Below are 57671 nucleotides of genomic sequence, written 5' to 3' on the forward strand. Positions count from 1 at the left end.
CGCGGCGCATGGGCAAGGACGGGCCGCACAAGCTGCTTGCCGAATTCGAGGGCATTCCGCTCGTCCGCCGCACCGCTGGCATGCTGCTGTCGTCGCAGGCCTCGCCCGTCGTCGCCGTAACCGGTCATCGGCGCGACGAGATCGAGACGGCGCTGGCCGGCCTCGACATCGGTTCCCACTTCAATCCGGACTATGCCTCCGGCATGGCAAGTTCATTGGTCGCCGGTTTCTCAAGTCCGGAACTGGCCCAGAAGGATGGCATCCTGGTCATGCTGGCCGACATGCCGGGCGTCACGACGGAGCATCTGAACATGCTGATCGCCGCCTTCCGGGAGGCCGGTGGCGGTGTTGTGGTCCGTTCGGTGTCGGACGGGAAACGGGGCAACCCGATCATTCTGCCGCGAATAGCCTATGATGCCATATTGCGGCTGGAAGGTGATGTCGGCGCCCGTGCGATCATCGAGAATTCAGGACTTTCGGTGGTCGATGTGGATATCGGCCCTGCCGCGCATCTGGACGTCGACACACCCGAAGCCGTGACAGCCGCCGGCGGGATTTTGAAAGGGTAGGCGAATGGACAATCCCGATATCGAGGAAATGTTCGAGGGGCTCGGCCCGGTTTCGATCCGCCGCATGTTCGGCGGCAAGGGCATCTATCACGATGGTTTGATCGTCGCGATCGACCTGCGCGGCGAGATCATGCTGAAGGCCGATGCGGTGAGCGCACCGGAATTCGAAGGCGCCGGTGCCAAGCAATGGTTTTATGAGGGAAAGAAGGGCAAAACCGTGCTGATGCCCTATTGGACGGTGCCGGAGGAAGCCTTCGACGATCCGGACGAGATGCGCAAATGGGTGCGGCTGGCCTTCGAGGCCGCGGTGCGCGCCAACTCCAAATCCTGAACTTCGATCCTGAGTGCTAGATTTCGCATCTTGCTCGACAGGGTCCGAAGCGCATACCGTCCACCTCATATTGAGGGACGTCGGCCGCCGATACTCTCGGTAAGCTTGCATCCGGAAATTCTGTCAAAATGATTTCATCAAGTCGACCGCTTCGGTTCTCCGGAGCGGTTTTCGTTTGCACTCATTTTGGGAGATATGAAAAGGCCCTGGCAGAAAAGGCCGAAAGCGGCTGAGGCGGGTTATGAGGATCGAACCAGCCGATGTCCGATAATTTATCTGGCTCCGTGAGCGAAGGCTCACCGGTAAAATCGCGGGTGATATAGATCAGCGAAACCCAGTGCTGCCGATCGGCTTCGATGATCTCTTCGGCCGTACAAAGAAGCTCGACCCTGCCGATTTTCAGACCGGTCTCTTCTTCCGCTTCGCGGCGGGCGGCTTGCGAGGAGGGCTCCATCGGATCGACCTTGCCGCCGACAATGTTCCAGAAGCCCGCTTCCGGCGCCTTCAGACGACGGCAAAGCAGAACCTTGCCGTCGTCGCGCAGGATCACAAGCCCGGCGCCGACGCCTGGGAAATCAATGCCCGGTCTCGGCACGGAGGTTTTAAGCCTTGCCGCCGTTTGCAACGATCAGCATGAAAGCCGGGATATCGTCGCCGAAGCCGACCGGGGTCGGGCCATCGTCGTGATCGCGGTGGTAACGCTGGCGACGCTCGCGATTGTCGTCGTTTGCGGGGGCCGGTGCAGGTGTCGGCCGCGAGTTGCGGTTGCCGCCATTGTTCTGCGGCTTCCTGTCTGCCTTGCGCTCCGGTTTCACGTTTTCCACCCTAGCTTCCACAAATGCCTCTTCGACTGCTTCTATCTGATTATCTTGAATCTTCGTGTCAGCCTTGTGACTCGAATCCCCGCGCCCAGAATCAGCACGTCCCGAATCGCTTCGTCTGCCGCGGCCGCGGTCCTTATCACGATCGCGGCTCTTGCGGCCACCGCGTTCGCTCTCATGGCTTTCCATCGGCGCCGGAAGGGCGGAAATGTCGCCGTTCAGCCATTCGATCTTCTCATTGATGAGATTCTCGATGGCAGCGAGATATTTGGTGTCGGAGCGGGTAACGAGGGTAAATGCGCGGCCCGAACGGCCGGCGCGTCCTGTCCGGCCGATGCGGTGGACATAGTCCTCCGCGTGGATCGGCACATCGAAGTTGAAGACATGGCCGACGTCGGGTAGGTCGAGGCCGCGTGCGGCAACGTCGGAGGCGACCAGCAGCTGGATATTGCCGTCGCGGAAATTCTGCAGCATCGTCGTGCGCGAACGCTGGTCCATGTCACCATGCAGCGCGCCGACCGAAAAACCGTGCCGCTCGAGCGAACGGAAAAGATCGGCGACATCGACCTTGCGATTGCAGAAGATGATTGCGTTCTTGAGATCGTCCTGCGCCTTGATGAGTTCGCGCAGCACTGCGCGCTTCTCGTAATCCTTGTTGTGCGAGGCAACGAGGCGCTGCGTCACGGTCTTGGCGGTGGTGGAAGGCTTGGCGACTTCGATCCGTTCCGGGTTCTGCAGGAAGCGGTCGGCGAGCTTCTGAATTTCCGGCGGCATGGTGGCCGAGAAGAACAGCGTCTGCCGGGTGAACGGGATCATCTTGGCGATCCGCTCGATATCCGGAATGAAGCCCATGTCGAGCATGCGGTCGGCCTCGTCGATGACGAGAATTTCGACGCCGGTCATCAAAAGCTTGCCGCGCTCGCAGTGATCGAGCAGGCGGCCGGGGGTGCAGATCAGCACGTCGGCGCCCCGTTCCAGCTTACGGTCCTGGTCGTCGAAGGACACGCCGCCGATCAGCAACGCGACGTTGAGCTTGTGGTTCTTGCCGTATTTCTCAAAATTTTCGGCGACCTGGGCGGCGAGTTCGCGGGTCGGCTCGAGGATCAGCGTCCGCGGCATGCGAGCGCGAGCTCGGCCCTTTTCCAGAAGCGTCAGCATCGGGAGAACGAAGGAGGCCGTCTTGCCCGTGCCGGTCTGTGCGATGCCGCAGATATCGCGGCGCTGCAGAGCATGCGGGATTGCCCCTGCCTGGATCGGCGTGGGGATCGTATAACCCGCGTCGGTGACAGCGGAGAGGACTTTCTGGCTCAGGCCAAGATCAGCAAATGTGGTCAAAGGGAATTCTGTTTCCGTTCCGGTTCTATGCGAACACTATGGGAGTCGACGCATGCTGGCCGACAACTGGCCGCGACATAGGACCAAAATGTCCAAAAGTCAAGGAAAGCAAGGCGATTGGCCGCCGGATTGGTGAATGAAGATCGCCGTTGACCAAGCCGGCTATCGTTCTGCGGGCGAAGAATTGCCTTTTGGCGGGCAGCTTACCTCAATTGAGGTAGGTGGTGAGCTTCATGCCGGCATTGAGGAAGTGCACCGGGTCGATCGGATTGCCGTCGCGGCGGACCTCGTAGTGGACGTGCGGGCCGGTGGAACGGCCGGTCGAGCCTGCCCTGCCGATCACCTCTCCGGCGGCAACCTCGTCGCCTTCCTTCACCAGGATTTTCGACATATGGCCGTAGCGGGTGGTGATGCCCTGGCCATGGTCGATCTCGACCATGTTGCCGTAACCGCTGGCAGCGCCCGCCGAGATTACCTTGCCGGAGCCGGTGCTTTTCACGTCGTCGCCGGTGGAGGCCTGGAAATCGATGCCCGCATGCAGGGCCATCCGGCCGAGGAAAGGATCTATGCGGTTGCCGTAGCGGCTGGTGACCGGCCGGCCGGGGGCGGGATTGCCGAAGGGCAGGTCGCGCGCCGTCTCGCGCACGCTTTCCAGCCGGCTGAGCGCCGCATCGAGCTCGTCGAGCGAGGCATCGAAGGCGCCGATATTGGTCTGCGGTGCGACATAGGGCCCCCCAACGCCGTCCGTGGCATCTTCAGTGCCACTGTCTGCGGATGCCACCTCGACGCCGGTCCGCTTCAGGATCGCGGCGATAGCGTCTGCGGTTTCCGAAGCGCCGGTGGTCAGATCAGCGATCTTGGCAAGCTGCTCCTTCTCGATGTTCTTCAGCGACAGCGTCACCTTGGAGAAAACCCGGTCGGCGCGGTCGGCGATGTTTTCGCGCAGAGGCGCATAACCGAGCGCGGTTGGCGCCTGGAGCGGGGTGGCGGAAGTCTTGCCGGAGAGCAGCTTCTCAATTGCCTGGACGCCGCCGCTGCCGCCGGAAAGCGAAGCCTGGCGTTCCTGGGCCGGTGGCTGGAGCATGGGCGGCGTCGGTGTTTCGGGTGTCGTGAGGCCGGATTCCTCGGCGCGGTTCAAAAGAGAACCCAGCTTGCCGTGGCGCGAAAACAGGGCGTTCTGCTGTTCCAGCAGCTTCTCGACCTTCTGCTCGACCACCTGCTGGTCGAGGAGCTGGCGCGAGGTGATCCGGTCGAGTTGGGCGCGCAGCGCCGCGATCCGGTCCTCGTAATCGTATTGCATGCGGGCCTGGCGCGCCATGGTCGCGCCGATCAGGTCGTCACGGATCACCAGATAGGAGGTGGCGCCAAGATAGCCGATTGCGAAAACGCCGAGAAAACAGAAGGTCAACGCGGCCATCCAGGGCCGGATGGTCATGTGGCGGATCTTCTCACCGCTGGCGAAAATGAGAACGTGCTGAGGCGCCCGTTTCCCAAACACCCGGCTTTCGGTTCCCTTCGCCACGCGGATCTCCCGGAGATGCGACTCGTTCGGCCGCTGTTCCCATTGTCGGGATTACACATGGATATGGTTAACGAACGCTTTAATCCAGGCGTTCAGGCGTAGCTGGTGGAGGTCAGCGACCTGTAGAATGACGGCGTCAGGCCCGCCTCGGCCCGGGCGATATCGTTGAACGGCGCTTTCAGCGATCCGCGGAAATTGGCGCGCACCAGCTGCTGGAACGTCGCTGCCGGATCCTTGCGCTCGCGGGCGCAGAGAAAGCGGAACCATTTTGCGCCGATCGCCACGTGGCCCTTTTCATCGTTGTAGATGACGTCGAGGATGGCCGCGCTTTCGAGATCGCCGGTCTCGCGCATCTTCGCCTGCAGGGATGGTGTCACGTCGAGACCGCGCGCCTCGAGAATGAGGGGTACGACGGCAAGACGGGCGGTGAGGTCGTTGCGCGTAGAATGGGCCGCCTGCCACAGCCCGTCATGGGCCGGCATGTCGCCATAGTCGGCACCCATCTGGTTCAGCCGGGCCCGCACCATGCGAAAGTGTTTCGCCTCTTCGAAAGCCACCTGCATCCAGCCGTCGAAGAAGGAATTCGGTACTGGCTCCGTCGCAAACCGGGCGACGATGTCGAGTGCCAGGTCAACGGCATTGAGCTCGATATGGGCGATCGCATGCAGCGTTGCGATCCGGCCGTTGACGGTATGCAATGAGCGTTTGCCGACCGCCTTCGGCGGCACCAGCTCCGGCTTTGCCGGCCGGCCGGGACGTTCGGGGAGGGGTGGGTCGAGTGGAGAGCGGAGCGACAGCCGCCGCTCGAACCACCGGCTGGCGGTCTCCTGCGCCAGCCGCGTCTTGATATCGAGGTCGCCCGACAGGATTGCCGCCGTTGCGCCGCCCCTCAGCGATGTGATCGAAAACTCGCCCGACATCGATCTGTCTCCTGCCTATAGCGCCTTGAGGCTTTCAAGCACCTCTTCGGCATGGCCTTTTACCTTCACCTTCGACCAGATCCGGGCGATGCGCCCGTCCGCGCCGATCAGGAAGGTCGTGCGTTCCACGCCCATATAGGTCCGGCCATACATGCTCTTCTCCTTCCAGACGCCGTAAAGATTGGCAAGGGCAGTGTCTTCGTCAGCCGCGAGGATAATCGAAAGGTCATGCTTCTTGGCGAACTTGTCATGCTTCTTGACGCTGTCGGGCGACACGCCGATGACTGGCGCGCCCGCCTTTTCGAATTCCGGCAAGAGGCCCGTGAACGAGATCGCCTCCTTGGTGCAAGCTTCGGTGTCGTCTTTGGGATAGAAATAGAGGACGACCGGTTTGCCCGCGAACGCCTTGAGGGAAACGGAGCCGCCGCCGTCGCACGGAAGGTCGAAGTCCGGTGCAATGTCGCCAATGGTCAAATCGGCCATAGATTTCCTTTCTTTCGCCGGTATCGTGGATGATATTCGCCACAATCGGTATATAGTCGCCCGAGCGACGTCCAGAGCGGTCGCGCCCGGCCCGAAGACGAATGCAGAAAGATGAGTCCTCAACTTGGTATCGGAAATTCGCGGAGAAAGGGTCAGTTTCAGCCGGAAAGAAATCATTCCGCTGCATGAATTACCCTCCGCACAGGTCGAGGATCCGATTATCGTGCACTGCCCGCCGCCGAGCCGGCGAGGCAAACGAGTCGGCAAGACGGTGCTGTTTTTCTTCCTGCTGGTGTTTATTGCGGTCGGCAGCGCCGTTTTCGCGATCGAGGGCGGCATGGTCGACAGCACGCTTTCGTCGCGTGCCCAGAGCGCCATCAACAATGCCATCGGTCCACGTTACGTCGCTTCCGTGGGCTCGACCGCCATCCGTTTCGATTCGAGGTTACGCCTTGCGCTGGAAGCGCGTGACGTCGATATCGTCGAACGGGCGACCGGCGAACATCTGAGCCGTGCCGGCGCCATGCGCATGGCCGTCGATCCGCTGGCGCTTCTCGGCGGCCGCGTGTCGATCAAGCATATGGAGGCGGAACATATCCGTCTCGACACGGCGCAATTGCCCTCCGGCGATCCGTTGCCAATCTCGGAAGTCCGCGTCGATGCCATGCCGGCTCTGCTGGAGGAGATTTTCCAGCGTCTCGACGAAGCCAAGGCACTCATCGAGCGAACCGGGACCGGCTCCGTCAGCATCGCCGGAATAGAGATCCTCTTGCCGGCAGCGCCCGGACGCAAGCCGATCACGCTGGTCGTCGACGATCTCGAACTGACACGCAGCGCCGAAGGCGAGGTGGTGATCAACGGCGCGATCAGCCTCAACGGCCGCAAAGCCGTCCTCATCGCAGCGTCGAAGACCATCGAAGGGGTTACGTCGTCGCTCTCGGCCAAGCTGACGGGCCTCGAGGTGACATCTTTCATGCTGCAGCGAACCGAGGATGGTCAGCCGCGCGAGGGGATCGAAGGCTCCCTCGATCTCGATCTTTCGGCGGTTCGCTCACGTGAGGCTGCAAAGCCGGCCATCACCGCGACGCTTCGCCAGTCTCCCGGCCATTTTTACTTCGATGGTATCCAGCAGATTTTGAGCGGCGCCAATATCAACGTGGCCTATGATTTCGCGAAGAACTCGATCGAGCTGCTGAAATCCGAGGTCCGTTTCGGGCCGACAATCCTGCCGTTCACTGGCGCGGTGATCGATCTCAGCCGGCTCAATCCGGACGACAAGCGTCCAGGGTTCGGCCTCGATGTTCTGATCAGCGGCGCAACAGCCGTCGGCGCCTCGGCAAGCGAGCAGCCCGCCCGCTTCGATCTCAAGGCGAATGGGCGATACCTGTCGGCAGATCGCGCGCTTCAGTTCGATGAGATGGCGGTTTCCAGCCCTCTCGGCCGCATGGCCGGATCCCTCAAAGTGCGGTTCGGCAACCAGTCTCCCGAGATCAGTTTCGGGGCGCAGCTGCCGCATATGGAAGTGACCGGCGTCAAGCAGCTCTGGCCGTTCTGGATGGCCCGCAAGCCGCGCGATTGGGTCATGGACAACATGTTCGGCGGCACCATCACCAATGGCTCGATCGCCGTCTTCATTCCGGCCGGCCGGATGAAGGGGCCGGGCATTCCGATGGAGCTCGACAAGAACGAACTGCAGATCGGTTTTGATCTCGCCAATACCCGGATCAACCTGCCGGGCGACGTGCCTCCGCTACGCGACATCGATGGCCGTTTCGACTTGAAGGGCGAGGTGATGCAGGTCGATATTGCACGCGCATCTTCCTTCTTTCCATCCGGTCGGTTCGTCGCCGTTGAAGGCGGCCGGTTCTCGATCCCCTCGACCTATGTAAAACCGCTGATGGCGGACCTTTCGCTTAAGATTGCGGGGCCGGCCGATGCGATGACGGAGCTTGCGAATTTCCGGCCGATCAATGCGCTGAAGGGGACCGAGTTCAAGCCGGAGGATTTTTCCGGTCACGCGCGCGTCGACCTCAAGGCCCATATGGGGCTGATCCTGGCGCACAATCCGCCGAAACCCACCTGGAGTGCCCATATCGATCTGGACGACATCGATCTCGGCCCGCAGTTTTCCGGCCGCAAGATCGGCGGTCTGGATGGCACGCTCGACATCGACAACCTGGCGGCGCGGCTTGTCGCCAAGGGGACGATCGATGATGTGCCGGCCGATATCACACTGGTCGAACCAGTCGGTCCGGCGTCGTCGGTCAAGCGCGAGCGGATCGTCAAGACCGTCCTCAACAACGATCAGCGGGAAAAACTCGCGCCGGGTCTCTCCGACGTGATCGACGGGCCGGTGACGGCTCAGTTGACGCGGATCGACGAAACTCGCCAATCCGTCTCGCTCGATCTCAGCCGAGCAACGCTTTCCATCCCGTGGCTCGGCTGGACCAAGGGCGGCGGCATTCCGGCCAAGGCGCAATTCGAGTTGTCTGACACCGGAGAACGTTCCGATATCCGCAATTTCGAACTCTCCGGCGACGGGTTTGGCGCGCGCGGGAGCTTCGCGCTCAATGGCGGCAGCCTGACGTCGGCGGACTTCTCGCATATGCAGCTCTCGCCGTCCGACAATTATGCGGTGAGCGTCAAACGCACCAAGGGCAATTTCGACGTCTCGATCAGCGGCTCCGTCGTCGATATGCGGCCCGTCGTCACCAAGATCCGGGCAGGAGGAAAGAGCGGCAGCGGCGCCAAACGCGCGGGCGACGATACGAGCAACGCCACCGTGCGGGGTAAGCTCGACCGCATGATCGGGTTCAATGACCAGACGCTCTCGAATGTGTCGTTCCTGTTTTCAAGCCGTAGCGGCAATATTTCGGCGGCGGATTTTTCCGGCTCGACGGAAAGCGGACAGGCGGTCGTCAGCGAGATGAATGCGGGCGACACGATTTCCATCACCAGCGGCGATGCCGGCGCGATCATCCGCTTCATGAACCTCTACGACAACATGCGCGGCGGCCTCCTGAACCTGCGCTTGAAGGCGCAAGGCGATGCGTGGACCGGTGCCATCGATCTGCGCAATTTCGCGCTGGTCAACGAGGCCAAACTCCAGTCTCTCGTTGCGACTCCGGACCAGGAGGGCCGCAGCCTGAACACGGCCACGAAAAAGAACATCGATGTCAATTCGGCCAAATTCCAGCGCGGCTTTGCAAGCCTGCTTTATCGGAACGGCTCGTTCGCCATAGAAAACGGCGTGGTGCGCGGCGAGCAGATCGGTGCGACCTTCCAGGGCCTGGTGCGCGATTCCAAGGGCAATATGGAGATGACCGGGACGTTCATGCCGGCTTACGGCCTGAACCGACTTTTCGGCGAGCTGCCGCTGATCGGCGCCATTCTCGGCAACGGCCGCGATCGCGGCCTGCTCGGCATCACCTTCAAGCTCGAAGGCCCGTTCGAGAAGCCGAGGCTGACCGTCAACCCGCTGTCGCTGATCGCCCCCGGCATTTTCCGCCAAATCTTTGAATTTCAATAAAAAGAGCCGCTCGTCGCGGCCCGTTTCAACTTGTTATCGAGACGCGCGGTTCAGGCTGGGCGCACCAGGATGTGCTTCTTCTTGCCGAGCGAGAGCTTGATGACGCCGTCGCCGGTGATTTCGCCGGTGCCGATGGTCATGCGTTCGTCGCTGACGGCCTGGTCGTTGATGCGCACCGCGCCGCCCTGGACGTGACGGCGTGCTTCACCATTCGAACCGGCAAGACCGGCGCGCACGATCAGCGACAGGAGGCCGATCCCGGCTTCGAGATCGGCAGTGGGAACCTCGACCGACGGCAGGTTTTCGGAAAGCCCGCCTTCCTCGAACGTCTTGCGGGCGGTCTCTGCGGCTTCCTCCGCCGCTGTGCGACCGTGCAGGATGGCCGTGATTTCGGTCGCCAGGATCTTCTTGACCTCGTTGATCTCCGAACCGCCGAGCGCTGAAAGCTTTGCAATCTCGTCCATCGGCAGCGTCGTGTAGAGCTTCAGGAAGCGCGGAACGTCCGCATCCTCGGTATTGCGCCAGTATTGCCAGAAATCATAGGCCGACAGCATGTCCGGGTTGAGCCAGATGGCGCCCGTCGCCGATTTGCCCATCTTGGCACCGGAGGACGTGGTCAGGAGTGGCGAAGTCAGCGCAAAAAGCTGCTGCGTCCCCATGCGGTGACCGAGGTCGATACCGTTGACGATATTCCCCCACTGGTCCGAGCCGCCCATCTGCAGCCGGCACCCCGTCCGCTTGGCGAGTTCCACGAAGTCATAGGCCTGGAGGATCATGTAGTTGAATTCCAGGAAGGACAGCGACTGCTCGCGATCGAGGCGCGTCTTGACGCTCTCGAACGACAGCATCCGGTTGACGGAGAAGTGCCGGCCGACGTCGCGCAGGAACTCGAGGTAGTTGAGGCTGCGCAGCCAGTCGGCATTGTTGATCATCAGTGCGTCCTTGGGACCTTCGCCATAGGCGAGGTAGTTCGCGAAGACGCGCTTTATCGAGGCGATGTTGCCTTCGATCGTGTCGACGGTCATCAGTTGGCGCGCTTCGTCCTTGAACGAAGGATCGCCGACCATGCCGGTGCCGCCGCCCATCAGCGAAATCGGCCGGTGGCCTGTCTGCTGCATCCAGTGCAGCATCATGATCTGGATCAGGCTGCCGGCGTGCAGGCTCGGCGCCGTCGGGTCGAAGCCGATATAGCCGGTGACGATTTCCTTCGAAAACAGTTCGTCGAGCCCGGTCTCGTCGGAAACCTGGTGGATGAAACCGCGCTCGTCGAGCGTGCGGAGGAAATCGGACTTGAACCTGGACATGATCTAACTCTGGGCAGGGTGGGTTCTGGGATATGTGGCCGCGCCTCTAGCACTGTTTTTGCCGGTAATCACTTCAAAAGTGATGTTGGGTGTGATCAGCGCGACGAATGGGCGGCGGCCAACAGGGAACCTTGCAATTTCCGCGGGACGCAATAGCAGGTGCAAGAAGGACAGGTTATGCATTAACGGTTTCTTGTTCCATGGGCTTTTAACATCCGGCCCGGGACGCGATAACCGGGTGGTGTGCAGGTCTCCTGCATTGATGGGCTGATGAACGGGGCTGCCTTTTTCCTCGCGGTGAATTTTATCATCGCCATGTGTTTCGGTGCGGTTTTTGTTGTGGTTTCCACGCGCAGCCGCTCGCGGACGGCTGCGCTCTGGTTTGCCGCCGCTTTTACCATCGCCTCGCTCTCGTCAGTCTGTGAGTTGCTGGTCGCCTATGCGTATCTCACGAAATTCTGGGCAATCTGCGCCTTCGCATCGGTGCTCTGCGGCATGACCTTGCTCAGGGTCGGTATCGGCACTCTCTACGGCCGGAAGGTCGCGCCTGTCTGGGCAGGCTGTTTCCTTGTGACGGGCATCTGCCTCGACCTGCTGATCTACGACCTGCCTCGGGGAACCGCCGCACATGCCTTTTCCTACCAGACACCGTTTGCCTTGGCGCTCCTTTCGAGTGCGGCGGCCATCTTTTCATCGACCCGCCGGCTGGCGATCGACCGGGCGCTTGGTTATCTGCTGCTGGCGACCGGCCTGCATTTTTTCGCAAAGGCGAGCCTTGCCGTGATCGCGGGGGCGGGCACGACCGCCAAGGATTATATCGGCACCAATTACGCGCTGATCTCACAAAGCTCGACTGCAGTGCTGATGGTCGCGGTCGGATTGACGCTGCTGTCGGTTCTGGTCCTGGAGATCATGGCGGACGAGCGCAGCAATTCGGAGAAGGACGCGCTTTCTGGTCTTGCCAATCGCCGCGGCTTCGAGAACGGCGTCAAGGCGGCGATGGCGCTGGCGCCGAAGGCCGGGCACGCGGTGATCATCTGCGATCTCGATCATTTCAAGCGCATCAACGACACCTACGGCCATCACGGTGGTGATCTGGTGATCCAGGCCTTCAGCGATCTGTTGCAGACGAGCGCCGCCAAGAATGCCGTGGTCGGCCGCATCGGCGGCGAGGAGTTCGCGATCTTCATCCCCAGTACGACGCTCGACATGGCGACGCTGTTTGCGCAGGCGCTCCGGGGCGGAACGATGGGAATAACGGTCAGCGCGCTCCCGTCCTCCTTTGCCGTGACTGCAAGTTTCGGCGTGGCGGAACTTGCGCCGGGAGGCGATCTTGCGGGAGCCATGCGAGACGCCGATGCTGCTCTCTACGAGGCCAAGCGCTCCGGCCGCAACCGCGTCAGGCAGGCGAGGCATATCGGCTCTCCGCAGCCGAAATCCATCAAAGCCGTCAAATGAAAACGGCCGCCGAAGCAGCCGTTTTCGCCAACAATTTTTGAAAGCGATCAGCGAATGCGCTTGGCTGCCGGTTCAGGCACCAATTCGCCGTTGAGGCGGCGGTCGAGATAATCCTCGCATTCGCCCATCAGCGTGTCCACCTGGCCGTTGAAGAAGTGATTGGCGCCCTCGACTATCCGATGGGTGATCAGAATGCCCTTCTGCGTCTTCAACTTTTCCACGAGCCCGTTGACGTCCTTTTCGGGGGCCACCTTGTCGCTGTCGCCGTTGATGATCAGGCCGGACGACGGGCAGGGCGCAAGGAACGAGAAGTCGTAGATGTTCGGCTGCGGCGCGATCGACATGAAACCCTCGATCTCAGGACGGCGCATCAGGAGCTGCATACCGATCCAGGCGCCGAAGGAATAACCCGCGACCCAACAGCTCTTCGAATCGGGATGCAGGCTCTGCACCCAGTCGAGCGCCGAGGCGGCATCCGAAAGCTCTCCGGCGCCGTGGTCGAATTCGCCCTGGCTGCGACCGATGCTGCGGAAATTGAACCGGAGTGTCGTAAAACCGCGCTTCTGGAACATGTAGAAGAGCTGGTAGACGATCTGGTTGTTCATCGTGCCGCCAAACTGCGGGTGCGGGTGCAGGACGATGGCGATCGGGGCGCTCTTTTCCTTGGATGGCTGGTAACGACCTTCAAGGCGGCCGGCTGGGCCGTTGAAAATGACTTCGGGCATCGGTACTCCGGTCAATATGTTCAGGTTCCAAACGAGTATCACGTCGAGTTTGACTTGACGAAGACGCTCAGCTTTTCTAAACTCAGCTTAGAACCATTCGAAACTTTGGGCTGCATGCTGGATGCGCGCCCGATGCGATGTCTCTTACGGCAAGGCCGACGGAAATTTCAAGGAAAATGCGGGTTCCCCGTCCGCCCCATCTGTAATTCAACATCTATCTAGAAACGGAAGCCGATCAGGCAATGGCGCTGAACCGCACATATCTGGACTGGAACGCGACCGCGCCCTTGAGCGCGCCGGCCCGCGCCGCCATGCTGGATGCGTTGCAATTGCCGGGAAACGCCTCGTCGGTTCACGGCGAGGGCAGGGCGGCACGCGCCGCAATCGACAAGGCGCGCCAGCAGGTGGCGGCGCTGGTCGGTGCAGAGCCGGCGCATGTGACCTTCGTCAGCGGCGCGACGGAAGCTGCCAATCACGTGCTGACCCCGGATTTCCGGATGGGCCGGGCGCCTTTGGCGATGAGCCGTGTCTATGTCTCTGCGATCGAGCATCCGGCGATCCGCGAAGGCGGTCGTTTCGATCCGGCCCAGGTGACCGAAGTGCCGGTGACGCCGGCGGGTATCGTCGATCTTTCCGCACTTGAGGCGCTGCTGGCCGAACACGACCGGAGCGTCGGCATGCCGATGGTCGCTGTCATGCTGGTCAATAACGAGACCGGCATTGTTCAGCCCGTGGCAGACGTTGCGGCGATCGCCCATGCCCATGGCGGCTTGATGGTGGTGGACGCCGTGCAGGCGGTCGGCCGTATCCCGGTGGACATCAATGCGCTGGATGCGGATTTCCTGATCCTGTCGTCGCACAAGATCGGCGGTCCGAAGGGCGTCGGCGCACTCGTTTCGCGCGGCGAAGTGCTGATGCCGAAACCGCTCATCCGCGGCGGCGGCCAGGAAAAGGGCCATCGGTCCGGCACGGAAAATTTCCATGCCGTCGTCGGGTTCGGTGCGGCGGCCCAGGCCGTGCGTGAAAACCTTCATGACCGCAATGCCGGGATCGAAGAGTTGCGCAACCGGCTGGAAGCGGGAATGCGCCAGGCTGCCCCGGATGCGATCATCCATGGCGAGGGAGTTCTGCGTGTGGCGAATACCTGCTTTTTCACTTTGCCGGGGCTGAAATCGGAAACCGGGCAGATCGCTTTCGATCTCGAAGGTATCGCGCTGTCCGCCGGCTCCGCCTGTTCGGCGGGAAAGGTCGGCGAAAGCCATGTTCTGACGGCGATGGGGCATGATCCGAAGCTCGGTGCTTTGCGGATTTCGCTCGGCCTCGACACGACGGAAGATGATATCGCGCGGGCGCTGGCCGCCTTCGCCAAGATTGCCGGCCGGCGAAAACCGGCGGGCGAGGCGGCGTGACCGCTTCCAAAATTGCGCATGCGCAAATTTCCGCTTGCCAAAAGGTGTGAAAACCGCCTTCTGGCGCCTACATAAGGGAGGCAACTGTCCCCCCGGATTGATGACAAGAATTGCCGGAATTTGAACCGGCAAGATTTGGAGTATGAACATGGCTGCCGTGCAGGAAACAATCGATCAGGTTCGCCTAATCGATGTGGACCAGTACAAATACGGTTTTGAAACCGTCATCGAAGTGGACAAGGCGCCAAAGGGTCTTTCGGAAGATATCATCCGTTTCATCTCGGCCAAGAAGCAGGAGCCGGAATGGATGCTGGAATGGCGTCTCGACGCCTATCGTCGCTGGCTGACCATGGAAGAGCCCACCTGGGCACGCGTCGAATATCCGAAGATCGACTTCAACGACCTCTACTATTATGCCGCGCCGAAAAGCAGCGCCGGCCCGAAGTCGCTCGAAGAAGTCGATCCGGAACTGTTGAGGGTCTACGAGAAGCTCGGGATTCCGCTGCGCGAACAGGAGATTCTGGCTGGCGTCGAGACGCCCCGGGTCGCCGTCGATGCCGTCTTCGACTCCGTCTCGGTCGTGACCACCTTCAAGAAGGAACTGCAGAAGGCCGGCGTGATCTTCATGTCGATCTCCGAGGCAATCCGCGAACATCCTGAGCTGATCAAGAAATACCTGGGTTCGGTCGTTCCGACCTCGGACAATTTCTATGCGACGCTGAACGCTGCCGTGTTCACCGACGGTTCCTTCGTCTTCGTGCCGAAGGGCGTGCGGTGCCCGATGGAGCTGTCCACCTATTTCCGCATCAACGAAAAGAACACCGGCCAGTTCGAGCGCACGCTGATCATCGCCGAGGAAGGCGCTTACGTTTCCTACCTCGAAGGCTGCACGGCTCCCCAGCGTGACGAGAACCAGCTCCACGCCGCCGTGGTCGAACTCATCGCCCTCGACGACGCAGAGATCAAGTATTCGACGGTGCAGAACTGGTATCCGGGCGATGCCCAGGGCAAGGGCGGCATCTACAACTTCGTCACCAAGCGTGGCGATTGCCGCGGCGCCCGTTCGAAGATTTCGTGGACGCAGGTGGAGACCGGTTCGGCGATCACCTGGAAATATCCGAGCTGCATTCTTCGCGGCGACGATAGCCGCGGCGAGTTCTATTCGATCGCCGTTTCCAACGGTTATCAGCAGATCGACAGCGGCACCAAGATGATCCATCTCGGCAAGAACACGTCGAGCCGCATCATCTCCAAGGGCATTTCCGCCGGCAATTCGAACAACACTTATCGCGGTCAAGTGTCGATCAACCGCCGGGCCTCGAACGCCCGCAATTTCACCAATTGCGATTCGCTCCTGATCGGTGACCGGTGCGGTGCGCACACCGTGCCCTATATCGACGTGAAGAACGCATCGGCACAGATCGAGCACGAAGCGACGACCTCGAAGATTTCCGAGGACCAGAAGTTCTACGTCATGCAGCGCGGCATACCCGAAGAGGAAGCCATCGCCCTGATCGTCAACGGCTTCGTCAAGGACGTCATCCAGCAGTTGCCGATGGAATTCGCCGTCGAGGCCCAGAAGCTGATCGGAATTTCGCTGGAGGGTAGCGTCGGCTGATGGAAGCGAAGTCGGACGTTATCGTTGCCCATCTGCATTGCATCCGCAATCGTCATGAACTGGGAGAGAGTGAAACGTCAGGCTGCTTCTTCTGTCTTGAGACATTTCCGGCGAAACACGTCTGGGAATGGATTTACGAGACGAAGGACGATGAAGAACGTCTCACCGCGATGTGCCCTAAATGCGGAATCGATGCGGTGATTGGAGACGCGTCAGGCTACCCGGTTACTGACGTGCGATTTTTGGAAAGAATGAGACGCCAGTGGTTTGATATTCCACCGCCATGGCCGATTGAAGGAACTGGAAATGCTTGAGATCAAGAACCTGCACGCCCGCATCGCCGAAGACGGCACCGAGATCATCCGCGGCCTGAACCTCACCGTGAAGGCCGGCGAAATCGCGGCTATCATGGGGCCGAACGGCTCCGGCAAGTCGACCCTCTCCTACATCCTGTCGGGCCGCCAGGATTACGAAGTCACCGAGGGTGACATCCTCTATAACGGCGAGAGCATTCTGGAACTCGACCCGGCCGAGCGCGCCTCCAAGGGCATCTTCCTCGCCTTCCAGTACCCGCTCGAAATTCCGGGCGTCGCCACCATGCAGTTCCTGAAGGTTGCGATGAACGAGCAGCGCAAGGCGCGCGGCGAAGCGGAACTGACGACGCCGGACTTCATCCGCCGCGTCAAGGAGGCCGCCGACAAGCTGAAGATCGACCAGGCCATGCTGCGCCGCCCGCTCAACGTCGGTTTCTCCGGCGGCGAAAAGAAGCGCGCCGAAATCCTGCAAATGGCGCTGCTCGAGCCGAAGCTTTGCATTCTCGACGAGACCGATAGCGGCCTCGACATCGACGCGCTGAAGATCGTCGCCGACGGCGTCAACGCGCTGAAGTCGCCGGACCGCGCCACCATCGTCATCACCCATTACCAGCGCCTGCTCGACTACATCGTGCCGGACACGGTTCATGTGCTCTACAAGGGCCAGATCATCCGCTCCGGCGACAAGGCGCTTGCGCTTGAGCTGGAAGAGAACGGCTATGCCGATATCATCGGAGAAGCGGCTTAAGCGGCCCGAAGGGAAGGATGTTGTCATGAACATGCAGACGACAAGCCGCCTCACGGCTGCGGAAACCGCGCTGGTCGAAGCCTTCGGCGCGCAGATCGGCGAACTGCCGGGCAATGGCGCCGTGATCGGCACGCGGGACAGGCTTCTGGACGATCTCAAGAAGTCCGGCCTGCCGACCCGCCGCATCGAGGCCTGGCATTATACCGACCTCAAGAACCTGCTGCGTGTCCTCCCGGACGCCGCTACCGTTTCGGCAATCGATCCGGCCGCGCCTCTGGTCGAGGGATCGAAGGTCCTTTCGATCCTGCAGGGTACTGCCGATGCGAAGGCCGCCGTTGACGGTGTCGAGATCGCGCTCTTCAGGGACAGGCTCGCCGACGGCTTGGCCGCGGCCGGCCTGACGGCGCTCGACAAGGACGACGCGATCGGCCGCATCAACGGCAGCTTCGTGCGTGATGGTTATGCGATCACTGTTCCGGCCAATACTGAATTGGATGCGCCGATCGAACTGCAGGCTCTGCACGGCGCGGGCCAGGTCCATACGCGCTTTCCGGTCTCGTTCGGCGCTGCTTCGAAGGCGACGATCATCGAGCGTCACCGGTCGGTGGCGGAAGGTTCAGCGCTTGTGTCCTCAATCAGTGACATCGCACTGGAGGACGGCGCTGACATCACCTGGATCATCCTGCAGCAACAGGCCGCAGAGGACACCCATCTCGGCCAGATCCGCGTAAAGCTCGGCACCGATGCCAAGCTGCGCCTTTTCGTCATCAATGCCGGCGGAAAGCTGGTGCGCCAGGAACTGCGCATCGACGTGGCCGGCGAGGGTGCCGAACTGACGCTGCGCGGCGTCAACCTGCTCGGCGCGGAAAGCCACACCGACGTCACGCTGGTTCTCGGCCACAACGTGCCGAACACCAACTCGACGGAAATCATCCGCAACGTCGTGTTCGACCGCGCCAACGGCGTCTTCCAGGGCATGATCCGGGTCGCTCCGGACGCACAGAAGACAGACGCCAAGATGTCCTGCAACACGCTTCTGTTGACCGACGATGGCGGGTTCTCGGCCAAGCCCGAGCTCGAAATCTTCGCCGACGACGTGGTCTGCGGCCATGGCGCGACGGTTGCCGATATCGAGAGCAGCCATCTCTTCTACCTGATGGCGCGCGGCGTTCCGGAAAACAAGGCGCGGGCCATGCTGGTCAATGCCTTCGTTGCCGAGATCGTCGAGGAACTCGAGGAAGAAAAGCTGGTCGAGGCGCTGGAAGGCGTCATCTCGGCCTGGCTTGAAAAACACGCCTGAGAAGGGGCCTGACATGGACCAGAGTGTACCCTCGACGACCTACGATGTGGAAGCGATCCGCCGGGATTTTCCGATCCTGTCGACGATGGTGCACGGCAAGCCGCTGGTCTATCTCGACAACGGCGCCTCGGCCCAGAAGCCGCAGGTGGTGATCGACGCGATCAGCCACGCCTATTCGAGCGAATATGCGAACGTCCATCGCGGCCTGCATTTCCTCTCGAATGCCGCGACCGAAGCCTATGAGGCGTCGCGCGAAAAGGTGCGCCGGTTCCTGAATGCCGGTTCGGTGGACGAGATCGTCTTCACCAAAAACTCGACCGAGGCGATCAACACGGTCGCCTACGGCTGGGGCATGCCGAATATCGGCGCCGACGACGAGATCGTCGTGACGATCATGGAGCACCATTCCAACATCGTGCCTTGGCATTTCATCCGCGAGCGGCAGGGCGCCAAGCTCGTCTGGGTGCCGGTCGACGACGAGGGTGCCTTCCATATCGAGGATTTCGAAAAGTCTCTCACCGAAAAGACCAAGCTCGTCGCCATCACCCATATGTCGAACGCGCTCGGCACCGTGGTTCCGGTCAAGGAAGTCTGCCGCATCGCCCACGAGCGCGGCATTCCGGTTCTGATCGACGGCAGCCAGGGCGCCGTGCACATGCCGGTCGATGTCTGCGACATCGATTGCGACTGGTACGTGATGACCGGCCACAAGCTTTACGGTCCGTCCGGTATCGGCGTGCTTTACGGCAAGTCGGACCGGTTGAAGGAGATGCGGCCGTTCCAGGGCGGCGGCGAGATGATCGTCGACGTCACCGAGGATATCGTCACTTACAACGATCCGCCGCATCGTTTCGAGGCGGGTACGCCGCCGATCGTCCAGGCGATCGGGCTCGGTTACGCGCTCGACTACATGGACAAGATCGGCCGCGCCGCGATCGCCCGCCACGAAGCGGACCTAGCCGCCTACGCTGCCGAACGCCTGCGCGCCATCAACTCGCTGCGGATCATCGGCAATGCGCCCGGCAAGGGCGGCATCTTCTCTTTCGAGCTTGCGGGCATCCATGCCCATGACGTCTCGATGGTGATCGACCGCAAGGGCGTGGCGGTCCGCGCCGGCACCCATTGCGCCATGCCGCTCTTGAAGCGCTTCGGCGTCACCTCCACATGCAGGGCATCGTTCGGCATGTATAATACACGTGCCGAAGTGGATGCGCTGGCCGATGCGCTCGACTACGCACGAAATTTCTTTGCTTGAGGACTATTGCCATGGCCGCCGATGAAACGGAATTGAAGTGGGATGCCCGCGAAGGACTGATCCAATCCGCTATTCCGGCCGATGAGTTGGCGCGACTGAGCGACGACGTGATCGGAGCGCTGAAAACGGTCTATGATCCGGAAATCCCCGCCGACATCTTCGAACTCGGTCTGATCTACAAGATCGACATCGAGGACGACCGCATGGTGAAGATCCTGATGACGCTGACAGCGCCAGGTTGCCCGGTCGCCGGCGAAATGCCGGGCTGGGTGGAAAACGCCGTCGGCGCCGTAGAAGGCGTGTCCGGCGTCGAAGTCGAGATGACCTTCGATCCGCCGTGGACGCCGGAGCGCATGTCCGAAGAAGCCCAGGTGGCTGTCGGTTGGTATTGATCGATTAATCGGTCGGTACTACATTTGAATCGTGAAACACCGGACCTTGAATCCGTGTGCGGAAGGAGACTGAGCCCATGGGCTTCGCCATTATGACCATGACCGATGCCGCTGCGACCCGCGTCAAACAGCTCGTTGCCAATTCCGGAACGGAGGCCAAGGGCCTGCGCGTCGGGATCAAGAAAGGCGGCTGCGCCGGCATGGAATACACAGTCGATCTCGTCACCGAGCCGAATGCAAAGGACGACATGATCGAGCACGACGGCGCGAGCGTCTGGATCGAACCTTCCGCCGTGCTTTATCTCCTCGGCACCCAGATGGATTTCGAAGTCACGCAGATGCGCTCAGGCTTCACCTTCGTCAATCCGAACCAGACGTCTGCCTGCGGCTGCGGCGAGTCGGTCGAACTGAAGCCTGCGGATCTCGCTGCGCTCGCAAAGCAGCGCGAAGCCGAAGTCCACGCCTGATTACCTCATGAATTCGTCAGATAGGCGAGGAGTGTCTCCATTGCTCTTCGCGCGGCGTCGGCGTCGCCCGTCCGGATGGCACGGATGACGGCGACATGCTGCGTTACCGCCTGATCCAGCCGTTCGATAGAGGCCGTCGAAAACCACCGCCGCCGCGAATGGGTCTGGAGCGGCGCCAGCGCCGAGGTTAGGAACCGGTTGGGGCAGGCCTCCTCGAGGGTCTCGTCAAAACGCTTGTCGGCATCCAGGAAGCCGTGAATGTCACCGGTCGCCGCTGCGGCACCCATTGCCTTGGCGCAGTCGAGCAGGGCGCTGCGCTGCTCATCGCTGGCATGTTCCGCCACCAAGGCTGCTGCAACCGGTTCAAGCTGGCGCCGCACCTGCATGATGCTGTCGTGGTCGCTCTCGATGATCTCGGTGACCTGCAGCCCGACGCGCGGGCGCACCCGCATCAATCCCTGCCATTCGAGTTTCTGGATCGCTTCGCGCACTGGCGTGCGGCCTTGTCCCGCAAGGCCGATGAGCTGCTTTTCCGTAACCAGCGCACCGGGCGGCAGCTCCATGGTGACGATCAGGGTTTCAAGCCGGTGATAGGCCTGTCTGCTGAGCGGTTCTGCTTCGGATGCCATGGTGATCCTCTCTGATATATCAGAAGCTGGCATGTCGCATTTGGAATGGCAAGCCGGGCTGATATATCAGTCTGCGGTATTCAGTTGTTCGTCGGCGTTCTTGGCGGCCAGAGGCGCTTTGGTCATTCGTGGCGGAGCGCTTCGATCGGATTGAGCTGCGCCGCACGCCGGGCCGGGAAATACCCGAACACCATGCCGATCGCCGCCGAAAAGGCAAAGGCGAGCAGGATGATCGTCGGGCTGGCGACGAAGGGCACGCCGAGGAAGCTGACGACGCCATAGGCGAGCGCGAGGCCCGCGACAATGCCGCTGACGCCGCCGAAGATCGACAGCATCACCGCCTCGACGAGGAACTGGGTCAATACCTGTTGCTCCAGCGCGCCGATCGCCAAGCGAATTCCGATCTCGCGGGTGCGTTCGGTGACCGAAACCAGCATGATGTTCATGATGCCGATGCCGCCGACCAGCAGGCTCACGGCCGCGACGGCACCGAGCAGCCCGGTCAGCAGCACTGTCGTGCCGGTCATCGCCGCGGCGATCTGCGACATGTCGTTGACCGAGAAATCGTCATCGCGGCCGACCGCAATCCTGCGCCTTTCGCGCAGCAGGCTTTCCACATCCGACTGGACTTTTTCGGTTGCCACACCATCCTGCGCCGACAGGATGATACTGCTGATCGTCGTCGTCCCGCCGATCCGCCGCTGGTGCAGTTTCAACGGCATGATGACCGTGTCGTCCTGGTCGTCGCCCATGCCGGACTGGCCCTTGACGGCGAGCACGCCGACCACCGGGCAGGCGACATTGCTGACGCGGATGTTCTGCCCGACCGGGTTGGCTGCGCCAAAAAGTTCCTTGCGCACCGTCTCGCCGATGATGCAGGCAGCCTGGCTGCCGCGGTCCTCGCTGGCGAGGAACGACCGGCCGAGCGACAGATCCCAGTCCTGGGCGATCAGATAATCGTTGTTGGTGCCGATCACGCTGGACGAATGGTTGGCGCCGCCGGCAATCACGGTCGCGGTGCCGCGGTTGACGGGCGCCACGGCGCGAAGTCCGGCCACCTGTTCCTGGATCGCCAGGACATCCTTGTCGTTGAAGCGCTTGGCCTCGCTGCTGGCGCGTCCCGGCCCCCATTGGCCCGGGCGGACGAACAGCGTGTTGGTGCCGAGGCGAGAAAGCTCGGCCTGGACCTTCGCCGTCGTGCCGTTGCCGACCGTGACCATGGCGATGACAGCCGCGACGCCGATCACCACGCCGAGCACCGTCAGGAAGGAGCGCAGCATGTTGCGGCTGATCGCTCGCCAGGCCAGTTTCGCCGTCTCAAAGAACATGATCATGCTCCTTCACCTGCGCCTGGTCGGAGGCGAGGTGGCCGTCGACGAAGCGCAGGAGCCGCTTGCCATAGGCGGCGATGTCCTCTTCGTGGGTGACCATGATCACGGTGATGCCGTTATCTCGATTGAGCCGGGTGATCAGCTCCATGATCTCGGCGCTGGTCCTGGTGTCGAGATTGCCGGTCGGTTCGTCGGCCAGCAGCACGGCGGGATCGGTGACGATGGCGCGGGCAATCGCCACGCGCTGCTGCTGCCCGCCGGACAGTTCCTGGGTCGTGTGCCCTTCGCGGCCCTTGAGGCCGACCTGTTCCAGCGCAACCATCGCACGTTTGCGCCGCTCGCGGTGATCCATGCCGCGATAGACGAGCGGCAGCTCGACATTTTCGACCGCGGACGTGCGGGCTAGAAGATTGAACCCCTGGAACACGAAGCCGAGCATATGCCGGCGTAAAAGTGTCAGCTGGGCGCGGTCGAAGCCGCTCGTCGGAATGCCCTGGAACAGATATTCGCCGGATGAAGGCACGTCGAGCCCGCCGATGATGTTCATCGCAGTCGACTTGCCGGAACCGGACGGACCCATGATCGACACGAACTCGCCCGCCGTGATCGACAGGTCGATATGATCGAGGGCACGGATCGTCGCTTCGCCGTGCCCGTAGAATTTCGAAACCTGTCTGAAGGCGATGATGGGAGGGAGCGTCATCAAAACCCTCCTCAGTTCGCCCGGGTGACGGCGTCCGTGATCAGCAGGTCGCCTTGCTTGATCTCACCGGATTTCAGCACCGTGAATTGGCCGTCGCTGGGGCCGGTCTCGACCTGCACCCGCGTCGGCGCGCCTGCGCGCAGAACCCAGACGGCACGACCCGCTCCCGAAGCATCGTCGCCGCCGCGATTGCCGCGCGGACGCGGCGGCGCAAAAAGCCGGGTGAGGAAATTGCCGCGGCTGCGCGCCGTCGTCGGCGGCGAGTAGCGCAGCGCCGCATTCGGCACGAGGAGCGCGTCGGTGACCGATTGCACGGTAATATCGGCCGTTGCCGTCATGCCGGGACGCAGCAGCAGGTCGGCATTGTCTACCGTCAGGATCGCCTTGTAGGTGACGACGTTGGAGACGGTTTCGGAGGCGAAGCGCACGGTCTGGATGGTGGCGGGAAAGTTGCGATCGGGATAGGCGTCGACAGAGAATTTTGCCGCCTGACCCTCCTGCACATGGCCGACATCCGCCTCGTCAACGGCGACCTGCAGCTCCATGCGCTTTAGGTCGCCGGCAATGGTGAAGAGCACCGGCGCATTGAGCGAAGACGCGACGGTCGCCCCCGGATCCACGGCGCGGGTCAGCACGATGCCGTCGATCGGAGAGACGATCTTGAGCTTCACGAGATTGAGTTCCGACAGCCGCAGATTGGCTTCGGCGGAAAGAACAGACGCCTCGTTGACGGCCTTGGTGGCGAGCGCCGAATCATAGGTGAATTTCGCCGCGTCCAGTTCCTGCTGGGTGGAAATGCGGTTGCTGACGAGGCCGGTCAGGCGGTCGAACGAATTTTTGGCTGAGGCCGCCTCCGCTTCGGCCTTCAGCACGTTGGCCTTTGCCGAGGCGAGCTGGGCGCGGGCGCTCTGGACATCCGCTTCCTGCTTGTTGGTGTCGAGTTCGGCGAGCACATCACCCTGTTTGACCGCGCTGTTATAGCTGACATTGACCTTGCGGACGGTGCCGGACAATTCGCTCGATATGTCCACTTGATCGGTCGGCTGGACCGAGCCTGTCGCCGTGACGATGACCGAGAGGCCGCCGCGCTTGGCCGGTTGCGTCGTGTAATCATAGCGCGGGCCGCCGCTGCCCGAATAGCCATAGGCGCCCGCCGCCACCGCAACGAGAACGACAAAGACCGTCGGCCAGATCCAGCGACGCTTTTTGCGTTGGCTTCCCGAGGTTGCCAGGATCGTGGCGAGATCGGGCGTGCCGCTGGTCTTTGCTGCCGGGTCGGGGGTGTTCTGCACGTTCAACGGCCTGTCCTTTGCTGGATAGCGATACAACCAGGGCTAAATCTCTCGCTGCGCCGTCATGGGGCGCAAATCCGCCCGAAGCATGGTCGCCGGGCGAAATTCTTATGCTCTCTCAATGACATAAAACCGGAAATGGTAAAACTTAAATATCGGTAATGCACGTGTATCGAAGAATACCGGCCATTTCATCAGCCTTTAACGGTAGCGTGGTAGCAATAACCAACCCAATTAATGGGTAGAGGGGTAGTATTGTGGTTAAGAAATTCTCAACATTAGCCGGCGCTTTCGCAGCTATTCTGATGTCAGCGGGTGCTTCGCATGCTGCAGACGATCTTGTGTTCACTCTGATCAACAAGACAAAGGGTACACTTGAGCGCTTTTACACCTCACCGGAAGGTGTGGACAACTGGGAAGAAGACGTTTTCGGCAACGACGTGCTGGAGCCCGGCCAGAGCATCAAGATCACCATCCGCGATGGCCGCCGTACCTGCAAATACGACATGCGCTTCGAATTCTCGGAGGATTCCAAGCTCGAAGACATGGAAGACACGCAGGACTTCTGCAAAATGGGTACTTACACCCTGCACCAATAACCTTTGCCAGCGGCGTGTTTTCGAAGGGTATTGCCTTTTTGAAGAGGCATGCATCGATATCTTCGTTCACGCGTTGTCGGAGCGCTGAAAAGGAGATTTCCCATGATCGATGCTGCAAGAATCAAGGAACACGCCGAAGTCATCGGCGCGGATGGCGTCCATGTTGGAACGGTCGACCGCGTCGAAGGCAGCCGTATCAAGCTGACCAGGAAGGACAGCGGTGAGGGCGGCCATAAAGGCCACCATCACTTCATTCCGCTTGAACTCGTCGCCGATATCGAAGGCAACAGGGTTCGCCTCTCGGCCGATGGCGATGTCGCAGTGACATTCGAAGAGGAAGAGAGCGGCAAGGGTGTTCATTGATTGGTAGACATGAAAAAGCCGGCGCCTCGAAAGAGACGCCGGCTTTTTCGCATGTCAGATCCCAACTTCAGGCGTCTACGTCATTGTGTCGAACCGGGGACGCCGAAGCGTTCGGGCATGAAGGCGGTCTCTGCCGGTGGGCCGCTAAGGCGGTCCGACTTCGCGGTCACGGTCGGTCCGGCAGGATGCATCAGGAGGGCGACGACAAGGCCACCCGCAATCGCAGATCCCAAGGCAATCAGGACATTCTGGGCGCTCATGGCAACGACTCCTCTATTGCCTGACAACACCCTGAAAACGGGAAGGTTCCGGGCAAAACCGGAACCTTCGGATCAATGTCGCGTGACAGGCTATCAAGCTTTCTCGCGGGCCGTCTTGAGCGCCGTTGCCCACCAGGAAAGATCGTCCAGCATGGTCTTTACGCCGGGCTCCAGATGGGTGAGTTCCGACAGTGCCTTGCCCTGCTGCCAGACCGCGAAGAAATCAGCGCCCTGGATGTGGACGCCGGGGCGGGTCGGAACCATCTGAAGTTCGACCGCGATCGTACGGAAATGCTCGACTGCGCGGGCACCGCCGACGCTGCCATAACCGACGGCTGCCGCCGGCTTGCGGTTCCATTCCGGATAGGAGTAGTCGAGCGCGTTCTTGAGCGCCGCCGTGATCGAGCGGTTGTATTCGGCAATCACGAAGATGTAGCCATCGAATTCGGCGACCTTCTTCTGCCAGCGTTGTCCGACTTCGTTTTCCGTCGGAACCCAGGCGTTCGAAGCCCTTTCGTTGAAGAACGGCAGCGGGAAGTCGCGCAGGTCGACGATCTCGAAATCCATATCATCGCGCTTGGATGCCGTATCGTAGATCCACTGTGCCGGCTTGTCGCCGAACCGGACGTCACGCGTGCCATTGGGCGGGACCGCAGAAATATGGCGGTAAGGCCGAAGTGGTCAAGCCGACCCAAGGGGCGGGCGGAAAAGATCATCCGCTTCACGCGATCGTGTCAGTTTTGAACCGAGAGTTCCGTGGGAGAGGCAAGGATATCGCCGCCACCGAGCGATTGATCCGCATATTTGAACGCCAGGATGCTGAGCACCGAAACGATCATGACGATGAATATGATGCGCATAAAGACGCTCCTTCGTCCGGGCAAACGTCTTCTGCTCGTCAAGGTTCCGGTGGAGAGGATATGGGGCGGGGCCAAACGACCGCCGCCCGGTCGCGACAACCGGGCGGCGCCGAGAAGATAAGGCGGGTTCGATGTTCAGCCGATCGAGAAGGGAACCGCGACGAAGGTCTGGTTTTCGCCACGCTGGATAAGAAGCAGGACCGACTTGCGCCCGGACTTCCCGGCTTCGGCAACCGCCGTCTTGGCATCCTTGGCCGACTTCACCGGCTGCTGATTGATCGAAATGATGATGTCTCCCGGCTGCAGGCCGGCATCGGCAGCCGGTTTGTCGGGGGCGACGCTTTCAATCACTGCGCCGTTTTCCCGACGGGGCAGGTTGAGGGCCTGGCGGATATCCGGCGTGATGTCGGCAAGACCGATGCCGATGGTCGGAACGCGCTGGGCACCCTGCATGGACTTGTCGCCATTGTCGGCGGACGCCTGCTGCTGGTCTGGCTCGTTGCCGCCGACCGTGATGCTGAGGTTGCGGTTTTGACCCTGACGCCAGACGGTGAGGCCTTCCTTGGCGCCGGGCGTCAGGTCGGCCACCATGCGCGACAGGTCCCGCGGAGATTTGACCGCCTGGCCGCCGAGCGCGGTGATGACGTCGCCGGTCTGGATACCGGCCTTGGCAGCCGGCGTGCCGTCGTTGACATTGGCAACCAGCGCGCCTTCCGGCTTGTCGAGGCCGATGGCGCTCGCCACATCCGCTGTCACCGGCTGAATCTGCACGCCGATGAAGCCATGCTCGATCGAGCCGTCCTTCATCAGCTTGGCGACGACCTTCTGGGCCTGGTCCGAAGGAATCGCGAAGCCGACTCCGACACTGCCGCCGTTCGGCGAATAGATCGCCGTGTTGATGCCGACGACTTTACCCTCGAGATCAACAAGCGGACCGCCGGAATTGCCGTGGTTGATCGGCGCGTCGATCTGGATGAAGTCATCATAGGGGCCGCTGTGGAGATCGCGGCCGCGGGCCGAAACGATACCGGCCGTGACGGTGGTGCCGATGCCGAACGGATTGCCGATCGCGAGGATCTGGTCGCCGGCATTGAGCTTGTCCGAATCGCCCCAGGCGATGGTGGCCAAGGGCTTCGGCGCGTTGATCTTGATGACCGCGAGGTCGGATTTCGGATCGGTGCCGATCAGCTTGGCGGGCACTTCCGTGCCGTCGTCAAGCGTCACCTTGATGTCGATCGCGTTGTCGATCACGTGGTTGTTGGTGACGACGTAGCCGTCCGCTGTAACGACGAAACCCGAGCCGAGAGCCTCGGCCCGCGGAGCCTGGCGCTGCTGCGGCATCTGGCGCGGCACGGGAATGCCCTGCTGGCCGAAGAACTGCCGGAACTGCTCGTCGAACGGGGAATTGTCGCCGAAGGGCGAACTGTCGTCCGAGGCCACGTTCTGAGCCTTCATCGTGGTGATGATGGTGACCACCGCCGGCTTGTCGGCCGAAACGATCGGTGCGAACGAGCCGCCCGGAGCGACGATGCCGGAAACGGAGCCGGTGACGGAGGTTGCCGCATGTGCCGCGTTGGTGCCGAGAATGATCGGCACGGAGAGCGGCACCGCAACGACGGCGGCGCCGAGAAGGGCAACGATTCGGTGTTTGCGAAGGATGTTGGACATGGAGGTCTTCCTTTCTATCTGCAGCCTCGGCGCCGGGAGGCGGGCGCATCAGGGCAAAGAAGATCGAAGCCGCGCGATGGAGCGCGCACGGCCGATCGGTTGGTTTCGAAGATTCACGATGCTGAAGAGTCGGCGAGGAAAGCCGCTACTTCAGAAAGCCTGATCACCGGGACATAGGTGAAGCGGAGTGAACGCCGGGAGATCGAAGTCGATCCTCGGGCGGGCCGGTGAGGTGCATCACCGGGCAGGGCGCCGGTGGTGCCGGGGAATGCTGGTTTATCGGGACAAGCGAGCGCATATGGGCACCACCTTCAGCAAACGATCTGAAACTGGCTCTGCCGTCACGGCATTTCCGGCCGTCGGCATCACTCAGTCCTGAAGATGAAAATACGCCAGGAGACGTCGAAGGTCAGCTTAACAATAAATAAGGTTCGGAATGCCTCGTCCGCCGAATTTCGGGCCTAATCTTAGGCTCCGGAGATTTTCTCCATCCAGCATACATAGAGATTTCAAATGCTTGGCGCGGTTATCCGAGTTTTCATCTGTCCGCCGGCTACCGCTGCGAAGGTGAATAGGTGGTAATGATTGGTGTTCGCTCTCAACATGAGCAAATTGTAATCGATAAGGAGTGGCTTTTCGCCCTGCAATTCCGCGTGTCGGATTTGAGAATGGACGGCCGACGTGATCTCGTGGCAGCGACGTGACGTCAATCGGTCGCCCGACCCCGTTCTAAAACTAACGGCAGTCGCGTCCTGATCGGCTTGTGACAGACCGGCTGGATTTCGTCCACCCACATTTTGACAGGCCGATCACACCGATTCTATCCGCCAAGGCGGAACCGGTGGCGCCCGCAGCCTCACCCACGCGTCAGACTATAGCGATCACATTGGCATTGGCTAATTAGGGCAATCGGCTGATTGGGCTGCTTTGATCTAAATGGTGAGAGCGTCGGGGTTCGAACCCGAGACCTACTGATTAAAAGTCTAAATAGGCGACGTCTAGGATGTTGATTTTAAGTGATTATTTTCATTTGAAAACGTACTGTGCGAGAAAGTGTGCGTGCGAGGCCCACGTCCTAGCTGTAAAAACATGAAGCACACGCGGGTCCGCCATCGCGTGCACTTCATGGCCTAAGCAAAACATCCGACACCAACGCTGTGGGCGCTTTCGACCATGTTAGCAATTCACGATAGATGTCTGGCGGCAGTGTCACACCACGCCGGCCACATGTAGCGACCCGCCGTGAGGTCGGGGCGGCCGCCGGTATGCTCCCGACGTGAAACAGGAACACGTCGAGCAAAAATATACTCCGGACCCCGACAGATTGTTCCAGCCACCGATAGCAAGGGCAGCAGCTGATGGCGTCAGATAGTGCTGACGGTCGAGGCGGAAGGCACGGTACTCACCGGGATGATGCCCCCAAGCGCTTCTTGCACGAAAATCTCGTCCAGCATGTCACCGTCTGCATTGCAAACACGGACGCTCCAGAGCTTGAATTCCTCACCGCTGCGGAGGCAGTCGGCCGCGAGGTCGCGGGTTCCTTGGAGGGCTTCGAACCTGGCGGTTTGAAGATCGGGATACTCGGACCCATCAGGGTCCGCGATGAAGTCGTGCAGATAGTTCAGGTGGAGGTAGAACCGTTGCATGTGCTGCTCCTGTCTGAAGGCGCGACAACAACCGGCAAGGATCTTTGTTCCTGTACGCTAGCGCACCAAAGTTCGGCCGCCGCTCCGTCGCCCCACATACCGAGTCCCCTCATCATCCCAGATGAGTCAGCCTGCGTCTTTTGGGAACGAAACTCGTGATCGGAACGCCCAGACTACTGCGGCCGAGACGATTACGACGCAAATAACGAAAAGCAACAGATATGTACCCATAATTGATACTCCTAACGAAATACAACCAACGGGAGATCGAAAGGTTCCGCCCATTACACGTTTCGGCGGCGAATCAGGCTGATGCCACTTACGTGTCGTCCGACGGATCGTCGTCGCGGAAGAACGTGATGCTGCCTACGGCAAACATCAGCGTGACGAGCTGGACGGGCTTGACGGAATAACCCCTCCCTGCACACCTCTGCTCCGTTTGCTGGCCACGATCTCCTCAAGCGACTTGCCGGCCTTCTGTGTCAGCCTCTCCAGCCTTACTGCTCGCCGCATGCAGGAAATCCGCGGCACGCTGCGCATGGGCGGCGGCAGTGAAGATTGCCCGATTGTCCCCCTTAAGGACAGCCAGCCAGTTGCCGATGTAGGCCGCATGGTCCTCCCGAACTTCGGGCGTGATGTGGAGGTCGGCGCAAAGGAAGGCGCTGCCAAGCTCGGCCACCAGTTCCTCGGCGGCATAGCCCTCGTCACCCCAGCGCTTGCGGCCAAGATCGCGGGCGAGGCGGCTCTTGTGTTTGGTCGCATGGATTTCCTCATGGGCGAGCGTGGCATAATAGCTTTCGGCATCCCTGAACGTCTCGAAGAATGGCATCTGCACCCGGTCCACGCTTTCGGCATAGAACGCGCGGTTGCCGCCATGGCCAACCTCGATGCCGGTAGCGGCAAAGAAGGCTTCCGCATTGGCAAGGCGCTGCACTGGATCAAGGATCGTCTGCGCCGGCCGGCTATACTGTTCCGGCAATCCCTCCATCTGCTCGGCGTTGAAGACGGTGTATCCCTTCATGAACGGAATATCGCGCTCGACTTCTTCTCCGCTCGCCTCATTGGTCTCGCTGCGGTGAAGCGTGCTGGCATAGACGACAAGGCTGCCCTGTTCGCCCTTCCTCACATGCCCGCCAAGCTCCTCGCACTGCTTGTACGTCATCCAGATTGGGACGGCATATCCCTTGGTGACCGCCTCCGACCACAGCATGATCGTGTTGATGCCGCGATAGGCTACACCGTTCGCCCGGAGCGGCCTCGTGATACGGCCTGCCGCATGTTCGGCGTTCCACGGCCGCATCCACGGCCTGACGCCCTTTTCCAGTTCGGCGACAATGTGGTTGGTGATTTTCTCGTAAATATCCTGTGTCATGGGAAAGCCTCGCTTTTCAAGGGTTGAACCTGCGAAGCTCTTTTTCTTCAAAGCCGCGCATGAACCCTTGGCCAGCGCCGAGCGTCCAACCTTAAAAGCCCGCGTCAGCGGGTTGGACGATCGACCGAAAGAACGGGGCTCCAAAGCGTCACCGCCCAAGGGCGGGACGTTCCGACAACACGGGAGGCCAGCCCAGCGCAGCGGCTGGCCGAATGGAGCGGGCCGGAGGAACTGAGGCTATTGGAAAATGCCCCGATCGTCGGTGTAAGCTAGGAAAAAGGGTGCCCTGCGCGCAATAGCGCGACAGATGTTCAGGCGACTGAGGCTCAGTCGTCGCCGCTGATCTCCTGTCAGGGATCGTTTACCCGCAGGGGCGGAAGTCTTCCTGCAATCCTGCCTGGTCGGCGAGGGGCGGGGCAGCAAGAGCCAAGGTTTCAGATGGCGGGCGCACAGGCATAGCCCTGTGAGTTGCCCTTTGCCCGCGTAAGTGGCGAACCTTTAATAATAGCAGCCTATAGAAATAAAAGGATCAAGAAACAGGGCTTTCCAGCATGACCGAGACTACCAAAATCCTGTGTTGCCGCATCTCTTGGATGCCGGAATACAAATCCAAAGAGGAAAGGCCTTTTTCCTATCATCGATACATTCTCGACAAGAATACCCCTTATGAGGCCCTGAATTTTTTGGCAGGCGACGACGGGCAATTTCGCGGATATGTACCCGTCGGCGGTGATGCAGACGACAATTTTGGTAAGATTAATATTGCCCGTCTCGGAGGGACTCGGGGATCAGATCGGGTGGAGGGCGTTACCGTTGTATTCTGCGCCCCTCATGAGCACCAGGGTGGGTTGCGCATCGTCGGATTCTATCGCAATGCGACTGTACTGAAAGAGCCAGAGATTTCCGATCTGCCCGACCGTACCCGGGTTACTCGCGTGATCTCGGACGATGCTGTGCTGATCCCTGAGGCGGACCGCATTTTCCTCATTCCGGGGCGGCATGACGGCGGCTTCGGCCAATCCAGTCTATGGTACGGGCTGAATGAAGGTCATCCCTTGCGCGACGAGATCCTGCGTTATGTCGAGAATACAATGGAGTTGCCGTCTTCCCAACCAAGCGTAATCGAATACCGCCGCCGCAAGACACATGAACGGTGGGAAGGACGCGGCGCCACCCGAGGCTTTATCCATCAAAAGGGATTTCGCTGTGAAGCCTGCGACTATACCATCTCCCCAAAAGATCAACTGATCTGGGGAAGCGGATTTGAGTTGCACCATCTCATGCCTTGGGCCGGGATGCAGGAAGGCGTGGAGCGGGAGCTCACCGCAGATGACTTTGCCGTCCTGTGCGCGACCTGCCACCGTGCAATTCACCGGTCTGACCATGTGTCAGATGTGAGGACGTTTCGTTCACGGGTTCTGGTAAAACGCGGTGTTTGAGACGCGGCTGCCAAGTATGCTTTTCATCCTTGCGTTGCACCGATAAAGTGCGGCGCGAAATGCTTATTTTGGGAAGAAGTATGACGAAACTCCGTTTGGCTGGCGTTTCCTGGGTGATGACATCGGTGCCAGCCTTGGCAGATACCCCAGATATACGCAGCGCGATAGCCGCAGAATCTCAAGCGTTCTGGGCGGGCGCTTCGTTTTTGATAACGATGATATCGTTGGTTGTGAGCTGCCTTGCTTTATGGGCCCTGTTTGTAAGCCTAAAGCAGACTCGGACCGCGCTTGAAGACACCAAAAATCTCGGTCAGCGCCAGGCTCGTGCCTATGTTGAGGCCAATGACCTGCAACTTAGCTACGACCAAGGCGACTTAGTCGTTATCTGTAAAAACTCGGGAGAAACCCCCAGCCCATTTTTCGCGGTGGGTGTCGAGGCAAGAAAAGTGCACAAAAGCAACATGTATCATGTGCTTTCCGAAATACCGCAAGCAACTCCGCGGAAAAGTTGGGCCGCGTTGGGAAAAGGAGCCGAGTGGCCTGCAAAAGTGACGCCGGACACAGGAAGCCAATCGGTGAGGGAGTTTGGTGAAAATGCCTTCAATGATGATGAACGACTACTTGTGACAGGGACTATCATTTACCAGGATATCTTCGATCGTTTTTTTCGAACGGAATTTGCCTTCTTTACTTACAACAAAATACGAGACGAATTCTTCCGACCAAATGGGCATTTCACATCATATGTCGAACTTCCAAAATCTCAGGTGGACATATTACTTGGCACCAAGCAATAGATCCCGCCTAGCGATTTGGAATCCATGTCGATACGAACTAGTTGTTGGATAAACTCTCGAGAAAGATTTGAATTTCCTCGATATCGAGCGGTGGATCATTCCGCCGGGCCAGCCATTCATCCGGCAAACCGGCGATCGCGCGGAACCTCGGGTAGAAATCCCGCCGACGATCGGCATCAAGCGCCTCAAGGGCATGCTTGGCCTGTTTCGAAATACGAAGCGGGGTCCGGACCTCGCCGCGACCGTTTACGATCGCTATCAATGAGCGATGCGTGAACCCGCTCGTGTCCCCCGCGCGTCCGGTGGACTTTCCTTTGTGATATTTTTGAAGCTTGACCGTGACGACGAGGCTTCGTTCGGTTGCCTCCAAAAGGGACAATAACGATTTGCCGTTAACATAAAGCCGGCTGCCGCTCTCACTCCACGCGTATTCCCCTTTACCACCTTCAGCACCCCAGGCTTCGGCCCGGAACGCCGTTGTCGTGCCGGCCAGCCATCGACGAACGGCAGGATCATCCGGGTGTGCCTTCATCAATGCTACGGTCGAATCTGTTGGGAACGGCCTATCGAGGGCGGTGGAGGCGCCGTAGGGATCATGTCGATCCAAGCGACGCTCGGTGTTCGGCGTTTCCGCAACCCACGGCTGGACTGTATGGCCGTCAGGGCCGAAATTTCGGCTGACCTCGTCGTCGCTGTCAGGCAACCAGCGAAAGAATGGCTGATCGGACAACAAAGCCATGGCTGTCGACTGAGCGTCGCTTGCATTCGCCAACACGCTGCAAACATTCACCGTCGTATCACGGCCGATCGACCATCGCCCCGCGACCGGGATCCAATCCGCAACGACTTTGCCACCGTCCAAGCCCAGTAGAGGCGAGAGACGCCGGCTGTCCTCGCGCGCGGATTCGGAACCACCGCTCTCGGGCATGGGCATGTCCGCTTCTGTGGTGAGATCGAGCGGAAACAGGTCAGTAAGATCGGCAAGCCAAAAGTTGTCTTTCCGCGACAACCGATAGTCCTTGAGGAAAGCCGCCCACGCGTCACCGCTCCAGTCCTCGCCAACTACCGTGCGCGCTGCCAAGAGATCACCGGCAACAAGCATCAGCCCATGCCAGGCAAGATATCCACCGTACAGGTCGCGGTCGGGAAGGTAGGCTGAAGACCAAGATTGACTATAGCCGCTGGTGCGCGCGCAATCATGCATTGATCGAACCGTCGCGTCCCAACGGCGAACCCGCGCGCTGATCTGGTCATCGACCTCCCAGCCGGGGCAACCGAAGACATGGCACAAGCTCTCAACATGATATTTGTCGAAGTCGTAATCGAGGTGAAAGGCATCATTCGGCTGTGGCGACGAATCTGGCCGTGTGGCGTAGCGGTACTGGGTGTAGTCTGCGCGAGGGGCATGGGGATAAGGCGACACGTTCGCCAATTCGAGCTGAGCTATTAGTGCGTCGCGCTCGCCGGACGCCAAAGTTTCGGCGATCTCGCGGAGTATGTCGATTGCGAAAGCACGCATTGCCACGTGCGGGAAATCGGTAGAAAAGGCGATGCGCTCAAAAAATGCACGTCGGGAACTGAGCACGTCGGCGGATTCTTTCGCCACGCGCGAAAGCGCGATCAATAGCCAGAGCTGCGCATGCATGGTGTAGAAGGGCAGCTTTGCATCACTGAAAGGCATGCCCGCACTAGAGTGAAAGCGGTCGATCAGCGACCCGATCACGTCGAAACTTCCGACTTCAGCCAGACGCCGCACGGCATGTGCAGCGCGCCATCGCATCGCCGCGACGGGGTGACCCAACCTCGCCCAAACAAGCCCTGTTACCACGGTGGCCTCGTCGTCCACGACAGCGAACCGTGCATCCCACGGACCGTCGCCAACTTCCGCGGGCAGCTTCTCGCCGGTGTTCGCCAGAAACCTTTCGAGACCCTCCACAAGGGCGCTGTCGCTCGTTTCAGCGGCCAGCCTGGCGGCCAGTGACAGCCAAGCATTGCCTCCAAGGCTATCCGTGCTGCTGCGCAGGCCTGCAACCACATGTTCGACAAGAGCGGCCGGATTGGCGTGGAAATATTGCTCAAGCCCCTGCCAGCCGCCCCACGCATCAGTGCTCGAACTCGCGAGTTCATTGGCATGTTTAGATGCCAGCCGGAGTCCGAGCTCCGGAAGTGCATCGCGCATGGCCGCCGAGGATTTGCTCCAATCCTCCAGATGATCATCCAGCGCGTGGATCTTGTCGGCAAGCGTCGCAGCCGTCGCTTCGACGACCGCGCGGACGAATGCCAGTCGATCCACAGGGGAGGTCGCCTGCTTGGCGAGTTCCAACAGTGTCCGAACAGGCCATGGCCGTCCTGTATGATCAATTTCCCTATTCAAAATCTGGCGGTCGATCTCATCCGGGTCACCTAGGTCGATCGGGAACACCGCGAGAGGCTCTGCGGTGATCGCCGCTAGGATTGTGGACCGTTGTTCAGATTTTTGCCCGCGCCGGGCGAGCAGTCCCGCGATCCGCATGCGGGCCGGAGAGGTGACGGGAAGATAATTCTCGGCGAGGCGATGCAAACCTTCGATCGTTTCCTGGGCCGGGGACAGTTGATCGTTGCGATCGATCTCGACGAGAAGGAGATTGAAAAACCATTCTCGCTGTCCTTGGGGCAGGCGACCTACAGCTTCCGACGCGAAGCTCGAAATGTGCCAGGTCCACGTTTCAGTCGGAGCAGCCAGCCCGAACAGCGCGACCGCCGCTTGAACCGAGAGCTTGGAATTACGCAAGAGGACCGTAAGTGCGGGACCGAGAGAGTAGCCGAGACTTGCGGCGTCGCGATCATCCAATCGCGCCAGGTTTGCCAGCGTCGCGCGACCAGCAACTGGTACCATGGCTTTCGCATATTCGATCCACGGAAACCGGCCATCCTCATTTTGATTCAGCTCGAGGATGCGGGCGAGGGTGTGCGATGCCTGGGGCGCTAGTTCCGGTCCGGAATAGTGCCCGGCCAGTTCCAGAAGGTGATTGGTGCGATCAAAGTCGTCGGACCCGATCGCTTCGGCCAAATCCAGCGCGCGGCGGAAATATGCCGCAGCCTCGTCGACGCTGACCCGCCAAACCGCGCGCGCGAGGCTACCATAGGCAGTGATCCTGGATTCCACGTCAGTATCAAGTTGAATCCTCCGCTCAACGTGATCCGCCAACAGCATCGCAGCATTGTGGCATTGCGGTATACGAGAAAGCCGGGTCACTACGTCGGTCAGCTCAGGCGTGAACAAGCCCGGGGCGGCCGCCAACCATTCGGCTATACGAGTTGCAAACGCTGCGTCGAGCGCTCCTAGTGCGTCGGCGAGATGGAAGATGATGCGGAAGCCTATCCGCGCGATGTAGGCCTTGGCGTCCCGGTACGGATAGTTCGATGATTTATCTACGTCGCTGACCAGACGGTCGAACGCTGCGCCCAGCATCGCTGTGCGCGTTGTTCCGCGCGGCGGTCGAATGATATTGGCGGCATCCTGCGCGTATTCCAGCAACGGCATGATGCGATTACTGAGTGCGCGCGAATAGTCCGATCTCGTCTGCTCATCGAGGCCATCACGTCGTTTTCGCCGCCGCCATGTTCCATCGTATTTCGGTGCGGCCAGCTTCTGCGTGAGCGTGCGAAGGAAGACCGCGGCACCGCGTGAGCGCGCACTTGCAGGCACCAATGCCATGAGCTCGGCCGGCACAATGTCAATCAAGGCGACAGGTTTGCGCTGAAGCGCCGCCCGCACCCCTGCGGCGAGGGCGGTCACATCAACTGAGCTGTCTATGGGAAAGTAACTCGAATAGTTGTAGATGGCCTGGGTTTTAAGAGCTGCCCCGTCAAGAATGGCGGTCCCCTCTTGCTCAAGGCTGAGATCAATCGCTCGCGCGGCCGCCAGTACGCTGGCCATGGCCAAGCCTTGGTTCTTGTCGGTAGCGGGAGGAGCGGCCGAAAGCGCGGTAATCAGTCTTCGGGCATGAGCGGGACCGCCACCGGCAAACTGAAGCGCAGCCGCAAAGAGGCCTCGCGATGGAAGTCTGCATCGCAGTAGCCGTGTTGCGACGCGTGTGGCCGGAGGATGGGCGGAACACTGGTGGCGCTCAAGAAGGTCAAATAGATCATGAAATTTGTCGAACGCGAGCCCGGCATCCTGGCGCGAGAAAAATTCCGCAACACGAATGTCGTTGCCCGCAAGCATCTCGACATAAGCGAAGCCAATGTCATCCCATTGGCGCGAAGACTTTGATTCGTTGAACTGCGAGCCATTTTTGGGCCGCGCAGCCCAGTTGTGCCAATCGATCGATCGCCGGGCGTGGCGGCGAGCTTCATCCCGATCGCCTGCAAACACATTTGCCAGCGCCAATCTCGCATGCTTGCCGCCCGGCCAACCCACGTTGGTCGCGGCGAGCCTGCGCAACGCCTCCGGGTCACCGGCTACGGCAGCGACATCTGGATGCTCGTAGAGAAATCGGTCCGATCGTTCATGACCAGCGGCAACGACTGAAGCCTCCAGCAGGAGGCGGAGCAGATCGTCGCGGCGGCCGAGCTCCCCCGCGAGCGCGATCGCAGCTGTGATTCGTGCCAATCGGATATCTCGAGCGCTGACTTGTGAAGCACCAACGGGAACACGCAGGTCGTAAGCCAGCCGAATGAGCTGATCGGCATTGCGTAGCGATGTCAGCAGCGCTGGCAATGCCCGGGCCGCATAGTTTGAGATCAGTTGCCGCTCCTGAAGTGCGGCAATGACCCGGTCTCGGCCCGCTTGACTCGTGCCATAAGAGGAGCGGATCAAGGTCTCCGTGGGCTCGTCGCGGAACATCAGGCCGTGGGGCGTTCGTTCAAGCAAGGGAGCAAGGTCCGCGGCGAAACTCTCCACCTGCTCGGCGATCAGCCCATGCGCGGCAGCAAGTTCATCAATTGGCACCGGAGGCGCCAACAAGGCGATTCCGGTAAGCAGAAGATCGATGTCGGCATTCTTGGCGCCGCGGGAGATCGCCGTATTGCGGGCATCTTCAAGCCTCTTCCGGAGAAGAGAATCAAGCAGGTCATGTGGTTCGGCAGGGGTGTCGGGAAAAAACACCGGATCAAAAGGCCGACCGGCTGCAATCAGACTATCGAGGCAGCGTGGGTTGCGGCCGGACCGCATGAGCAGCGCGGCGACTTCAGCTGCAGAAGCGTCCGGTACTCGGCGCGCGATGAGTGTTCGCGCCTCCGTGTCCGTGAATAATGGCACGGCAAAAGAGCGGTGTGCGCTATCACCGGTTGCTAGCGTGAGCCGCTCAGTGCGGCATGAAGCAACGATCCGAATACCATCGATCGGGTCCACGCTAAGGCTGCGCAAGAGGAGATGGGCAAATGACGATGTTCCGGTCTCCTGAGCAGCAAGCCCGGCATGGTCAATAGCATCCAAGACGAGCGAAACACACGCGTCGCTGTCCACGGTCCGCGCGGTAGCCACCGCCTGAGTAAGACGCCGGCGAAATGCCTTCAGCAAGCCCGTCATGTCTGCAACGGGCAGGAGGATATCGCAAAGTCCTTGCCCGGAAAGGAGATTGGCAAGGTGAACCAATGTCCGCTCCGGAAGGTGTCGACCATCAGCAGGGTCCCGCCATCGCCCTGCGCCGAATCCATCGAAGAGCACAGCGGGTCCATCAGCTTGCAGCCGCTCGGCTATACCCTGCATCAACACGGTCTTGCCCATGCCGCCTGCTGCATGGACAATAAGGGGGGAACCGGCCTGACGGGCAAGGTTTGTAATATCGTCGAGGACGGAGCGCTGGATGACGTCCTCAAGGCCGGGAAACGCATCGGGAGTCGGATACAAACGATCCTCGTGCTCAACCTCCAGCTCGGCCAGGACGGCCACCCGATCAATACGCTTATCAGTCTCGCTGCCGGGGCCTGCCTTGATCCTGATAAGATTCCGAAGCTTGAGCAGGCGCTTCTCGGCGTCCGGATCACTGGGCTCGCTCCATGCAGCGAGCGTCGCGGAAATCGCTCGCTCCGCATCGATCAGGCTCCCCTTGCTGCCCACCAACGCCAGCCGAGGCAACAGCTCGGCCGCGGGATACGGATAGTTCTTCAAGGCTTGCGTGATCTGGCCTGCCTGGCGACCCACGTCACCGTCCGGGTCAATGCCATTGATCACCGCCGCGATCGCCGTACCTAAATTGCTATGGATGGGGCGATTGGTCGCAAATTCATACCTGACCACCTTGGCGATATGCTCGTCGCCGTGCTTCGTTCGGAGCTCAGCGTCGGTCGTGGCAAACTTGGTGAGGGTGGAAGCAATATCTGCTGCTCGGACTGCCGTGTCCGCACTTGCGATAGAGTATTTGAACTGGATGACCGTGACCCGGCGTGATCGGGCGACGTCGGTACCTCCATAATACTGAACAAGATCGGCAATCTCGACCGCACCGGTCCCGAGTTCCTGTTCGTCCTTCTCATCGAAACCTTCAAGCGTGATTGCAGTAAGGTCTGTTGCCGGTAAAAGGAGTTCGAGCGCAGTACGCGCGGCCCATGCCTCATGAAAAGCATGGCCGGCTTTGGACGCTCGTACTTTGTCGATTAGAATCGGCCTCACGCTGGGGTCTTCGTCATCAGTCATGATTTGCTTGATACATGTTGCTCCACCGAACGCACTTTCCCGCAATTTGCGACGCCGCACCACAGCAAAATTTCGACCCATCGATGCGATAAGGGGCCGAGATACCCTTGGTGGTTGCTGTTTGGGGTAATCTTCTCCGTTACATGAAAGTTACATGAATGGGGGTTGGCAGCTTTGGGATTCTCGGAAGGTGTTGAAAAACTTGGTCGGGGAGATAGGATTCGAACCTACGACCCTCTGGTCCCAAAGGCCGATACGACGATATTTCGAGAATATAGAAATTCATATAACGTTGTTATTACGTCATTTTGTCTAATATATAAAAATCATTACTTCACTTTTCATGTAGCATTTGGTATAAATTCGTTACATGGAAGTTACATGAAATGCCGCAATTATTCCTTACTGACGATATTGTTTTTTCTGCACATTGCCCGGAAGGGAAGGACCAGGAACTATATTGGGACTATGCGATCACCGCGAACGGCCAGGTCCGCAACGGTTCCGTCTCCGGCCTCGGTCTTCGCGTCACGGCGTTGGGCCACAAGTCCTTTGTCCATGCCTTCGAGTTCAACGGTAGAAGGCGCCGTAAGGTGCTCGGTTCGACCACCGTTTACAATGTGGCATCGGCCCGCCTGGAAGTCATTTCACGCGCGCAGCAGCTCGAAGTGGGAAAAGACCCTGATCTTGAACGCGTCGATACTCGCCGCAAGCACTTCATGACGGTCCGTGAGGGGATCGATCAGTATTGGGAAAGCCATTTAAGCACCCTTTCCGAAAAATACCGCGACAGCTTCACCACTTTCGTTGCGTCCTGGCTGAAACGGGCGCCGCGGACCGTGACTCGACGGGGCAACAACAGGCGGGGATACAAGGATTTCGGCACGATGTTCGCTGACCGACCGATCGCCGCCATCAAGCCACTGCATATCGAGGAGTTCCTGAAGCAATTCTCGTCACACTACGTGTTTAACAACGCGCTGCAGCACGTCCTGGCTTTCTATAACTGGGCCATCCGCATGCAATTGGTGGATATGCGCAATCCGTGCAGCCCGATCCGACCCCGTAAGCTGATCCGCCGCCGTCGCGACTACACGACCGAGCAGATCCGGCAGATTGCTGCACACATATTCTATCCGGTTCTGGCGGCGCCACCGGAGATCGACAATCTCTCCGGATTCGCCAAGCGGGACATGGCGCTCGTAAAAATCCGGGTCGAGGGTGCCAACGAGCAGATGCTTGAACTCTGCAATTACATGGGCATTCTCTTTCTGACGATGGCACGGCCAAGCGACCTTAATTCGGCAAAGTTTGAGCATTTCGATCTCGAAAAGCTGATCTGGCACAAACACAACACCAAAGGCATCAAGCTCTCACGCGCCCTATATGAATATTCCTTCCGCTCCGTGCCGATCCACAGCCGGGCAGCCGAAATGGTCCAGGCGCAGCGCCTGCGGTGGCCGGAGGCGGAACTGGTATTTCCGTCCCATACCAACTCCACTCAAAAGCGCGACAACTTCCGCAAGGGGCTTGCTCGCTTCAAAGCTCTGCCTGGCGTGCCGGACTATTTCCAGTTGTACGACCTGAAACGCATTGCCATTTCACTGATGCTGACGGGGCAGGGGGTTTCGCATGAGGCGATCTCCCACTACGTCGATCACAAGGGGAACCTGGAAACGACCATGATCTACGATCTTGGTCTGGTTGACCCCCTGCGACCGGTCACCGAACGGCTTGGCGTATTGCTGGGCGTGTAAAGCTATCTGACAGGGAAGCAATGCGAATGGGGGGGGAACCGCAGTCTCGTTCGCAGTGGTTTGGCGGAGTTATTCAAATCGCTCGTCTCGCCCGCGATCGCGTTTAGTCTCCCACTCGCGCTCTTTGGCGATTTTTCGCGTGAGCTGGCTTTTTAAAGCATCGACGGACGGCAGGTGTTCTGCTGCTACCAATCCTTCCAAACTATCAAGCAAGCGCGCGTTTGCATCCATTATTGCAGCGCGCGAGCCGCTCCAACTCGTCGGTGCAAACCGCCCAACAAAGATCGTTAAGACGCTAACGGGGTCTGGAGCGCCCTCAAAAAGTGCTTTTGCCTGTTCCGACCATTCTGCTGGATTGTTCTCTGTACGTCGCGCGAATGTTACGAATGAAGCAGCGCGCGGGTAGTGAATTTCAGGATCGCGATTGCACCAGTCTATAAGCACGGTACAGGAAATTTCATCGGTAGGATTTGCCCGGTGGTCATCCATCTCATCCAGGACGCCTAGGGTTGCGGCGCCATCGACCCCATCGTGCTGGAAGAATGCGTCGAGGACAGCGATGGATTGGACGCTCAGCAGCGCCCCGATTAGACCATCATTTTCGAACGCATATGTTTCATAAGCAGCTACGGCAGATTTCAACCGGAGCGCTACTTTTGCAGCAACCGGCCCAGCTTCGGGTGCGATCAGACAAGTTCGCGCGATCTGGGCTAGATTGTAGTCGTTTCGTTGATTGTCCTTCGTGAATTCCACCCTCAGGAGCAGTTCTTGGCCTGCCTCAATCAGTTCCGGTACATACTCGTCCTTCTCTGAATTACCCGAATGGAAGTGCATCGAGAGGATTTCCAGCGCCACATCAACGCCACCGGATTGATCCATTATGAGAAGAAGCAAATCTCTCAGATCGCTGCCTGCCAGCTGATCCGTCGTTCGTCCGTAGGCCAGGTCGCGATACATCCAAATCGGCACTTGACCGGAACTCAGCACTCTTTTTAGCCGGTCGACGCCACGTGCGTCGAGGCCGGTCCCGAGATGCAAGCTCGGAACGAACGGAACGAGTTCCGCTTGGTGGAGCGACGCGTCGAGAATGTCTTGAGCTATATCACGTTCGATCTGCCATAATTGGGCAAGATACCCTTTTAGAATCTGAACGTTACGTTGCTCCAGCGGGAGTTGAGCAAACTGATGCCGCAATCTCTCCCATGCAGCGAGGTGGTTCGGGGTGGCGCTGGCGAAACCACGGCCGAACGCCCATACCCTGATCCCACCGCGTAATAGGTCGGGCAAAAGTCTTTCAAACACAGTATCGTCTGTCGCGGCCGCCGCACCTAGTTCAAACGCAATATTCTCAAGCCTTTCCCATCGGCTCGTAATGTCATTGCCGACTTCAAAATCCTCCAGGTCTATTCCGGCGGGCCTGTCGCCGAGCACGACCGCTTGGACACGTTCCACAAGGTTTGACGGCTTTAGTTGGATTTCCAGTGCAGCTAGGCGTGAAACGTTCTCAACCTGGAGCTGTGCCGTGTCGAAGCGGATCGTTTGACGGCATGCCACCCATCCTTCGCGCCAAAATGCCGCCGCCGCAATCTTGCGGGAGAGACTCTCCAATGCGTCGAACATGTGTGCAGACGTCCACAAGCCACGAAAATGTCGGGCCAATAAGCTACGTAGTTCAGACGTAAGTGTCCCGTCCTTCAACGCCAATTGTTCGATCAACTGCAACGCGGCGCCATACCACCGGGTTATATCTTCATCGTTCCTGGGTCGGTATCCATAGTCCCGCGAGCGGGCGCCAAACTCGAAGCGCTGGCCCGCGCTGAAGTGTGTTGTCTTCAGAAAATTCCCCAAGGCTGCCAAGCCGAGCGTTTGTTGCTTTCGTTCGGTTGATCGCAACATTTGCGCGATCACCCGCAGCCGCTGCTCGACGGTGGCATGAGTTCCAGAAAGATATATGGTAAACACGGAAACGAAGGTGTCAGAGGCTTCTTTGGCGTCCCGATCTTCCGCGCTTAGGGTAGCAGCTTGTGCCAGTAGGTGGCAGCTCCGCTCGAAGAGGGCGGAATCGTACGCCAGAGATCGCAACAAGCCCCGATTTTGCCACCAGATTGACGCGGCTGTCTCCATCCCCCGGCTGTCGGCCCGCTCCAGGGCCGCGAGTGCCGATTCGGGTGCGACCGGAGCAACGTTTCCAAACATTGCCTGACCGAGCTCATTGAGAGCAGCGGTGTCCCCGAGAATCCCTCCCGGCCCGAGCCATTTTTCGACAATGGATATGGCCCGGGGGTGCTGATGAAGGAAGGACAGCCTTCGTGAAAAGGAGCGAGCGAGGCGATCGGTTCCGCCGGTTACAAGCTGTGCCTCAATGAGATCATAAGGTATATCCTCAAGCGCGCGAGCTGCCAGTCGGTTTGCTATGGCGTGTGGCAAAACTGCGCGCCATACGCTTCGCTGCTGGATGAGGTCGCGGCGAAGCAGTTCGCCGACGTGTCGGTACAGGTCCGGAGCCGGCTGGTTAGCCAACAACGCTAAACGAGGTAGTTCCGCGTCATCCCCCGTAAGTGCTTCGCCTTGGAAGGAATAGACCAGGGCACAAACCTGGGCTGCAACGAGCAACGCATCGTTCGCGTCATGTCGTTGCCGGAACAGGCGTTGGAATAGCTCGTCGTCCGATAAGCCCGCAATCGATTCCGATCGTCCCACGGTTCCTGCGAGGGCGAGGGCGATCCGTGCGTTTCCGCCAGAGGCTTCAGCGATTGTTCGTGTGTCGACTTGGGACAGGTGCGGGTAGCGACGCCCCACCAGAGTCTGGATCAACTCAAGCGATGATGTATCGAGTGTAACGACCTGAGTTCCCTCGGGCTGGTCGTCGCGCACGTCGTATTCAATAGTAAGCACGCTGACAGTACTATCGGCTGCACTACAAAGGTCTGACAACCTCCGGTGAAGGTCCGGAGGACAGTTGTCGACTATCAGGATCGCACGTGTGCGATTGGCAATCAAATCCGCAGCAAGTCCCGAGGGTTGTGGATCCGGGTTATCAGAGAGATTCGTGTAGACAGCGAGCGAGGGAGGGAGTGGGCGGGAGCCGATCTTGCCATCGAAAAGCGCCTGGGCAAGGCGTGTCTTTCCGACGCCAGATAGACCAACCAGCCGAACCATCTTGCGGCTTTGAGCTAGCTCATCGCGCAATTCGTCGATGGCATCTGCCACCGGCCGAGCAGGTACATCGCGGTGATTGCTGAAATACAAACGCAGCTTATCGTCGAGCAAATATTCCGAGCCAACACCATCAATTGCGCTGCTCCACGCCCCGTAAGCACGCCAACCCCTAACGGATCGCCCCACCCGCTCCTTGACCCACGTTATCAGACCTGGATGAAGTCTAACCCAGGTGGCGAGGCGCGTTCGATCGTAAAAGTCGGTGGCAAGCTTGTCGGCATTGGAACCCCCCGACAATGCTTCGCGGATGGCATCCCGCCGACTACGGAGAGCACTGTCGGCTACCGAACCATGCGAACTGACAATGATGTAAGCACCAGCTTCGTCGGCGAGTTCCTGGATAACAGGCCGAATCTCACCTGTCGGACGCATTTCACCTAGAATAGCTGCCTTGGCCATATCCGGCGTTTTCACTTGGAAGCCTGTCGATGCGCGCGGAACGAAACCCTCAATGGTGACATGCGGCATCAATGTCACGCGCACGTCCAGACCACCGTCAGCCGCGGTCTGGTTACCGCCCCACGTGACGGCCGCTGGCGATAACCCTCGGCCCGAAAGCTCTGCTTCGCAAAGGCGGCCCACCAGTTCCCTTAGGTCCGTATCATGGAGTTGGGCGATTTCGTCGGATGTGACGTCGAACATGATGAGAGGTTGAGGATGCTTGTTGCTGTCGGTCGGGTCTCACCGTACCAGACAAGTCCGATCGGTTCACTAGTTTTAGGCGGGCTGGCTTCGTAATCACCTGCTATGATTGTTACAGATATTCCTCGAAGTCCTTCAATACTCAAGGCTTGACGTCATTTTCCGGCTGTGCGGCAATGGGTTGGCGGTCAAGTTCAACCGCACCAATCCCACCAAGGAAAGTCCTCGCTCATGGAAGCTCTGCGAGCGCTTGTGCTCACCGATACGCAACTGCGCGACATGTTGGCGGAAGCCGCCAAACAAGGAGCGGCGCTCGCCGTCGCTGAACTCCGCGCCCAACTTCACCAGACGCCGGACGATGGTGTATTGCAAAAGCTGCGCACTTATCTGGCTGATCCTGCTTCACTTGCCAATCCGCATGACCATTGGGCTCACAGCGGCATCATCCGCCAGATCGAGGCAATGTCTCGCGGCAAGCCGAAATCGACCGCGTGGTTCATGAAATTCCAGCGAGAAACCGGCTTGAGCGAGTGTTTCAATCGCCCGAGCCCCGCCTATGGCCGTCGCAGGGAATGGTCGTTTTTCGACATCAGGCTGGCGTGGGACACCTATTACCGCCGCAGACGGTAGCGCGGCCCGCGATTGCCTCTCATCGGTTGATTTGAACTTCAAAGCAAATGCCCGATCTCAGGACACGGCGCATATCTGCATTGCGGTGGAACGGCTGGCGGAGGCAAACGTGGTCAAGAATGTCGATTCGGCACCCAGGAAAAATTCTCGCCCCAAGCTCTCGGACTTCACTGCCAACTCGGCTTTTAAGAAATCCTCTGCCGCCTTAGCGTCCTCAGCGCTCGGGAATTTCCCCGAAACAGCCAGAGTTTTCCAACGTGTCCGAGATGCAGGTGGAAAGCCCGCATTCAATTCTTCGCTACGTCGCGTGGGATCGTTGGAATAACCGATTTTGACCACGACCTTCCCCACCATGCTCAAGGCGCTGCGACCGATAAGCTCTGCCGCCTGACCTTCCAGCTTATGGAGGTAGAGGTAGGTATCGCCGTCCGCATAGACTGCTGTCCGGGAGCCGAAGGTAGGCTTCAACCCTCTCGATGGCGAGAACAAGCTTGCCATAGGAAACTCCGCGCCGGACAGGTCTACCGGCGCTTCTCCGAATACATTCACCGGCTTCACTGGCAACGCCAACGCAGCAGAAGCCTCTACTGCCTGCATCAGCATTCCGCGAGAAGCAGTATTCCGGGCGTTCTTCGCGCTATAGGTAAAGGGAGCAATGGACTTGATGTTGATGGGCCGAGTGACACGCCAGGCACGCTTTGCCGGCACAGCATATGTCCATCGGTCCTGTGAATCCAGCTCGATACGACGCTGAGATCCGCGAGGAGAAAGGCGGTCGGTGTGAGGGATTTCTACCGGCTCAATTTCAAGAAAACCTAGAGCCTGCCGTCTCTGTGTGCTGTCAGTTTGAGCAGAGCTGGCGCCGTAGATAAGCACCAGATCGCCGGGCTGCCAATTTGCAATGAAGTTGCTTCTATCCCCGAGCCTTGTAAAGCCAAGCATACCGTCTTCGCTAGGATCGAAGCCCCAGAAGGCTTTCAACCAGACGCGCGTCCCGTCCATTATAGTCTCCCAACCCCATCGTTTATGCGCTCCATTAGGAGAGGGAATGTTCAATAAAGCGTAACCGCGCATACCCGACATCCTGCACAGCATGGCGCCGGATAGGTCCTCGATTTAATGAAGCGCGGTCGGTTCCATACGCCTTCGAAGCCGTCTTCGTTGCGATGCAGGTGGACATGGATCCCAAACTTGGATGGCCAGCCAGGAGCCGTCCTCTTGGCGAAAGATTAACGACATTTCCTAACCTCTGACGATCATAGGCTCCTTAGCCTTTACCGTAGCCATTAGTGGATCGTGTTTTCGTGGCCCAGGCAACGCAGATTTCACCGGTACATCGTGCAAGGCCCGCATGATGGTGATGACACCTTCAGTTGTCGGTGCCCGAATTTCATAGTCCGGTGTTTTGATGGACGCGCCACCGCCGAGCATCGCGGTCAAGCGCTGCCAGCCGTATCTGAATATTACAACCAGCCAGTCCTGCATGTCGGCGCCTCCATCTCTTTCCGACCTGTACCCGCGAATGGTAGTCGCCACAAAGCACAGCATCAGAAACAAGGATAAGCTGGCACGGGCGCCGTTAAATGCGAACGCAGGATTCGGGAATCGAATCGGGTGGAGCATAATGCCGAGACAGTTGAGTGCAAAAATCAGTGGAATTGTCCGCTCCGCTTCGGAGCGTCACTGCATACCCGCAAACGGCGGTCTGCGTTCAAAGTGCCTGCACCGGGGCGGAGCTTGAGGTGGTTGGCGTCAACCCTGCTCCCTTCCACACGCCTTGCTGGCTGCCGTTGACGAACACAAAAGCGCCGTCCGGCAAAACTCGGCGCATGAGCAGCGCCGTCGTTCGCCTGGTATTTCCATTCGGTGCGGCGGTGGCCTGAACCGCGTGGTCCGCCTACTACATCTGAACGTTTGCGACGTCATAGACCATGACGGCGAGAACGAGAACAATCCCGAAGGCCGAAAGCCTGCTCGCAAGTCTGGCCTTGAACGTCCTCTCTGTCCCGACAGGCGTGCCGCGCCGGTAGCTCCTGTAAGCCGGATAGGCGATGGCCAGCAGGGCGATACCCCACAGCCACAGCAGCGGTACCCTGACCATGAGGCTCGCGGAGAGCACCAGCAGCACGAGGACCATTATCAACGCGAGCAAAAACCACAGGAACGTGGCTACCTTAACCGTATTCTGCATGAGAGTTTCCGATTGTTAGATGGTGCAGAGGATGAAGATAGGAGGGGGGAGCCGTCGTTTTGTGAGCGTACGGGCAGCGCCTCCGATCAGCGTTTCGGAGGGTCGATTTCCCCAAATTTGGCGATGTAGGCCTTCACCATGGCAGTCCTCAGGTCGCTTTCGAACTGGTTGAGGCCATGGTCCCGGTAACGCAGGTCCAGCTTGCAGACCCCTTGCCAGCAAATCTCATTGCGGTTGTCTTGCAGTTCGTAGGCGGCGGTGTAGGAAATCCCGATGCCGGTTGCGCACTGGATGTCGATCGGCGCACCCGCCGGGCTGAAGCAGGCCTGTCCGGTATCTTCCTTGCGAAACGCGCGGGTCATGCTTCCCAGGCCGCCTTGTGCCTTTTCGCCTTTCACGGGTGGGAAACTGTACTTGTTGAGGATGCCGTTCACCCACTGCGGGCTGATTTCCATCTTGCGGTTCAGGCCGGACGGGATGCCGACAGGCGAGGGCGGCGGCGGATTGAACCACGTCCTGACCGTCCACGTGCCCTCTTTCAGGAACCCGTTGACGAACCTGGCGGTGATCGTCCCGGTGATGCCGGTGTCGCGGCCGTATTGCTCTTTCTTGGCCGTCAGCTCCACGGTTTCGTAGTCGGGGACAACAACCTTATTAATCTTATTGCCGCTGATGGCCTCGAACTCTTTGCCGCGCGAGGTTTTGAGGGTCACGGTAAACTGGTCGGCTTTCAGGTAGTCGGCCAGCTTCTGAGGAGTATCGGCCGGGCCGCTCCCCAGCTGGCCGTTGATGATGTAGAGCGGCACTTGCCGCTTTTCCGGCGCAGGGACGGCGAGGGTCGAAAAGGGGACCGTGATGGTTTCCCCTGGTGTGGGCGGGCCTTCGCCGCAGGAGGCCAGCGCGGCCAGAGAGGCGCCGCATGCGGGCAGGAGTAGCCCGAACCGAAGCGATCTGTTGAGAGAAATGCCCATCGTAATGCGAGCCTTTGGTGGGTATTGGCGTGAGGGAGACGCGCCATCGATCGCTCTTGGGTATCAAAAATCACGAGTTTTGACGGCCAACTCGAGCGGTGGGTAAATATGTCTTCCGAAGTGAAAATATGAATAAATTCAATATCGCTAAAATATAGATTCCGAAAAATAATGTGAATCTCGTCCACTTGCAAAACTCGTGACTTTTGACCACCTGTAAAGAGGTGAAATTGCCCACGTCTATAATTAACAATATTTTAGGAGTTCAAGGCTTTCCACCGTTTAGGGAGGTTTTGACCATGACTACACTCATCTCAGGCCGCGTGGTCGGCTATGCCCGCGTCAGCACTAGGGGACAGGATTTGGGCTATCAGCTTGATAAGCTGAGAGCGGCGGGGTGCGCACAAGTCTTCCATGAGAAACGCAGCGGCAAGAATCGGGACGACCGCCCCGAACTCGCAGCGCTGCTCCAATCCCTCCGCTCCGGCGATCTGGTGCTTGCCACCGTTACCGACCGCCTTGCCCGCGACCCGCTGGACATGCTGAACATCGTTGCCGCCGTGCAGAAGGCTGGAGCGGGCCTGCGCCTGCTTGATGAACCGTTCATCGACACGACCTCGGAATTTTCCGACCTGATCCTGTTCCTTGTCGGTTGGGCCGCCCGGTGGCAGCGGTTGCGGATTTTGGAGAACACGGCGCATGGGCGGGAGGTGGCGCGGCTACGCGGCGTCAAATTCGGCCGTCCACGCAAGCTCAATCCCGGCCAGCGGCAGGAGATTGTGCGGCGACGTCAAGAAGGGGAAATGGTCGAAACGCTCGCCCGTGATATGCGGGTTAGCGAAAGCACTGTCCTCCGTCTGTGCAAGGCTGGCACCAATGTTTTGTAACCGGCAATGGTCGCTTTTCGGTATCCAACTCGGCTGAGATGCCTATTGCCGCGGTGATGATTTTCACCGAAACCATCCCACTATGTCGTCCGCAAAGAACACGATCAGCAGAAAGGCGGCGGCGATAGGCAGCCGACCTTGGATGCTCACGAGAAGCTTATCCCCGACAGCCAGATGGAAGTGATCGCCGGGGGGCGGTTTCTTTTCTTCCGTTCTCGGAAGACGTTTCATTCGTCATCCTCCAGATTCGCCATTATGCGGTCGATTTCCCCAGCCGCATGCTGGTACAGTCCCTCATATAGGCCAAAGGCAGCCGAGAACCGCGACAGGCGGGTGAGCACTGCCTGTGCTTGCTCTTTCAAGGAAATATCCTGCGGGAATGGCTGGCCTGAGGTTCCGGATTTTACCCCGGAGACTGCCGAGCCGAAGAGTTCCGCTCCCACCATCCGCATTGTTTCCGGTCCGAACTGTTGGGCACGATCCATCAAGGAGACGGTGAAGGCTTCATGCCGGAAAACGAAATCGCGATCTGCTTCCCTTAGGATCATCGCGATCGTCTCGATGTCCTTCTCCTCGGCGGTCGCCAGCCAATCAGATAGAAATGCGACGACCTCAGTGTCGAACGGCGCGAACATCGCATGGAAGAGATGGCGGGCATGGTAAGTGAAAAGGCCTTTCCGACTGCGATTCTCCCGTATCCAAGCGGCGATCTCCTGCATCACCATCGCACCGTCGGGAGATTTCTTGAAGCGAAGCGGCTGGTTGCGCCAAGCGCCGTAGTTGCATGGCCGGATACGCTCGGACGACGAAACTGATGCGCTCTCAACCCGCCGCATGAAAAAACTCGCCAGTGGCCGGGGATATATCTCCGAAATCTCTGCGAGCAGTTGGTCAAGCCAGTAGCCTTCGAGCTCAGGGAGGGGTTCTAAGCTTTTGAGGAGCCTTTCAATGTCCTCCTGCGTCAGCACGGCGATAGGAATGTGTTTGCCGAAGGTGAATGCCGCAGCGAATTCGTTGGCGACATTTGCGCTTTGAATATTTGCCTTCCGCAGTAATTTGAGTGCTAGTTCCCGGTTGAATTCTGACAGCCAGCGCACGGCTCGGAGCGTCACAACCAGAACGGCTTCGTCCTCGTCTGCCAGAAGCCGCTCGATGTTGGCGATATCCGTGATTCCCAGCCGTTCGGTGTCATGAGCGCTGCGGGCATCATAGGCCGATGCGACAGCGATCTTCAGCTCCTGTCGGCCGGAGTCGAGAAACTCGGCTATATGCGCACGCGCGACATCCGGACTGTCGCGGAAAATCTTCGAAAGCGCGTGACCTGTAAAGCGAGATAGCCGCTTCACCTTCCCGAAAACGACGCCATCGATGACCGCGGCAGCGAAGCCATCCATTTGCTCAATCAGGCGTCCGACGGGGACTTCGGCGGTGGTGCTCTGCCGGTTGACGTCCGCCTGTAAAACACGCTTTTCAATAAAGGCAAGAAGATCAACCGCATTGGAGTACGTCGCGATCATCTCGGACAATGTCTGGTCGATGAACGCATTCCAGCGTTTGTCATGGTCATCGATGCTCCCGAGACGCATGTCTTCGTGGCCGTATCCATCGGTAAGAAGGCGTTCAAATCTGGCAGTCAGATCGGATGAAAGAGTCTCGCGCACTGCCTGCGCAGCCGTCCTGACCGCGCGTTGGCCGTGGGCTTCATGGTAGGCGATTACCCGCCCCAACGCCGCTTGTACCGTGGGGCTTATCGGCTGCGAGTCGAGAACCTGTCTGAGACGCTTGAGCGTCTTGACGATGTGCGCGTCCCACTTCTTGAGAAGGATCGCATCCGGATGGGCGCCCAGCAGCCCGATCGGCCGTCGCAGGGCATCTGCCAGTGTTGTTGCTGCGCCGAGTGCCCTTCTCTCGATGTCGGAATCGAGGCTCGCGAGCAGGGCTTCGATGACCTTACCACGAATGTCGGCGACGGTGTCGGGATCCACGAAATAAGGCGTCATCGACCACTGATGCTTTGAATGTACACTCGTGAAATCTTCGGCCCGTAGTGCACCGGCCATCACATCAAACGGCGTGTATGAGGCGGACCAGACGTTTGGGCTCTGCGCCTTGGTGATCGCAAACTCCACGACACCATCAAGGACCCAAAGTGGTTTGCCCGGGGAGGGCTCTGCCAACTCTTTCAGGACGCGGACCGGATGTGAAGGATGTGACCCTAGGTCGCGCGCATCAACGCGCCCCATCTCCCACAGGCATTCCAGCGAGCGATGAAAGTGTTCTTCTGTGTATCCGGCATATTTCGCGATATCGGAGAGCTGAGAGATGAACCGCCGTTCCCGGATCAGCCGCTCCACAAACGCCAACGCCCTGGCCGGTTGGTAATATGCAACCGCTTCGACGGCCTTCAGATGTGGATCGGAATATTCACTCGTCGGATGAAGCTTGGCCCAGATGCCGTCAAGAAGGGGGCTGTCATTCGTTTTTCCGGTCCGCCGCCAGTCGATACGCCCCATGTTCAGTAGGAGGTTGTCAATGTAACGAGGAGGAACGGCGTCGAAATATCGCTCCGCGAGGCCGTTTGAACGGCCATTCGGTCCTTCAAAATGCCCTTCAATGAGATAATCGCCGAGGATATCCGGTGAAAGGCGAAATTTCGGGCCGCGCCTGAAGAGGACACCGGCCTCCACGAGGAGCTTGAGAATCCGCGAAGTTTCTTCCACGCTGATGTTTTCAACGCTCTCGACCGCTGATAACAGAATCCGGTCATCGATCGCGACAGGCTGCATCAATGCCAGAAAACCGAGAACTTTGCGAATGTGATTGCCATCTTCGCGGTTGGCAAGGTGCCCGGCGACAATATCTTCGAACCGGCCGAAAAGCGTTTGCCGGAAGCGATGTTCGCTTTGCATGAGGGCCGGATGGATGCCCTCCTCAGCCACGATGCGCGCGCCTACCACGGTTGCCAGCGTGCAGTCATAGGTGAATTCCGCTACCGGTCTTGCCATCTCAACAGGGCCGTTAAGACGTTCCAAAACCTGCCGCGCCAGATTTTCTGCGTCCGCGACGGACAGCGATGGAATGTCGAAGCGGGGGAAGCGCTCCGGATCGGCGAAAGAATAATTGCTGGCCTGCGCCCGGATATGGTCAACACCGTACGGCCTGGCCGCAAGCACCAGCTTGGTCCGTGCAGTCCTTGAGGCGACGAAGGCGAATACAGCCTGAAGGTCTGCACGGTCATGGGCATCATCAACGACAAGCAACAGCTCGCCAGGCCCTAGCTCGTCTAGAGAAGCCTTGGTAATTTCCATGGTCGCAGAGGCGACTCTGATTTTCGTGGTGGCATGACTGGCAGCAAATCGGTCGAGCAATGTCTTGAGAATGCGGGTTTTGCCGTTACCACCCGCACCGGCCATTAGAACGATGTCAACGTCCGCGCTTATAAGGGCCTTGGAGATATCTTCGACAAGTTGCTCCCGGCCGACGAGGTCCCATGCGTGGGTAAACAGCTTGTCCCCCGCAAGAAAGGGAGAAAAAAACTCATCGACGGTCTCCCAGTGTCCCCCTGCGGGCACACCAAGCAGCGCCTCATATTGATTGGCGAAATAAATCCGGACCAGGCGGCGCTGGTCCTCAAGGGGCAGTTGGCGGATTTTGCGGGAGAGGTCATCGCGATCCCAGAGCGTCCAGCCGGACGCTTCCTCAATAACGGCTCGCGCATCCGGGCTGGCTACACGGGAAAGGACCAGAAATTTCTGGTCCGAAGCCGTAGTGTCGGCCTCGATCGCCAGCGTGACTTTCTTCGGGCCGAATTCCGCTGCCTGCTTGCATTGGAGGGTAAATTTACGCCCATCGACCAAAATCGCCGTGACATCGATACCGGCCTGGGTGTGCCCTTGTCCCCCGGCGCGGTAAACCTCGGCGCCCGGAAAGAGACCTTGGACCAAATCGGCGGTGAACCGTTCGAAACTCTCGGGAGAGAGATTTTCAAAAGGGAAAGGTCGGTCGAAAGTCACGGTCTGACGGGGCGCGTATGCGGCCAGCTCGGCCAGCTCGTCGGCGTGGACGTTCACAACAGCGGCGATTTTGGTGATTTGTTCAAGGTTAGGGCGAGAAGTGCCAGCTTCCCAGCGGCTCACGCTCTGCTGGGAAGTTCCAATCTGCTTAGCCAGATCGCCTTGCTTCGGGATGCCGGCTCGTATTCTTGCTTCCGCAAGCCGCGCCCCGAACGCGTCATAAGGTTTTTTCGTACTCATAAATGTGTACCTCTTTCTGATACTCATAGATGAGTATCAGAAATCCGTCAACGGCCTGCCGGACCAGCCGAAGCCTCCCGGCCGCGTGCGGTCGCTGCGGGTTTGAGGCCTGGGGAGCAAGTGGAGCGCCCAGCACGCGGAGCGACGACCCAGCCCGAGAACTGCAAAAGCGGGTGAAACCCGCTGCGGCCTTTAGAGCCGCACGGGCAGGGGTGCGGGGGTTGCCAAGTCCCCCGCTGGGACGCTGGGCGGCCGGAGGCCTTAAGTGGCCCAAGGCGAGGGTTTGGGAGGGGCACCCTCCCATTCGGACATTCGATGTCCGACGTGGCGGGCGGCAAGCCGTCCGTCACTCGCCAATCCATTGGGGAGTGACGGACCCGCGACATCCCCACAGTTTCAGCGGTTTTCGCCAAACGATCCCACATGACGCCCAAATGCCGAGGCCGTCCCGCCTCGCTGGAATGATCATTTTAAGCGCAACGGGCTGGCACTTAACACGCGACCGCGTTCACTATCCCGCCAGGTCACGCAAGACGCTGATCCATCTCATCCCACCGTTTTCCCAACCAGAAGGAGGGCATCATGCATGCTCACGACATCCGCGCGCCGCCATGGCGGCGCCTATTGCCGATACCTGTTCAAACCGAACCGGTAGCGGTGCCCAACAGGGCAAACCGAACAGGCCAGCCGCCCGGCTGGCTCAGGAGGCTTTTACCGCACGAAAGGAGATGACGACGCATTCCGGCCCCGGCTGCGAATGATCTTCGCGGGGTGACCTGATCTACGGACAGGCATCGGCCATCAACACTCACCGCCCTTAAATAAGGAAGCGAGCAAGATGGACGATCTAACCATGGACCTGGTGCGGCTGTGCCGTCGCAACAGGGATGGCTCTTACGGCACGCAAACCAACCGCAAGCGCGGCCTCGCCGCAATGGCCGAAGAACTGACGGAGCTGGGCTACAGCCTGCCTGCCGCAAGTTCCATCAAACCCAAACACGCCGAAGCCCTGGTCGAGAAGTGGCTGGATGAAGACAAGACCGAGGCCAGCATCCGCAACCGCCTCACCTGGCTGCGGTGGTGGGCGGAAAAGGTCGGCAAGCCCAACGTTGTCCAACGCGACAACGCCGCCTATGGCGTCGGCGAACGCGGGGATATCACCCGCAACCGCGCCCAAACCCTCGACCGGGTCAAATACCGGGCGATTGAATGCCCGTACATCCAGGCCTCGATCCTGCTGCAGGTCGCGTTCGGCCTGCGGCGCGAGGAGGCGCTGAAATTCCAGCCGCAAGCCGCCGTCCGTGCCGACCATATCACGCTGCAGGCCAGTTGGACCAAGGGCGGCCGGGCGCGGACCGTGCCGATCACCACGCTCGAACAGCGCCAGGTGCTGCAGAGCATCATGAGTTTCATCCAGGGCAGGGGGTCCCTGATCCCGCCGGAGCTGAGCTACGTCGAGCAGCTCAAGCGCTTTGAATACCAGACCCTCAAGGTCGGCCTCAGGAACACCCACGGGTTCCGCCATGCCTATGCGCAGCAGCGATACCGAACTCTGACCGGCCTCCCATGCCCTATCGCGGGCGGAAAGCGCTGGATCGACATGACCGCGGCCGAACAGCAGGCCGACCGGTCGGCGCGGCGGCAGATATCGGCTGAACTCGGCCATAGCCGCCTCAAGATCGCCGACACCTACCTGGGGAGTGCTTTCTGATGAAACGCGCCGAAGGAAACTTTCTGATGGCCGCGGACATGCGGACCAAGTACGCCGACAAGATCTTCAAGCCAGCTACGATTGCCGCCGCGATCGACGACCTCGCGAAACAGGGGTATCGCCACTATCGCATCGTCCAGGAATGGCCGTTCGATCTTTCCGATACGGATGCCGCCACGGCACTGGAGGAATGGCTCGACCGTGAGCAGTTCCACTACATCTGGCGGCCCACCTTTATCGTAGTAGATCCAATCCGTCCCTCGACGGTGACCGAGTATCCGGAATTGCTCATCACCTGGTGATCTTCCGCAAACGAGGCTAGGCCGACCGCATCGTCGGTCATGTCATTACCCTGTTCCAGTCGATGGTGTGCCCAGCTGCCTGCAACTCACGTGCAAGCTTGGCTTTCCAGCCACCACTGTCATCCATCGCTTCCCAGAGCACTCCGGCGAAGTCGCTTGGGATTTCGACCGTGCCGCGTTTGAGTGCGCACACATTGGCGCGGCCCAGTAAGGCGATGAAATATCCAAGCTCCAAAAGCACATTTTGACGGACACGGGCTTCCGGGGTACCGCCTTTCACGCAGCCTTCGTCATCTGGCGTCAAGAGCACCACCGCGAAGCTGACGTCGCTGTTGGCTTCGACTTTCTCGATGACGGTTTTTCCTCGATTTGCCTGTTCGTGCAGAATGATCGGGTCGAAACCAATTTTTGTGAGATACCTCGCGACCGTTTCCCGAGCTTCACCATCGTGGCCATGAACGACGAAAATCTTGTTGGTCAAAGACTTCACCAACCGGGGTTCGGTCCGTCCATGGCTGAGAACGTAGGACTTATAATCCCGTACGAACGGGATGATCATGTGACGTGTCACGTTATGGACGGTCGAGATGATCTTGCTGCTGGAATAAAAGTAGGTATGGCCAAAATCCGTTATCCACTCTGGGTTTTCCCCAAATCTTCGGATCAGAAGGAGTGTGATACCCATGATCTTTTCTGGGTCATCAGGCCATTTTAGCGTGGTGCTTCCGACCATTCCTTCCTGCTCGTCCTGGCTATTGAGGAATTCCTCGAGATCCAGATCCTTCGTCAGTGCCTGATTGCTTGCTTCTAGGTCAGGGCTTGCCAGAAGCCGAACGAGGGTTTTCAGCGGTCGCTCGTAGGTTTGCAGCTGCGAGCTCTGAAGGTCGAGCACGGCATGATCAATCTGCTTGAAGAGATCGGGGCTCGCTCCATTCATTCGCTTTGATCCTCGTTGCCGTCTTTGCCCTGTAAGCGAGCTTCTGCTGCCCGATCGATGATCGCTTCGCGGAACTGTTCCTTCATCTGGTCC

The 57671-nt window shown here is 59.5% G+C and carries 48 protein-coding genes (1 of these 48 running past the window's edge); 21 read left to right on the forward strand and 27 right to left on the reverse strand.

Annotation, left to right across the window (positions count from 1 at the left end; genetic code table 11):
• A partial coding sequence (locus MOV63_RS07025) for an NTP transferase domain-containing protein (RefSeq protein ID WP_247032907.1) occupies positions 1-569 on the forward strand: 569 nt, incomplete at its 5' end.
• A 4-nt stretch (positions 570-573) separates the two neighbouring features.
• Positions 574-900: a TfoX/Sxy family protein gene (locus MOV63_RS07030; protein WP_247032908.1), complete on the forward strand. Its 327-nt coding sequence runs from the start codon at positions 574-576 to the stop codon at positions 898-900.
• Positions 901-1081: 181 nt separating this feature from the next.
• Here the strand turns inward: MOV63_RS07030 and MOV63_RS07035 are convergent, their stop codons facing one another.
• The 5 genes from MOV63_RS07035 to MOV63_RS07055 form a co-directional block, all read right to left on the reverse strand.
• Positions 1082-1495, reverse strand: coding sequence for an NUDIX domain-containing protein (locus tag MOV63_RS07035; protein ID WP_247032909.1), 414 nt, complete (start codon positions 1493-1495; stop codon positions 1082-1084).
• 7 nt (positions 1496-1502) lie between these two features.
• On the reverse strand, positions 1503-3056 hold the full coding sequence (locus MOV63_RS07040; protein WP_247032910.1) for a DEAD/DEAH box helicase: 1554 nt from the start codon (positions 3054-3056) through the stop codon (positions 1503-1505).
• A gap of 208 nt (positions 3057-3264) precedes the next feature.
• The gene (locus tag MOV63_RS07045) at positions 3265-4578 is read right to left on the reverse strand and encodes a M23 family metallopeptidase (RefSeq protein ID WP_247032911.1); all 1314 of its coding nucleotides are present in this window, start codon (positions 4576-4578) and stop codon (positions 3265-3267) included.
• Between the two features lie 92 nt (positions 4579-4670).
• Positions 4671-5498, reverse strand: coding sequence for a ferritin-like domain-containing protein (locus MOV63_RS07050; protein ID WP_247032912.1), 828 nt, complete (start codon positions 5496-5498; stop codon positions 4671-4673).
• 15 nt (positions 5499-5513) lie between these two features.
• On the reverse strand, positions 5514-5981 hold the full coding sequence (locus MOV63_RS07055; protein WP_247032913.1) for a peroxiredoxin: 468 nt from the start codon (positions 5979-5981) through the stop codon (positions 5514-5516).
• Between the two features lie 124 nt (positions 5982-6105).
• Between MOV63_RS07055 and MOV63_RS07060 the strand changes: the two genes are divergently transcribed.
• Positions 6106-9510: an AsmA-like C-terminal domain-containing protein gene (locus MOV63_RS07060; RefSeq protein WP_247032915.1), complete on the forward strand. Its 3405-nt coding sequence runs from the start codon at positions 6106-6108 to the stop codon at positions 9508-9510.
• A gap of 50 nt (positions 9511-9560) precedes the next feature.
• On the opposite strand, the gene tyrS is transcribed toward MOV63_RS07060, so the two are convergent.
• The gene (gene tyrS, locus MOV63_RS07065; protein WP_038542922.1) at positions 9561-10814 is read right to left on the reverse strand and encodes a tyrosine--tRNA ligase; all 1254 of its coding nucleotides are present in this window, start codon (positions 10812-10814) and stop codon (positions 9561-9563) included.
• Positions 10815-11084: 270 nt separating this feature from the next.
• Between tyrS and MOV63_RS07070 the strand changes: the two genes are divergently transcribed.
• Positions 11085-12272 (forward strand): GGDEF domain-containing protein, encoded by a 1188-nt coding sequence (locus MOV63_RS07070; protein WP_051899714.1) that lies wholly within the window; start codon positions 11085-11087, stop codon positions 12270-12272.
• Between the two features lie 47 nt (positions 12273-12319).
• On the opposite strand, the gene MOV63_RS07075 is transcribed toward MOV63_RS07070, so the two are convergent.
• Positions 12320-12997, reverse strand: coding sequence for an alpha/beta hydrolase (locus tag MOV63_RS07075; protein WP_038542924.1), 678 nt, complete (start codon positions 12995-12997; stop codon positions 12320-12322).
• Between the two features lie 242 nt (positions 12998-13239).
• Between MOV63_RS07075 and MOV63_RS07080 the strand changes: the two genes are divergently transcribed.
• From MOV63_RS07080 to sufA, 8 genes are all read left to right on the forward strand, one after another.
• A complete protein-coding gene (locus MOV63_RS07080) occupies positions 13240-14406 on the forward strand; it encodes a cysteine desulfurase family protein (RefSeq protein WP_247032917.1) in 1167 nt (388 codons plus the stop codon).
• A 148-nt stretch (positions 14407-14554) separates the two neighbouring features.
• The gene (sufB, locus tag MOV63_RS07085; RefSeq protein ID WP_247032919.1) at positions 14555-16024 is read left to right on the forward strand and encodes a Fe-S cluster assembly protein SufB; all 1470 of its coding nucleotides are present in this window, start codon (positions 14555-14557) and stop codon (positions 16022-16024) included.
• On the forward strand, positions 16024-16338 hold the full coding sequence (locus MOV63_RS07090; RefSeq protein WP_247032920.1) for a cytoplasmic protein: 315 nt from the start codon (positions 16024-16026) through the stop codon (positions 16336-16338). The genes sufB and MOV63_RS07090 overlap by 1 nt, the downstream gene beginning before the upstream one ends.
• Positions 16331-17086: a Fe-S cluster assembly ATPase SufC gene (sufC, locus tag MOV63_RS07095; protein ID WP_046636376.1), complete on the forward strand. Its 756-nt coding sequence runs from the start codon at positions 16331-16333 to the stop codon at positions 17084-17086. Before MOV63_RS07090 ends, sufC begins: the two co-directional genes overlap by 8 nt.
• Before the next feature lie 25 nt (positions 17087-17111).
• Positions 17112-18386, forward strand: a complete 1275-nt coding sequence (gene sufD, locus MOV63_RS07100; protein ID WP_247032922.1) for a Fe-S cluster assembly protein SufD — start codon at positions 17112-17114, stop codon at positions 18384-18386.
• 13 nt (positions 18387-18399) lie between these two features.
• Positions 18400-19641, forward strand: a complete 1242-nt coding sequence (locus MOV63_RS07105) for a cysteine desulfurase (RefSeq protein ID WP_247032924.1) — start codon at positions 18400-18402, stop codon at positions 19639-19641.
• 11 nt (positions 19642-19652) lie between these two features.
• Complete coding sequence (locus tag MOV63_RS07110) at positions 19653-20033, forward strand: SUF system Fe-S cluster assembly protein (RefSeq protein ID WP_038542934.1); 381 nt, start codon at positions 19653-19655, stop codon at positions 20031-20033.
• A 77-nt stretch (positions 20034-20110) separates the two neighbouring features.
• Positions 20111-20500, forward strand: coding sequence for a Fe-S cluster assembly scaffold SufA (sufA, locus tag MOV63_RS07115; RefSeq protein WP_038542936.1), 390 nt, complete (start codon positions 20111-20113; stop codon positions 20498-20500).
• Positions 20501-20505: 5 nt separating this feature from the next.
• Here sufA and MOV63_RS07120 read toward each other — a convergent pair whose 3' ends face one another.
• The 4 genes from MOV63_RS07120 to MOV63_RS07135 all read right to left on the reverse strand — a co-directional run bounded on the left by MOV63_RS07120 (position 20506) and on the right by MOV63_RS07135 (position 24461).
• Positions 20506-21129 carry a GntR family transcriptional regulator gene (locus tag MOV63_RS07120; RefSeq protein ID WP_247032926.1) on the reverse strand — a complete coding sequence of 208 codons (624 nt, stop codon included), beginning with the start codon at positions 21127-21129 and terminating at the stop codon, positions 20506-20508.
• 122 nt (positions 21130-21251) lie between these two features.
• Positions 21252-22457: an ABC transporter permease gene (locus tag MOV63_RS07125; protein WP_247033065.1), complete on the reverse strand. Its 1206-nt coding sequence runs from the start codon at positions 22455-22457 to the stop codon at positions 21252-21254.
• Positions 22447-23163: an ABC transporter ATP-binding protein gene (locus MOV63_RS07130; protein WP_247032928.1), complete on the reverse strand. Its 717-nt coding sequence runs from the start codon at positions 23161-23163 to the stop codon at positions 22447-22449. Before MOV63_RS07130 ends, MOV63_RS07125 begins: the two co-directional genes overlap by 11 nt.
• A gap of 11 nt (positions 23164-23174) precedes the next feature.
• Positions 23175-24461 carry an efflux RND transporter periplasmic adaptor subunit gene (locus tag MOV63_RS07135; protein ID WP_247032929.1) on the reverse strand — a complete coding sequence of 429 codons (1287 nt, stop codon included), beginning with the start codon at positions 24459-24461 and terminating at the stop codon, positions 23175-23177.
• A gap of 299 nt (positions 24462-24760) precedes the next feature.
• On the opposite strand from MOV63_RS07135, the gene MOV63_RS07140 reads away from it, so the two are divergent.
• On the forward strand, positions 24761-25054 hold the full coding sequence (locus MOV63_RS07140) for a hypothetical protein (protein ID WP_247033066.1): 294 nt from the start codon (positions 24761-24763) through the stop codon (positions 25052-25054).
• Between the two features lie 102 nt (positions 25055-25156).
• Entirely contained in the window at positions 25157-25417 is a 261-nt protein-coding gene (locus MOV63_RS07145) for a DUF2171 domain-containing protein (protein ID WP_038542946.1), read from the forward strand.
• A gap of 80 nt (positions 25418-25497) precedes the next feature.
• Here MOV63_RS07145 and MOV63_RS07150 read toward each other — a convergent pair whose 3' ends face one another.
• From MOV63_RS07150 to MOV63_RS07170, 6 genes are all read right to left on the reverse strand, one after another.
• Positions 25498-25677, reverse strand: a complete 180-nt coding sequence (locus MOV63_RS07150) for a hypothetical protein (protein WP_038542948.1) — start codon at positions 25675-25677, stop codon at positions 25498-25500.
• Positions 25678-25770: 93 nt separating this feature from the next.
• Positions 25771-26337, reverse strand: coding sequence for an NADPH-dependent FMN reductase (locus MOV63_RS07155; protein ID WP_247033068.1), 567 nt, complete (start codon positions 26335-26337; stop codon positions 25771-25773).
• Positions 26338-26411: 74 nt separating this feature from the next.
• Complete coding sequence (locus MOV63_RS32570; protein WP_258719133.1) at positions 26412-26537, reverse strand: hypothetical protein; 126 nt, start codon at positions 26535-26537, stop codon at positions 26412-26414.
• Positions 26538-26672: 135 nt separating this feature from the next.
• The gene (locus MOV63_RS07160) at positions 26673-28205 is read right to left on the reverse strand and encodes a DegQ family serine endoprotease (protein WP_247032930.1); all 1533 of its coding nucleotides are present in this window, start codon (positions 28203-28205) and stop codon (positions 26673-26675) included.
• Between the two features lie 1364 nt (positions 28206-29569).
• Complete coding sequence (locus tag MOV63_RS07165; RefSeq protein ID WP_247032931.1) at positions 29570-29851, reverse strand: DUF6894 family protein; 282 nt, start codon at positions 29849-29851, stop codon at positions 29570-29572.
• Positions 29852-30308: 457 nt separating this feature from the next.
• Positions 30309-31223, reverse strand: a complete 915-nt coding sequence (locus tag MOV63_RS07170) for an ArdC family protein (protein ID WP_247032936.1) — start codon at positions 31221-31223, stop codon at positions 30309-30311.
• 551 nt (positions 31224-31774) lie between these two features.
• On the opposite strand from MOV63_RS07170, the gene MOV63_RS07175 reads away from it, so the two are divergent.
• Both MOV63_RS07175 and MOV63_RS07180 read left to right on the forward strand, forming a co-directional pair.
• Positions 31775-32662, forward strand: a complete 888-nt coding sequence (locus tag MOV63_RS07175) for an HNH endonuclease (protein ID WP_247032944.1) — start codon at positions 31775-31777, stop codon at positions 32660-32662.
• 80 nt (positions 32663-32742) lie between these two features.
• Positions 32743-33459 (forward strand): hypothetical protein, encoded by a 717-nt coding sequence (locus tag MOV63_RS07180; protein WP_247032945.1) that lies wholly within the window; start codon positions 32743-32745, stop codon positions 33457-33459.
• 37 nt (positions 33460-33496) lie between these two features.
• On the opposite strand, the gene MOV63_RS07185 is transcribed toward MOV63_RS07180, so the two are convergent.
• Positions 33497-40078 carry an ATP-binding protein gene (locus MOV63_RS07185; protein WP_247032946.1) on the reverse strand — a complete coding sequence of 2194 codons (6582 nt, stop codon included), beginning with the start codon at positions 40076-40078 and terminating at the stop codon, positions 33497-33499.
• 386 nt (positions 40079-40464) lie between these two features.
• On the opposite strand from MOV63_RS07185, the gene MOV63_RS07190 reads away from it, so the two are divergent.
• A complete protein-coding gene (locus MOV63_RS07190) occupies positions 40465-41835 on the forward strand; it encodes an integrase family protein (protein WP_247032947.1) in 1371 nt (456 codons plus the stop codon).
• A 69-nt stretch (positions 41836-41904) separates the two neighbouring features.
• On the opposite strand, the gene MOV63_RS07195 is transcribed toward MOV63_RS07190, so the two are convergent.
• On the reverse strand, positions 41905-45531 hold the full coding sequence (locus tag MOV63_RS07195; RefSeq protein ID WP_247032948.1) for a hypothetical protein: 3627 nt from the start codon (positions 45529-45531) through the stop codon (positions 41905-41907).
• A gap of 396 nt (positions 45532-45927) precedes the next feature.
• Here MOV63_RS07195 and MOV63_RS07200 point away from each other — a divergent pair, with 396 nt between their 5' ends.
• A complete protein-coding gene (locus tag MOV63_RS07200; RefSeq protein WP_247032949.1) occupies positions 45928-46326 on the forward strand; it encodes a hypothetical protein in 399 nt (132 codons plus the stop codon).
• Positions 46327-46383: 57 nt separating this feature from the next.
• On the opposite strand, the gene MOV63_RS07205 is transcribed toward MOV63_RS07200, so the two are convergent.
• From MOV63_RS07205 to MOV63_RS07220, 4 genes are all read right to left on the reverse strand, one after another.
• Positions 46384-47328 carry a GIY-YIG nuclease family protein gene (locus tag MOV63_RS07205; protein WP_247032950.1) on the reverse strand — a complete coding sequence of 315 codons (945 nt, stop codon included), beginning with the start codon at positions 47326-47328 and terminating at the stop codon, positions 46384-46386.
• Positions 47329-47568: 240 nt separating this feature from the next.
• Positions 47569-47811: a hypothetical protein gene (locus tag MOV63_RS07210; protein WP_247032952.1), complete on the reverse strand. Its 243-nt coding sequence runs from the start codon at positions 47809-47811 to the stop codon at positions 47569-47571.
• A gap of 415 nt (positions 47812-48226) precedes the next feature.
• Positions 48227-48517: a hypothetical protein gene (locus MOV63_RS07215; RefSeq protein ID WP_247032954.1), complete on the reverse strand. Its 291-nt coding sequence runs from the start codon at positions 48515-48517 to the stop codon at positions 48227-48229.
• A gap of 86 nt (positions 48518-48603) precedes the next feature.
• Positions 48604-49488 (reverse strand): hypothetical protein, encoded by an 885-nt coding sequence (locus tag MOV63_RS07220; RefSeq protein ID WP_247032956.1) that lies wholly within the window; start codon positions 49486-49488, stop codon positions 48604-48606.
• 299 nt (positions 49489-49787) lie between these two features.
• Between MOV63_RS07220 and MOV63_RS07225 the strand changes: the two genes are divergently transcribed.
• Positions 49788-50375: a recombinase family protein gene (locus MOV63_RS07225; RefSeq protein ID WP_258719134.1), complete on the forward strand. Its 588-nt coding sequence runs from the start codon at positions 49788-49790 to the stop codon at positions 50373-50375.
• Between the two features lie 63 nt (positions 50376-50438).
• On the opposite strand, the gene MOV63_RS07230 is transcribed toward MOV63_RS07225, so the two are convergent.
• Complete coding sequence (locus tag MOV63_RS07230; protein ID WP_247032960.1) at positions 50439-50606, reverse strand: hypothetical protein; 168 nt, start codon at positions 50604-50606, stop codon at positions 50439-50441.
• Complete coding sequence (locus tag MOV63_RS07235) at positions 50603-54628, reverse strand: helix-turn-helix domain-containing protein (protein ID WP_247032965.1); 4026 nt, start codon at positions 54626-54628, stop codon at positions 50603-50605. Before MOV63_RS07235 ends, MOV63_RS07230 begins: the two co-directional genes overlap by 4 nt.
• Before the next feature lie 838 nt (positions 54629-55466).
• Here MOV63_RS07235 and MOV63_RS07240 point away from each other — a divergent pair.
• Both MOV63_RS07240 and MOV63_RS07245 read left to right on the forward strand, forming a co-directional pair.
• Positions 55467-56339: a phage integrase N-terminal domain-containing protein gene (locus MOV63_RS07240; RefSeq protein WP_247032967.1), complete on the forward strand. Its 873-nt coding sequence runs from the start codon at positions 55467-55469 to the stop codon at positions 56337-56339.
• Positions 56339-56641, forward strand: a complete 303-nt coding sequence (locus MOV63_RS07245; RefSeq protein WP_247032968.1) for a hypothetical protein — start codon at positions 56339-56341, stop codon at positions 56639-56641. The genes MOV63_RS07240 and MOV63_RS07245 overlap by 1 nt, the downstream gene beginning before the upstream one ends.
• Before the next feature lie 37 nt (positions 56642-56678).
• Here MOV63_RS07245 and MOV63_RS07250 read toward each other — a convergent pair whose 3' ends face one another.
• Positions 56679-57578 (reverse strand): TIR domain-containing protein, encoded by a 900-nt coding sequence (locus MOV63_RS07250; protein ID WP_247032970.1) that lies wholly within the window; start codon positions 57576-57578, stop codon positions 56679-56681.
• Positions 57575-57671, reverse strand: partial view of a hypothetical protein gene (locus MOV63_RS07255; protein ID WP_247032972.1) — the final stretch only. It continues 206 nt past the right edge of the window; only the last 97 of its 303 coding nucleotides appear in the window; its start codon lies beyond the right edge, outside the window; it ends in the stop codon at positions 57575-57577. Before MOV63_RS07255 ends, MOV63_RS07250 begins: the two co-directional genes overlap by 4 nt.

Source organism: Neorhizobium sp. SHOUNA12A, from assembly GCF_023006505.1.
GTDB lineage: Bacteria > Pseudomonadota > Alphaproteobacteria > Rhizobiales > Rhizobiaceae > Neorhizobium.

Bases quoted from the DNA above. Each gene is read 5' to 3' on its own strand.
- MOV63_RS07170 (WP_247032936.1), bottom strand. From the start codon at position 31,223: ATGACACAGGATATTTACGAGAAAATCACCAACCACATTGTCGCCGAA.
- MOV63_RS07235 (WP_247032965.1), bottom strand. From the start codon at position 54,628: ATGAGTACGAAAAAACCTTATGACGCGTTCGGGGCGCGGCTTGCGGAA.
- MOV63_RS07160 (WP_247032930.1), bottom strand. From the start codon at position 28,205: ATGTCCAACATCCTTCGCAAACACCGAATCGTTGCCCTTCTCGGCGCC.
- sufD (WP_247032922.1), top strand. From the start codon at position 17,112: ATGAACATGCAGACGACAAGCCGCCTCACGGCTGCGGAAACCGCGCTG.
- MOV63_RS07120 (WP_247032926.1), bottom strand. From the start codon at position 21,129: ATGGCATCCGAAGCAGAACCGCTCAGCAGACAGGCCTATCACCGGCTT.
- MOV63_RS07105 (WP_247032924.1), top strand. From the start codon at position 18,400: ATGGACCAGAGTGTACCCTCGACGACCTACGATGTGGAAGCGATCCGC.
- MOV63_RS07055 (WP_247032913.1), bottom strand. From the start codon at position 5,981: ATGGCCGATTTGACCATTGGCGACATTGCACCGGACTTCGACCTTCCG.
- MOV63_RS07190 (WP_247032947.1), top strand. From the start codon at position 40,465: ATGCCGCAATTATTCCTTACTGACGATATTGTTTTTTCTGCACATTGC.
- MOV63_RS07130 (WP_247032928.1), bottom strand. From the start codon at position 23,163: ATGACGCTCCCTCCCATCATCGCCTTCAGACAGGTTTCGAAATTCTAC.
- MOV63_RS07185 (WP_247032946.1), bottom strand. From the start codon at position 40,078: ATGACTGATGACGAAGACCCCAGCGTGAGGCCGATTCTAATCGACAAA.
- MOV63_RS07200 (WP_247032949.1), top strand. From the start codon at position 45,928: ATGGAAGCTCTGCGAGCGCTTGTGCTCACCGATACGCAACTGCGCGAC.
- MOV63_RS07250 (WP_247032970.1), bottom strand. From the start codon at position 57,578: ATGAATGGAGCGAGCCCCGATCTCTTCAAGCAGATTGATCATGCCGTG.
- MOV63_RS07110 (WP_038542934.1), top strand. From the start codon at position 19,653: ATGGCCGCCGATGAAACGGAATTGAAGTGGGATGCCCGCGAAGGACTG.
- MOV63_RS07240 (WP_247032967.1), top strand. From the start codon at position 55,467: ATGGACGATCTAACCATGGACCTGGTGCGGCTGTGCCGTCGCAACAGG.
- MOV63_RS07215 (WP_247032954.1), bottom strand. From the start codon at position 48,517: ATGCAGAATACGGTTAAGGTAGCCACGTTCCTGTGGTTTTTGCTCGCG.
- MOV63_RS07050 (WP_247032912.1), bottom strand. From the start codon at position 5,498: ATGTCGGGCGAGTTTTCGATCACATCGCTGAGGGGCGGCGCAACGGCG.
- MOV63_RS07125 (WP_247033065.1), bottom strand. From the start codon at position 22,457: ATGTTCTTTGAGACGGCGAAACTGGCCTGGCGAGCGATCAGCCGCAAC.
- tyrS (WP_038542922.1), bottom strand. From the start codon at position 10,814: ATGTCCAGGTTCAAGTCCGATTTCCTCCGCACGCTCGACGAGCGCGGT.
- MOV63_RS07165 (WP_247032931.1), bottom strand. From the start codon at position 29,851: ATGCAACGGTTCTACCTCCACCTGAACTATCTGCACGACTTCATCGCG.
- MOV63_RS07230 (WP_247032960.1), bottom strand. From the start codon at position 50,606: ATGAAACGTCTTCCGAGAACGGAAGAAAAGAAACCGCCCCCCGGCGAT.
- MOV63_RS07080 (WP_247032917.1), top strand. From the start codon at position 13,240: ATGGCGCTGAACCGCACATATCTGGACTGGAACGCGACCGCGCCCTTG.
- MOV63_RS07140 (WP_247033066.1), top strand. From the start codon at position 24,761: ATGTCAGCGGGTGCTTCGCATGCTGCAGACGATCTTGTGTTCACTCTG.
- MOV63_RS07075 (WP_038542924.1), bottom strand. From the start codon at position 12,997: ATGCCCGAAGTCATTTTCAACGGCCCAGCCGGCCGCCTTGAAGGTCGT.
- MOV63_RS07225 (WP_258719134.1), top strand. From the start codon at position 49,788: ATGACTACACTCATCTCAGGCCGCGTGGTCGGCTATGCCCGCGTCAGC.
- sufC (WP_046636376.1), top strand. From the start codon at position 16,331: ATGCTTGAGATCAAGAACCTGCACGCCCGCATCGCCGAAGACGGCACC.
- MOV63_RS07090 (WP_247032920.1), top strand. From the start codon at position 16,024: ATGGAAGCGAAGTCGGACGTTATCGTTGCCCATCTGCATTGCATCCGC.
- MOV63_RS07145 (WP_038542946.1), top strand. From the start codon at position 25,157: ATGATCGATGCTGCAAGAATCAAGGAACACGCCGAAGTCATCGGCGCG.
- sufB (WP_247032919.1), top strand. From the start codon at position 14,555: ATGGCTGCCGTGCAGGAAACAATCGATCAGGTTCGCCTAATCGATGTG.
- MOV63_RS07180 (WP_247032945.1), top strand. From the start codon at position 32,743: ATGACGAAACTCCGTTTGGCTGGCGTTTCCTGGGTGATGACATCGGTG.
- MOV63_RS07210 (WP_247032952.1), bottom strand. From the start codon at position 47,811: ATGCAGGACTGGCTGGTTGTAATATTCAGATACGGCTGGCAGCGCTTG.
- MOV63_RS32570 (WP_258719133.1), bottom strand. From the start codon at position 26,537: ATGCGCATCATATTCATCGTCATGATCGTTTCGGTGCTCAGCATCCTG.
- MOV63_RS07030 (WP_247032908.1), top strand. From the start codon at position 574: ATGGACAATCCCGATATCGAGGAAATGTTCGAGGGGCTCGGCCCGGTT.
- MOV63_RS07150 (WP_038542948.1), bottom strand. From the start codon at position 25,677: ATGAGCGCCCAGAATGTCCTGATTGCCTTGGGATCTGCGATTGCGGGT.
- MOV63_RS07070 (WP_051899714.1), top strand. From the start codon at position 11,085: ATGAACGGGGCTGCCTTTTTCCTCGCGGTGAATTTTATCATCGCCATG.
- MOV63_RS07220 (WP_247032956.1), bottom strand. From the start codon at position 49,488: ATGGGCATTTCTCTCAACAGATCGCTTCGGTTCGGGCTACTCCTGCCC.
- MOV63_RS07205 (WP_247032950.1), bottom strand. From the start codon at position 47,328: ATGGACGGGACGCGCGTCTGGTTGAAAGCCTTCTGGGGCTTCGATCCT.
- MOV63_RS07245 (WP_247032968.1), top strand. From the start codon at position 56,339: ATGAAACGCGCCGAAGGAAACTTTCTGATGGCCGCGGACATGCGGACC.
- MOV63_RS07175 (WP_247032944.1), top strand. From the start codon at position 31,775: ATGACCGAGACTACCAAAATCCTGTGTTGCCGCATCTCTTGGATGCCG.
- sufA (WP_038542936.1), top strand. From the start codon at position 20,111: ATGGGCTTCGCCATTATGACCATGACCGATGCCGCTGCGACCCGCGTC.